The sequence below is a fragment of the Geobacillus sp. Y412MC52 genome, assembly GCF_000174795.2.
GTDB lineage: Bacteria > Bacillota > Bacilli > Bacillales > Anoxybacillaceae > Geobacillus > Geobacillus thermoleovorans.
On sequence record NC_014915.1, the window covers coordinates 3,018,134 to 3,075,364 of the forward strand.

Annotated in this window: 49 protein-coding genes, 16 tRNA genes, 2 rRNA genes and 3 pseudogenes (1 of these 70 running past the window's edge); 16 read left to right on the top strand and 54 right to left on the bottom strand. The window is 53.5% G+C overall.

What is annotated here, in order from left to right; genetic code table 11:
• The 3 genes from GYMC52_RS14870 to GYMC52_RS14880 all read right to left on the bottom strand — a co-directional run.
• Positions 1-644 carry the 5' end (the start) of a hypothetical protein gene (locus GYMC52_RS14870; RefSeq protein ID WP_013524469.1) on the bottom strand. It extends 1,435 nt beyond the left edge of the window, so the window shows 644 of its 2,079 coding nt (coding positions 1-644); it begins with the start codon at positions 642-644; its stop codon lies beyond the left edge, outside the window.
• A 146-nt stretch (positions 645-790) separates the two neighbouring features.
• A complete protein-coding gene (locus GYMC52_RS14875; RefSeq protein WP_013524470.1) occupies positions 791-1,279 on the bottom strand; it encodes a hypothetical protein in 489 nt (162 codons plus the stop codon).
• An 18-nt stretch (positions 1,280-1,297) separates the two neighbouring features.
• Complete coding sequence (locus tag GYMC52_RS14880; protein ID WP_013524471.1) at positions 1,298-1,588, bottom strand: DUF2325 domain-containing protein; 291 nt, start codon at positions 1,586-1,588, stop codon at positions 1,298-1,300.
• Positions 1,589-1,914: 326 nt separating this feature from the next.
• Between GYMC52_RS14880 and GYMC52_RS18230 the strand changes: the two genes are divergently transcribed.
• Complete coding sequence (locus GYMC52_RS18230) at positions 1,915-2,076, top strand: DUF1540 domain-containing protein (RefSeq protein ID WP_013144397.1); 162 nt, start codon at positions 1,915-1,917, stop codon at positions 2,074-2,076.
• A gap of 65 nt (positions 2,077-2,141) precedes the next feature.
• Complete coding sequence (locus tag GYMC52_RS14885; RefSeq protein ID WP_015731616.1) at positions 2,142-2,339, top strand: hypothetical protein; 198 nt, start codon at positions 2,142-2,144, stop codon at positions 2,337-2,339.
• Positions 2,340-2,645: 306 nt separating this feature from the next.
• Here GYMC52_RS14885 and GYMC52_RS14890 read toward each other — a convergent pair whose 3' ends face one another.
• The 5 genes from GYMC52_RS14890 to GYMC52_RS14910 form a co-directional block, all read right to left on the bottom strand.
• Positions 2,646-4,118, bottom strand: a complete 1,473-nt coding sequence (locus GYMC52_RS14890) for an o-succinylbenzoate--CoA ligase (protein ID WP_013524473.1) — start codon at positions 4,116-4,118, stop codon at positions 2,646-2,648.
• 116 nt (positions 4,119-4,234) lie between these two features.
• Entirely contained in the window at positions 4,235-5,053 is an 819-nt protein-coding gene (gene menB, locus GYMC52_RS19435) for a 1,4-dihydroxy-2-naphthoyl-CoA synthase (protein WP_011232345.1), read from the bottom strand.
• The gene (gene menH, locus GYMC52_RS19440; RefSeq protein WP_013524474.1) at positions 5,054-5,866 is read right to left on the bottom strand and encodes a 2-succinyl-6-hydroxy-2,4-cyclohexadiene-1-carboxylate synthase; all 813 of its coding nucleotides are present in this window, start codon (positions 5,864-5,866) and stop codon (positions 5,054-5,056) included.
• An 11-nt stretch (positions 5,867-5,877) separates the two neighbouring features.
• Complete coding sequence (menD, locus tag GYMC52_RS14905) at positions 5,878-7,611, bottom strand: 2-succinyl-5-enolpyruvyl-6-hydroxy-3-cyclohexene-1-carboxylic-acid synthase (protein ID WP_013524475.1); 1,734 nt, start codon at positions 7,609-7,611, stop codon at positions 5,878-5,880.
• Positions 7,604-8,980 (bottom strand): isochorismate synthase, encoded by a 1,377-nt coding sequence (locus GYMC52_RS14910; RefSeq protein ID WP_013524476.1) that lies wholly within the window; start codon positions 8,978-8,980, stop codon positions 7,604-7,606. Before GYMC52_RS14910 ends, menD begins: the two co-directional genes overlap by 8 nt.
• Before the next feature lie 168 nt (positions 8,981-9,148).
• Between GYMC52_RS14910 and GYMC52_RS14915 the strand changes: the two genes are divergently transcribed.
• From GYMC52_RS14915 to GYMC52_RS14925, 3 genes are all read left to right on the top strand, one after another.
• Positions 9,149-10,078, top strand: coding sequence for a 1,4-dihydroxy-2-naphthoate polyprenyltransferase (locus tag GYMC52_RS14915; RefSeq protein ID WP_015731614.1), 930 nt, complete (start codon positions 9,149-9,151; stop codon positions 10,076-10,078).
• 85 nt (positions 10,079-10,163) lie between these two features.
• Positions 10,164-10,973, top strand: a complete 810-nt coding sequence (locus tag GYMC52_RS14920; RefSeq protein WP_013524478.1) for a yteA family sporulation protein — start codon at positions 10,164-10,166, stop codon at positions 10,971-10,973.
• 99 nt (positions 10,974-11,072) lie between these two features.
• Positions 11,073-11,867 (top strand): TIGR00266 family protein, encoded by a 795-nt coding sequence (locus GYMC52_RS14925; protein ID WP_013524479.1) that lies wholly within the window; start codon positions 11,073-11,075, stop codon positions 11,865-11,867.
• A 217-nt stretch (positions 11,868-12,084) separates the two neighbouring features.
• On the opposite strand, the gene GYMC52_RS14930 is transcribed toward GYMC52_RS14925, so the two are convergent.
• The 6 genes from GYMC52_RS14930 to glgB all read right to left on the bottom strand — a co-directional run bounded on the left by GYMC52_RS14930 (position 12,085) and on the right by glgB (position 21,299).
• On the bottom strand, positions 12,085-13,203 hold the full coding sequence (locus GYMC52_RS14930; protein ID WP_013524480.1) for an RNA-guided endonuclease InsQ/TnpB family protein: 1,119 nt from the start codon (positions 13,201-13,203) through the stop codon (positions 12,085-12,087).
• Positions 13,204-13,349: 146 nt separating this feature from the next.
• Positions 13,350-15,764, bottom strand: a complete 2,415-nt coding sequence (locus GYMC52_RS14935; protein WP_013524481.1) for a glycogen/starch/alpha-glucan phosphorylase — start codon at positions 15,762-15,764, stop codon at positions 13,350-13,352.
• The gene (gene glgA / locus GYMC52_RS14940; RefSeq protein ID WP_013524482.1) at positions 15,751-17,208 is read right to left on the bottom strand and encodes a glycogen synthase GlgA; all 1,458 of its coding nucleotides are present in this window, start codon (positions 17,206-17,208) and stop codon (positions 15,751-15,753) included. The genes GYMC52_RS14935 and glgA overlap by 14 nt, the downstream gene beginning before the upstream one ends.
• Positions 17,205-18,239, bottom strand: coding sequence for a sugar phosphate nucleotidyltransferase (locus GYMC52_RS14945; RefSeq protein ID WP_013524483.1), 1,035 nt, complete (start codon positions 18,237-18,239; stop codon positions 17,205-17,207). The genes glgA and GYMC52_RS14945 overlap by 4 nt, the downstream gene beginning before the upstream one ends.
• Complete coding sequence (locus GYMC52_RS14950) at positions 18,236-19,405, bottom strand: glucose-1-phosphate adenylyltransferase (protein WP_013144386.1); 1,170 nt, start codon at positions 19,403-19,405, stop codon at positions 18,236-18,238. Before GYMC52_RS14950 ends, GYMC52_RS14945 begins: the two co-directional genes overlap by 4 nt.
• Positions 19,287-21,299, bottom strand: coding sequence for a 1,4-alpha-glucan branching enzyme (gene glgB / locus GYMC52_RS14955; protein ID WP_230982772.1), 2,013 nt, complete (start codon positions 21,297-21,299; stop codon positions 19,287-19,289). The genes GYMC52_RS14950 and glgB overlap by 119 nt, the downstream gene beginning before the upstream one ends.
• Before the next feature lie 206 nt (positions 21,300-21,505).
• Here glgB and GYMC52_RS14960 point away from each other — a divergent pair, with 206 nt between their 5' ends.
• Together GYMC52_RS14960 and GYMC52_RS14965 are read left to right on the top strand one after the other, a co-directional pair.
• The gene (locus tag GYMC52_RS14960; RefSeq protein ID WP_013144385.1) at positions 21,506-22,456 is read left to right on the top strand and encodes a cation diffusion facilitator family transporter; all 951 of its coding nucleotides are present in this window, start codon (positions 21,506-21,508) and stop codon (positions 22,454-22,456) included.
• Positions 22,457-22,586: 130 nt separating this feature from the next.
• The gene (locus GYMC52_RS14965) at positions 22,587-23,213 is read left to right on the top strand and encodes a LysE family translocator (RefSeq protein WP_013144384.1); all 627 of its coding nucleotides are present in this window, start codon (positions 22,587-22,589) and stop codon (positions 23,211-23,213) included.
• A gap of 203 nt (positions 23,214-23,416) precedes the next feature.
• Here GYMC52_RS14965 and GYMC52_RS20055 read toward each other — a convergent pair whose 3' ends face one another.
• The 7 genes from GYMC52_RS20055 to GYMC52_RS14995 all read right to left on the bottom strand — a co-directional run bounded on the left by GYMC52_RS20055 (position 23,417) and on the right by GYMC52_RS14995 (position 28,948).
• A complete protein-coding gene (locus GYMC52_RS20055; RefSeq protein WP_230982712.1) occupies positions 23,417-23,593 on the bottom strand; it encodes a hypothetical protein in 177 nt (58 codons plus the stop codon).
• 120 nt (positions 23,594-23,713) lie between these two features.
• Entirely contained in the window at positions 23,714-23,914 is a 201-nt protein-coding gene (locus tag GYMC52_RS20060; protein ID WP_230982713.1) for a GNAT family N-acetyltransferase, read from the bottom strand.
• Complete coding sequence (locus GYMC52_RS14975) at positions 23,895-24,248, bottom strand: GNAT family N-acetyltransferase (RefSeq protein WP_227456687.1); 354 nt, start codon at positions 24,246-24,248, stop codon at positions 23,895-23,897. Before GYMC52_RS14975 ends, GYMC52_RS20060 begins: the two co-directional genes overlap by 20 nt.
• A gap of 219 nt (positions 24,249-24,467) precedes the next feature.
• The gene (locus GYMC52_RS14980; RefSeq protein ID WP_173346442.1) at positions 24,468-25,988 is read right to left on the bottom strand and encodes an Ig-like domain-containing protein; all 1,521 of its coding nucleotides are present in this window, start codon (positions 25,986-25,988) and stop codon (positions 24,468-24,470) included.
• A 16-nt stretch (positions 25,989-26,004) separates the two neighbouring features.
• Complete coding sequence (locus GYMC52_RS14985) at positions 26,005-26,985, bottom strand: FecCD family ABC transporter permease (protein WP_013524488.1); 981 nt, start codon at positions 26,983-26,985, stop codon at positions 26,005-26,007.
• Positions 26,978-27,985 (bottom strand): FecCD family ABC transporter permease, encoded by a 1,008-nt coding sequence (locus GYMC52_RS14990; RefSeq protein ID WP_041469256.1) that lies wholly within the window; start codon positions 27,983-27,985, stop codon positions 26,978-26,980. The genes GYMC52_RS14985 and GYMC52_RS14990 overlap by 8 nt, the downstream gene beginning before the upstream one ends.
• Positions 27,986-28,006: 21 nt before the next feature.
• Positions 28,007-28,948 carry an ABC transporter substrate-binding protein gene (locus GYMC52_RS14995; RefSeq protein WP_013524490.1) on the bottom strand — a complete coding sequence of 314 codons (942 nt, stop codon included), beginning with the start codon at positions 28,946-28,948 and terminating at the stop codon, positions 28,007-28,009.
• Between the two features lie 626 nt (positions 28,949-29,574).
• Between GYMC52_RS14995 and GYMC52_RS15000 the strand changes: the two genes are divergently transcribed.
• Both GYMC52_RS15000 and GYMC52_RS19625 read left to right on the top strand, forming a co-directional pair.
• On the top strand, positions 29,575-30,189 hold the full coding sequence (locus GYMC52_RS15000) for a hypothetical protein (protein ID WP_013524491.1): 615 nt from the start codon (positions 29,575-29,577) through the stop codon (positions 30,187-30,189).
• A gap of 54 nt (positions 30,190-30,243) precedes the next feature.
• A pseudogene (locus tag GYMC52_RS19625) lies at positions 30,244-30,414 on the top strand (FAD-binding oxidoreductase); the annotation flags it as partial.
• A 113-nt stretch (positions 30,415-30,527) separates the two neighbouring features.
• Here the strand turns inward: GYMC52_RS19625 and GYMC52_RS15005 are convergent.
• The 24 genes and pseudogenes from GYMC52_RS15005 to GYMC52_RS15120 all read right to left on the bottom strand — a co-directional run bounded on the left by GYMC52_RS15005 (position 30,528) and on the right by GYMC52_RS15120 (position 42,312).
• Positions 30,528-30,989, bottom strand: coding sequence for a YobA family protein (locus GYMC52_RS15005; protein WP_014196625.1), 462 nt, complete (start codon positions 30,987-30,989; stop codon positions 30,528-30,530).
• A gap of 583 nt (positions 30,990-31,572) precedes the next feature.
• Positions 31,573-31,671 (bottom strand): annotated as a pseudogene (locus GYMC52_RS19445) (sporulation transcription factor Spo0A); the annotation flags it as partial.
• 393 nt (positions 31,672-32,064) lie between these two features.
• Positions 32,065-32,526 carry a tRNA (N6-threonylcarbamoyladenosine(37)-N6)-methyltransferase TrmO gene (gene tsaA / locus GYMC52_RS15010; RefSeq protein ID WP_013524492.1) on the bottom strand — a complete coding sequence of 154 codons (462 nt, stop codon included), beginning with the start codon at positions 32,524-32,526 and terminating at the stop codon, positions 32,065-32,067.
• A gap of 212 nt (positions 32,527-32,738) precedes the next feature.
• Positions 32,739-32,990, bottom strand: a complete 252-nt coding sequence (locus GYMC52_RS15015; RefSeq protein WP_013524493.1) for a DUF6572 domain-containing protein — start codon at positions 32,988-32,990, stop codon at positions 32,739-32,741.
• A 74-nt stretch (positions 32,991-33,064) separates the two neighbouring features.
• Positions 33,065-34,273, bottom strand: a complete 1,209-nt coding sequence (locus tag GYMC52_RS15020; RefSeq protein WP_013524494.1) for an IS110 family transposase — start codon at positions 34,271-34,273, stop codon at positions 33,065-33,067.
• A gap of 238 nt (positions 34,274-34,511) precedes the next feature.
• Positions 34,512-34,955: a site-specific integrase gene (locus tag GYMC52_RS15030; protein ID WP_083777765.1), complete on the bottom strand. Its 444-nt coding sequence runs from the start codon at positions 34,953-34,955 to the stop codon at positions 34,512-34,514.
• 132 nt (positions 34,956-35,087) lie between these two features.
• Positions 35,088-35,173: transfer RNA gene (locus GYMC52_RS15035), tRNA-Leu, on the bottom strand.
• A gap of 62 nt (positions 35,174-35,235) precedes the next feature.
• Positions 35,236-35,309: transfer RNA gene (locus tag GYMC52_RS15040), tRNA-Cys, on the bottom strand.
• Between the two features lie 9 nt (positions 35,310-35,318).
• A tRNA-Gly gene (locus GYMC52_RS15045) sits at positions 35,319-35,390 on the bottom strand.
• Positions 35,391-35,395: 5 nt separating this feature from the next.
• Positions 35,396-35,470, bottom strand: a tRNA-Gln gene (locus GYMC52_RS15050).
• Positions 35,471-35,485: 15 nt separating this feature from the next.
• Positions 35,486-35,558: transfer RNA gene (locus GYMC52_RS15055), tRNA-His, on the bottom strand.
• A gap of 17 nt (positions 35,559-35,575) precedes the next feature.
• A tRNA-Trp gene (locus GYMC52_RS15060) sits at positions 35,576-35,649 on the bottom strand.
• Positions 35,650-35,658: 9 nt separating this feature from the next.
• Positions 35,659-35,743 (bottom strand) — tRNA-Tyr (locus GYMC52_RS15065).
• Between the two features lie 6 nt (positions 35,744-35,749).
• Positions 35,750-35,825 (bottom strand) — tRNA-Thr (locus tag GYMC52_RS15070).
• A 161-nt stretch (positions 35,826-35,986) separates the two neighbouring features.
• Positions 35,987-36,062, bottom strand: a tRNA-Phe gene (locus GYMC52_RS15075).
• Positions 36,063-36,395: 333 nt separating this feature from the next.
• Positions 36,396-36,471, bottom strand: a tRNA-Asp gene (locus GYMC52_RS15080).
• 5 nt (positions 36,472-36,476) lie between these two features.
• A tRNA-Met gene (locus GYMC52_RS15085) sits at positions 36,477-36,553 on the bottom strand.
• Between the two features lie 180 nt (positions 36,554-36,733).
• Positions 36,734-36,809, bottom strand: a tRNA-Val gene (locus tag GYMC52_RS15090).
• Between the two features lie 9 nt (positions 36,810-36,818).
• Positions 36,819-36,890, bottom strand: a tRNA-Glu gene (locus GYMC52_RS15095).
• A gap of 14 nt (positions 36,891-36,904) precedes the next feature.
• A tRNA-Ser gene (locus GYMC52_RS15100) sits at positions 36,905-36,995 on the bottom strand.
• Between the two features lie 4 nt (positions 36,996-36,999).
• Positions 37,000-37,074, bottom strand: a tRNA-Asn gene (locus tag GYMC52_RS15105).
• A gap of 370 nt (positions 37,075-37,444) precedes the next feature.
• Positions 37,445-40,373: ribosomal RNA gene (locus GYMC52_RS15110) — 23S ribosomal RNA — on the bottom strand.
• Positions 40,374-40,419: 46 nt separating this feature from the next.
• Positions 40,420-40,545 carry a hypothetical protein gene (locus tag GYMC52_RS20215; RefSeq protein ID WP_255347942.1) on the bottom strand — a complete coding sequence of 42 codons (126 nt, stop codon included), beginning with the start codon at positions 40,543-40,545 and terminating at the stop codon, positions 40,420-40,422.
• Positions 40,546-40,754: 209 nt separating this feature from the next.
• A 16S ribosomal RNA gene (locus GYMC52_RS15120) occupies positions 40,755-42,312 on the bottom strand.
• The 16S and 23S rRNA genes sit together here with 15 tRNA genes alongside, the layout of an rRNA operon.
• Positions 42,313-43,080: 768 nt before the next feature.
• Here GYMC52_RS15120 and GYMC52_RS15125 point away from each other — a divergent pair.
• Positions 43,081-43,899 carry a protein-glutamine gamma-glutamyltransferase gene (locus GYMC52_RS15125; protein ID WP_013524496.1) on the top strand — a complete coding sequence of 273 codons (819 nt, stop codon included), beginning with the start codon at positions 43,081-43,083 and terminating at the stop codon, positions 43,897-43,899.
• On the opposite strand, the gene GYMC52_RS15130 is transcribed toward GYMC52_RS15125, so the two are convergent.
• Positions 43,870-44,778, bottom strand: a complete 909-nt coding sequence (locus GYMC52_RS15130; RefSeq protein WP_013524497.1) for a DMT family transporter — start codon at positions 44,776-44,778, stop codon at positions 43,870-43,872. The genes GYMC52_RS15125 and GYMC52_RS15130 overlap by 30 nt on opposite strands.
• Before the next feature lie 117 nt (positions 44,779-44,895).
• On the opposite strand from GYMC52_RS15130, the gene GYMC52_RS15135 reads away from it, so the two are divergent.
• On the top strand, positions 44,896-45,573 hold the full coding sequence (locus tag GYMC52_RS15135) for an MgtC/SapB family protein (RefSeq protein WP_011232387.1): 678 nt from the start codon (positions 44,896-44,898) through the stop codon (positions 45,571-45,573).
• A gap of 72 nt (positions 45,574-45,645) precedes the next feature.
• A tRNA-Ala gene (locus tag GYMC52_RS15140) sits at positions 45,646-45,718 on the top strand.
• A gap of 231 nt (positions 45,719-45,949) precedes the next feature.
• Here GYMC52_RS15140 and GYMC52_RS15145 read toward each other — a convergent pair.
• Positions 45,950-47,242, bottom strand: a complete 1,293-nt coding sequence (locus GYMC52_RS15145) for a DnaD domain-containing protein (RefSeq protein WP_013524498.1) — start codon at positions 47,240-47,242, stop codon at positions 45,950-45,952.
• A gap of 251 nt (positions 47,243-47,493) precedes the next feature.
• On the opposite strand from GYMC52_RS15145, the gene GYMC52_RS15150 reads away from it, so the two are divergent.
• Complete coding sequence (locus tag GYMC52_RS15150; RefSeq protein ID WP_013524499.1) at positions 47,494-48,375, top strand: thermonuclease family protein; 882 nt, start codon at positions 47,494-47,496, stop codon at positions 48,373-48,375.
• Between the two features lie 216 nt (positions 48,376-48,591).
• Here GYMC52_RS15150 and GYMC52_RS15155 read toward each other — a convergent pair whose 3' ends face one another.
• Both GYMC52_RS15155 and GYMC52_RS15160 read right to left on the bottom strand, forming a co-directional pair.
• A complete protein-coding gene (locus GYMC52_RS15155) occupies positions 48,592-48,843 on the bottom strand; it encodes a hypothetical protein (RefSeq protein WP_013524500.1) in 252 nt (83 codons plus the stop codon).
• A 57-nt stretch (positions 48,844-48,900) separates the two neighbouring features.
• Positions 48,901-49,401: a GNAT family N-acetyltransferase gene (locus GYMC52_RS15160; protein WP_013524501.1), complete on the bottom strand. Its 501-nt coding sequence runs from the start codon at positions 49,399-49,401 to the stop codon at positions 48,901-48,903.
• Between the two features lie 99 nt (positions 49,402-49,500).
• Here GYMC52_RS15160 and GYMC52_RS20220 point away from each other — a divergent pair.
• Positions 49,501-49,671: pseudogene (locus tag GYMC52_RS20220) on the top strand (MFS transporter); the annotation flags it as partial.
• A 49-nt stretch (positions 49,672-49,720) separates the two neighbouring features.
• Complete coding sequence (locus GYMC52_RS20225; protein ID WP_011232392.1) at positions 49,721-50,074, top strand: MFS transporter; 354 nt, start codon at positions 49,721-49,723, stop codon at positions 50,072-50,074.
• Between the two features lie 272 nt (positions 50,075-50,346).
• On the opposite strand, the gene GYMC52_RS15170 is transcribed toward GYMC52_RS20225, so the two are convergent.
• Positions 50,347-50,535, bottom strand: coding sequence for an H-type small acid-soluble spore protein (locus GYMC52_RS15170; RefSeq protein ID WP_013524502.1), 189 nt, complete (start codon positions 50,533-50,535; stop codon positions 50,347-50,349).
• A gap of 112 nt (positions 50,536-50,647) precedes the next feature.
• Here GYMC52_RS15170 and GYMC52_RS15175 point away from each other — a divergent pair, with 112 nt between their 5' ends.
• Positions 50,648-51,643, top strand: a complete 996-nt coding sequence (locus GYMC52_RS15175; RefSeq protein WP_013524503.1) for a potassium channel family protein — start codon at positions 50,648-50,650, stop codon at positions 51,641-51,643.
• Here the strand turns inward: GYMC52_RS15175 and GYMC52_RS15180 are convergent.
• The 4 genes from GYMC52_RS15180 to GYMC52_RS15195 all read right to left on the bottom strand — a co-directional run bounded on the left by GYMC52_RS15180 (position 51,640) and on the right by GYMC52_RS15195 (position 57,117).
• Positions 51,640-52,044 carry a YugN-like family protein gene (locus tag GYMC52_RS15180; protein WP_013524504.1) on the bottom strand — a complete coding sequence of 135 codons (405 nt, stop codon included), beginning with the start codon at positions 52,042-52,044 and terminating at the stop codon, positions 51,640-51,642. The two genes, GYMC52_RS15175 and GYMC52_RS15180, sit on opposite strands and share 4 nt — an antisense overlap.
• Before the next feature lie 396 nt (positions 52,045-52,440).
• Positions 52,441-53,721, bottom strand: coding sequence for an IS110 family transposase (locus GYMC52_RS15185; RefSeq protein WP_012820563.1), 1,281 nt, complete (start codon positions 53,719-53,721; stop codon positions 52,441-52,443).
• A 369-nt stretch (positions 53,722-54,090) separates the two neighbouring features.
• Positions 54,091-55,440, bottom strand: a complete 1,350-nt coding sequence (locus GYMC52_RS15190) for a glucose-6-phosphate isomerase (protein ID WP_011232395.1) — start codon at positions 55,438-55,440, stop codon at positions 54,091-54,093.
• 513 nt (positions 55,441-55,953) lie between these two features.
• Positions 55,954-57,117: an iron-containing alcohol dehydrogenase gene (locus tag GYMC52_RS15195; RefSeq protein ID WP_013524505.1), complete on the bottom strand. Its 1,164-nt coding sequence runs from the start codon at positions 57,115-57,117 to the stop codon at positions 55,954-55,956.
• Positions 57,118-57,231: the final 114 nt, after the last annotated feature.

The following is a 57,231-nucleotide window of genomic DNA, read 5'->3' on the forward strand; positions in this document are numbered from 1 at the left end:
AGCACTTTGTCCATTTTTCCGCGATCCCAGCGAAGCGATTGGAAATCGACTTGATAGACGGGAACGTATGTACCGTCGTCATTTTCCGCGTACACGTCCGTGTCAACCTTTTGCGCATAATGCGGATCGCCGCCGGCGTACTCGATGAAGGTCGGGAACATGTTGCGGAAAATTTCCTCGCGCGGATAGCCGACGCTGTCCGCAAGCTCATAAAAACGGTCGGCGAGTGTTTCATCGGCTGGCTTATGCCGCTGTTCGGCCCGCTGCTTGGCGATCGGGCCGTTTATGAGATGGAGCCCGAGCCCTGACTTTTCCGTCACCTCATACATGGCTTCTTCGGAATACTCGTATGACTCGATGCCGGCCGTATAGTCGAATTTCGTCGGTTTATCAGGCTTTCTCGCATCAAGGGTGTCCAAATCAAGCCCGAGCCCTTCAGCGAGCGGTTCGCCCGAAAGTTCAAATTCCGAGTAGGCAAACATATTGCCGGCCGTATCAAAATGATCGTCCGCCACCGGCACGTGCAGGCGCGGCGCTTCCGATGAACGGCCGTTCTCTTTCTCCCCGACGGCGGAACAGCCGGACGCCAAAAGCAGCGAGGCCGCCGCCGACGTGGCCATGACTTTCCAAGGCATGCGTTTCATGGCTTGCTCCTCCATTTTATTTAAAAATAACGATTTTCATTTTCAACCTATTTCATTATACGCCGGCGATCCCCTTCATTCAAGCCGGAATCCGTTCCATCACATTCCGCCCGAGAAAGACGCTTTTCATGCCTCTTCTCCTTCCCTTAAGCCGGAATCCACTCAATGCGGCGTCCGCCCGTCCATAAAAAGCAGCATTCCAGTTCGTTCGGACAACGTCCGATTGTTTTGCGGCATAAGGACGACGCCGTTTCTTTGCATCGCCGAATGGCTTCCTCTTCCTCACACCACAGCAGCACACGAACCCGGTCGCGGTAAACGATGTACAACTCCCGATCCGCTTCTTCGCCCAATCCGCCGTCCGCCAGCAGCAGCGGCTTGCATGCCGCCTCTTCCATCGAACCGAAAAACTGCAGCAAATGATCCGTCACCTTGGCCAACACAAGTCCGTAATGCAACGGCGTCGGAAACATCGACAAAGGAAGGAGCGAACGGTGCTGATCAATCAACCGGAGCAAGCAAAGCGGCGACCGCAGCGAAGGAGCGGTGTCGCAATACGCTTGAATGACGCGGCGAAGAAACCGGCGCAACGCATACGGCCAGACATCCAACGTCTCGTGATGGATAGGCACCATGGCTCGCCTCCTGTTTGTTCATGCATGTTTTTCCAGCTGCTCCAACACGGCGTTTATCGAGCTCCATGACCGTTTCGCAAAATAAATAGGCTTGTCTTTGCTTTTCGCCTTCTCTTTCACTTTCTTCGCCAAATTATGGTTCACGTAATCGATCATGACCAATATGGCGTCGACATGCTCCGGAATGTCGCGTTTCACCATATTCACTTTTCGTCCATTGAGATGAATGATTTCCCGGAATCCGGAACGCTCCAATTTATCGGTAATATGGCCTAAATGATCGGCTCCGACAACAAGCAGTGATGCCATCACGAAAGCCTCCTTTGCTCGCTTCTTTCTTTTTTATTTTAATTGAGAATGATTTTCTATGTCAATTATAACAAGAAATATTTTCATCATTTTTTTGGGCGATGAGCCCCCGCTTCAACGATGGTAAAGAAGGAAACGCCATTTCTGCACGAAATCCTTCTTTTATATTTGGGGCGGCGTGGGAGAACAACCATGATGGAAGCTGTCGATTGCCCCTGCTTCCGTTGATCCCAAGCGGGAGTCTTCTCGGTTAGAGATGGATAAAATGCCTGCAAATGCGTCAAACTATAGACGCGGGCGATTTCATCACGACAAGGGGGATGACCATGGCGAAAGATGTTCTTTGCGAAGTGCACAACTGCCGTTATTGGGCAGAAGGGAATCGCTGCAGCGCTGAAGCCATTTACGTGGTCAGCCATGCAGGAAAAATGGCGTCTGATTCAACGGAAACAGACTGCAAAACGTTTGTTCCGGCCCATGAAGCATAATGCGAGACCAACGAGGCGCTGCCCGGCCGACCGGGCGGCGCTTGCATCGTTCGAGGGGGATGACGATGGACAAACGCGCCAGCCTCATTCAAGCGCTGCAAACGGAAATGAAGCGGGCCGCTTTAGGAACATACCCAGCTTGCATCGACTCCTTCGCCCGTTTGTGGGATTATGAGTTCGGTTCGTTTGATCAGCTCCCACCTGAGATTGAACGGCTCGTCGCCCATCGGGCCGCTGAACTCGGGTGGATGGATGACGTTTGAGAGCCGTCCATTTCGGAACAAACGCCAGGTGGAGCAAAAAACGACGTTGGATGGCCATCCCTATGTTTCCATCTGCGCGATGGAAATCGGCCGTGCAAGGGATGACGTTTGACTGCCGTCCTCCAACAGGGGACAAAGCGGATGGATGAAGCTGGATCGCAGCGGTCTAAAAGCAAGGGCTTCGATTCGGCGAACGCCATGCCTCCCGGTCGGAACGCCGCGGGAATGGCAGCGGCAAAAAGGCAGGAACCTCGACCTAGGCGAGGTCCTGCCTTTTCTGCTTCCGAACATATGTTGCTACTCCTATCAAAATGTTTGTTCCGTTTTTGGAATGAGCCTTTTCAGTTCGCGGCGCAGCAGTTTTTGCGCGGCGTTGCGCGGCAGTTCGTCGACGAAGTAAATGCGGGCCGGCACTTTATATTTCGCCAGCCGCTCGCGGCAAAACGCGCGAAGGGCCGCTTCGTCTGGCGACGCTCCGCGTTTCAGGCGGACGAACGCATACGGCACTTGCCCCCACGTTTCATCCTCGACGCCCGTCACCCCGGCTTCTTCCACATCGGGATGCGACAGCAGCACCGCCTCCACCTCAGCGGGATAGACGTTTTCGCCGCCGGAAATGATCAAGTCAGAACGGCGGTCAAGGACGTACAAAAATCCGTCTTCATCAACATAGCCGATATCGCCGGTAAAAAACCAGCCGCCGCGGATCGCTTGCGCCGTCGCTTCCGGGCGATGCAAGTATCCTTTTGTCACATTCGGCCCTTTGACGACAATTTCTCCCGCTTCATGCGGCGCAGCCGGCTTTTCGTCTTTTAGGATGCAAAGCTCCGCCGGAAAAAGCGGCTTGCCGGCCGAACCGAGCTTCGTCAAACTGTATTCCGGCGCGAGCGTCGCGATTTGCGACGCCGTTTCCGTCATCCCGTATGTCTGGTACACCGGGATGCCCTTTTCTTTGCACGCCTCAAGCAGCGGGCGCGGCGCCGGCCCGCCCCCTAGCAGCATGCAGCGGAACGTATCGGGATAGCGCGCTTCCCCGAGCTCGGCCACCATCCGCTGAAGCATGGCAGCCACGACCGACATGATTGTCACGTCGCCGCGCATGATCCATTCGTTCGCTTCCTTTGGATCGAATGACGTTTGCAGCCGCATCGGCATGCCGTAAATGACGCTGCGCATGGCGATCGACAGGCCGCTGATATGAAACAGCGGCACGGCGGCCAGCCAGCAGTCGCGCTCATGCAAGCCTAAATTGAGCGCCGAACCGACGGCGCTCCACCAATGGTTGCCGTACGTTTGCAAGACGCCTTTCGGAGTGCCGGTCGTCCCGGACGTATACATGATCGTGGCGACTGCCTCCAAATCGCACGTTTCTTTTAAGGAGACGTCCACTTCCGGAAGCGCGGCAACCGCCCCCACAGTCAGAACGCGTCCGTCGCCGTCAAGGCGTCCGGCCAGCTCCTCATCGGCGATGACAAGCCGCGCGCCGCTGTCGTCAAGCTGCCAGCCGAGCTCATAGGGCGTCAGGCGCACGTTTTGCAGCAGGACGCGGGCGCCGAGAAAAAACAACGCATGGATGATCTCGATCATCTCGATGCGATTTTTCATCAGCAAGGCGACAACATCTCCTTCCTTGACGCCTGCTTGAGCGAGGCGCCGCGCCCAGACGGCAGCCGCTTCATACAATTCGGCAAACGTTTTTGTCCGCCGCCCGTCGCTGACAGCAATCCGCTCCGGAGTCAAAAACGCCCGCTGCTTCAGCCAGTTTGGCATCGTTGTCATCTAGCATTCCTCCTTTCTTGCCCCCTCCTCCGCCGACGGCCAGCGCAAGGATTCCTCCTTTGGAAAAGCGACAAAAAGCAGCTTGACGCGCCATCAAGCTGCTTCTTCGTTCCTCATCACGGAAAGCGTGGGAATTGGCTGAAGTCCGGCTTCCGTTTTTCTTTGAACGCCCGCATGCCTTCCTTCGCCTCTTCGGTCGTGTAGAAGAGAAGCGTCGCGTCGCCGGCGAGCTGCTGGATGCCGGCCAAGCCATCGGAGTCGGCGTTGAACGCCGCTTTTAAGAAGCGAATGGCCGTCGGGCTTTTTTCCAAAATTTCTTGCGCCCATTTGACCGTTTCTTCTTCAAGCTGCTCAAGCGGCACGACTTTGTTGACCAGCCCCATTTCGAGCGCTTCTTGCGCCGTGTACTGACGGCATAAATACCAAATTTCCCGCGCCTTTTTATGGCCGACGATGCGGGCCAAATAGCCGGCGCCATAGCCGCCGTCAAAGCTTCCCACTTTCGGCCCGGTTTGGCCGAAGATGGCGTTGTCCGCGGCGATCGTCAAATCGCATACGACATGAAGCACATGCCCGCCGCCGATGGCGTAGCCGGCAACCATCGCAATAACCGGCTTCGGAATGACGCGGATGAGCCGCTGCAAATCAAGCACATTGAGGCGCGGAATTTCATCCTCGCCGACATAGCCGCCATGGCCGCGCACTTTTTGGTCCCCGCCCGAGCAAAACGCCTTGCCGCCGGCGCCGGTCAAAATGATGACGCCGATATTCGAATCATCGCGCGCTTTCGTAAACGCATCGATCATCTCGTTCACCGTTTTCGGCCGAAATGCGTTATGTACTTCCGGACGGTTGATCGTAATTTTGGCGATGCCGTTGTACGTTTCGTAAATAATGTCCTCATAGTCGTACTGCTTCACCCATTCAAACGGCATTTACACTTCCCCCTTTGTCATGAATTCACTTACTATTTTAGCAAAAATGCCGGGCTGTTCCACGTGAATTGCATGTCCAGCTTCTTTTACACAGATAAGTTCGCTGTTGGGCAGCCGCTCGTGCATTTGGGCAGCGATGCGGCAAAACTTCTCATCGTGCTCCCCGCAAACAAGGAGCACAGGCATGGCAAGTTCGCCAAGCCGCTCCCAAAACGACGGCTGCACGCCGGTCCCCATCCCGCGCAAACTGTTGGCAAGCCCCGTTGCCGTATGGCGGAGCCGCTCGCGGCGAATCGCCGCCCGCACCGAATCCGGAAGCGCCTGCTGAGTGGCAAACAGCGGGATTTTTTCCCAATCATCGACAAAAGCACGGACGCCTTCCGTTTCGATCTTTCGCGCCAACGCCTCATCCGCTTCCCGCCGCGCGCGCCGCTCCTCCTCCATCTTCAAGCCGGGCGAACTGCTTTCCAGCACTAAGCGGCGAACGCGGTGCGGATGCCAAACGGCGAACGCCAACGCAAGCCGGCCGCCCATCGAGTAGCCGAGCACGTTCACTTGTTCGACGCCCCATTCGTCAAGGAGCGCCGTCAAGTCAGCCGCCGCGTGTTCGATCCGATACCGTCGGGCGTCCTTTGGCGCCTCGGTCCGCCCATGGCCCAACAAGTCGACGGCCATCACACGGAAGTCCGGCCAAAACGGGGCGAGCGGCCGCCACGTGTCCGCGCTGCCCGTAAACCCGTGAAGCAACAGAAGCGGCTCTCCTTCTCCGTATTGTTCCGCATGGTAACAAACCCCATTCACCATCATGGTCATGCCAATCCTCTTCATTCGAGACATTTCGCGATTTCCCGGGCAACCTCGTTCCACAACAATCGATGCATTCGGACATTTTCCGCGCGCGACGTGCGCACTTCAATGACATGAAGCCCGCCTGACGACAGCGATTCCGATACATGGCGGCGGAACTCCGCCCAATTGTGCGGCACCGTATGGCGGCCGCCGTACATCTCGACGGCGTGGGCAAACGACAAATCCGTCGGCGTGCCAAACAGCGTTTCAAACGCCCCTTTATGGCGCGCCTGCGGCAAAAACGAGAAAATGCCGCCGCCGTTGTTGTTCAACAACACAATGGCAGCTGACAACGAATGCATCTTCGCCGCCAACAAGCCATTTAAATCGTGGTAAAACGACAAGTCGCCGATCACCAGCACAAGCGGGTTCGCGGCAACGCTTGCGCCCAAGGCGCTCGAGACGACTCCGTCAATGCCGTTGGCGCCGCGGTTGGCCAAAACGCGAAGCGGCTTGTCCGTCGCAAAGAGAAACGTATCCGCATCGCGAATCGGCATGCTGTTGCCGACAAACAGCGCCGCCCCGGCTGGAAGCAAATCGGCAAGCTCCGTGAACACTTTCCCTTCAAACCATTCTTCTTTCGGCAGATGGCGCTCAAGCGCCGCGCGGGCGATCGCGTTCATCTCGCGCCATATCGCCGACCACGCGCTTTTGTTTTCTTTCGGTTTCGCCCATTCAAGAAGCTGGCGGCAAAGAATCAGTTCATCACTCTGAACGAAGCTGTCCGCGGACAACGTCGGATCACGCCAGCCGCCGTCGTCGACAACAATTTGACGAATCGCGCGATGGCGCTTGAGCCATAAAAAGAGCGGCTTCGACACCGGCATGGCGCCGAACCGAAGCACCACATCCGGAACAAGCTTGGAAGCGGCGGTTTCCTCCCGCAATATGGCGTCATAGCTGTCCAGCACGTACGTTTTGTCATGCGTACCGGCGCGCAACTGGGAAAGCGGATCGGCCAAAATCGGAAAATCAAGCGCCCGCGCCAACTCGGTGACCGCCTCGGCAAACCCAGGGCGATCGAGCGGCCCGCAGACGATCAACCCGCGTTCCGCCGCAGATAGCTGCTCATACAGCGCCGATACGCTCTCTTGCGGCAGCGCTGGGCGGCCGCGCCACACTTGCGGCGCTCTCGAAACGGACCGCACCCGCTCCCAAACCGCCTCATCGATATGCGGGACAAGCGGCTCGCGAAACGGCGCGTTCACATGCACAGGCCCGCACGGTGCACCGGCGGCCGTTTGGACGGCTCTTGCCGCCATCGTCCGCGCGTATCGCAGCATATCATCCGCCTCTTCCGGCAGCGCCAAGTCCACAAACCACTTGGCGTAGCGTCCGTATAAGTGCAGCTGATCAATCGCCTGCGGCGCCCCGACATCGCGCAGTTCATGCGGCCGGTCGGCCGTCAGCACCACGAGCGGCACGCGCGAATAGTATGCCTCGACAACCGCGGGCCCATAGTTGGCCGCCGCCGTTCCGGACGTGCATACGAGCGCGACCGGACGCTGCTTCGCTTTCGCCAAGCCGAGGGCGAAAAACGCGGCCGACCGCTCATCGATATTCATATATAGTCGAAGGCCAGGGTGGGCCGCCATCGCCATCGCAAGCGGCGTCGAGCGCGAACCGGGGCTGATCACCGCCTCCGTCACCCCGGCCTGCGCCAATCCGTCCACCAATGCCGCTACATAAACAGACAAGGCATCAGCCATCGTTCATCACTCCCAACGCCGATAACATCGGAGCCATTTTCACATTTGTCTCTTCATATTCGCTGTTTGGGTCGGAATCGGCGACAATGCCGCAGCCGGCAAACAGCATGGCTTCCTTCCCGGCGAGCAAGGCGGAGCGAATGGCGACCGCCCATTCCCCATTGCCTTCGCCATCCACCCAGCCGATCGGCGCTGCATACCATCCGCGGTCAAGCGGCTCAAGGGCGCGGATCACCTCCAGCGCCCGATCGCGCGGCGTTCCGCCGAGCGCGGGTGTCGGATGCATCATTTCCACTAAGCGGAGCACCGAGCGCTCGCGGCAGCCACGGCCGACAACCGGAGTGCATAAATGCTGGATGTGCGGCAGCTTGAGCAGCTGCGGCGCGGGCGGCATCTCGACCGTCTCGCAGACGGAAGAAAACAAGCGGCCGATCATTTGCACAACAAACTGATGTTCTTCGTTGTTTTTTCGATCTGCCCGCAGCCAAGCGCCAAGCCGCTCGTCTTCCTCCATAGCGGCCCCGCGGCGCACCGATCCGGCGAGGCAAACCGACCGGCACATTTTCCCTTCTTTTTGGACAAGCTGCTCAGGGGAAGCCCCGATAAAACAGCGGCCGTCCTGTTCAAACGCAAAAATGTAAGCAAACGGCTGCTGCTCGCGAAGCCGCTGGAGTACGGCCGCGGCATCCACCGTTTTGGCAAACGCCAGGCGCCGAGCGCGGGCGAGCACCACCTTGTCCAACGCCCCCGCCCGAATCGAGGCGATCGCTTCGCGAACAGCCGCCAACCATCGTTCTTTCTCTTCTTCTTCGTCTGACACAAGGCGCGGAAGCCGCTTTGGAGCGGCCATGGGGTCGCTGATCCGCTCAAGCAAGCGCCCGACCCGCTCCCAGTCCCGTCCTCTTTTGTCCGTTGGGACGGTGACGGTCAACGTCGTTTTGCCGTTTCTTACGGCAAGAAGCGCGGCCGGCGCCACGAGCTTCCCGGCCGGAAAGCCGCGCCACATGTCGGTGCCCGGCCGATAGGGGTCAAACGAAAATCCGCCAAACAATAACGGCGGCGCATCGGCCGCGCCGTATGGCTCCATCTCCTTCTCCCATCGGCGCCGGCCCGCTTCCACGTCATCAAACCGGCTGTCGGCCTTCTCCGTTTCGATCGCATAAACGGAGCCGAGGCCGACCAATATCGTGCCTCCGGTTCGATCCGCCCAAAAAAACCGTTCGCGGAAGCCGCATGACGGCCCTTGCATAAAAAAAGAAACCGGATCAACGCCCTCCCACGGTTCCGTCCAGCTGACAAACGGCCGCCCTGCATTCACCGCCAATCTATGCAATTGTTGCTGCAGGTGATGTCGAAATCCAATCGCCACGTTCCTCACGCTTTCTGTCGTAAAATTCCCCCTCCATCCCCACTTCCCATTATAATATAATAGGAAATCATTTATCTATCGGGAAGGGTTGACATGCTTTCAACGTTTGCCTACACTTATTTTGGACATAAACGAATGACATTTTCACAGAATCTAAGGGGAATGAATATGCAATCATTCACACATATGGACCATCGCCCGCCGGCGCGCCGCGACTGGCGCGTCTTTTGGCGGCTGACGCGCCCGCATACGCTGACCGCGGCATTTGTGCCCGTATGCGTCGGCACGGTGCTGGCGCTTGGCGAAACATCGATCGATTGGCTGCTGTTTGCCGCGATGATGATCGCCTCTTTGTTGATTCAGGCGGCGACGAACATGTTCAACGAATACTACGATTATCAACGCGGCCTCGATTCACCGGAGTCGGTCGGCATCGGCGGCGCCATCGTCCGAGACGGCCTCAAGCCGAAAACGGTGCTGGCGTTGGCGTTTGGCTGTCTTGGGTTGGCTATGCTCATCGGCATCTACATTTGCGCCGAAAGCAGTTGGTGGCTCGCCGTTGTCGGAACGATTTGCATGGCGGCCGGTTATTTTTACACCGGAGGGCCGGTTCCGATCGCCTATACGCCGTTTGGCGAACTGGCGGCTGGGTTTTTTATGGGCTTTGTCATCATTTTGATTTCATTTTTCATCCAAACGGGCCATATCAGCGGCGGCGCCGTGCTCACCGCCATTCCGATCGCGATTTTGGTCGGCGCCATTTTGCTGGCGAACAATATTCGCGACTTGGACGGCGACCGTGAAAAAGGGCGAAAGACGCTCGCCATTTTGATTGGCCGCGATTGGGCCATCCGCCTGCTCGCTGCCATGTTCGCCGTTGCCTTTCTTTGGACGGCCGCGCTTGCGGCGTTTCAGATCGTGCCGTTTTGGGCGCTGCTCGCTTTATTGAGCATTCCAAAAGCAATCGCCGCGACGCGCGGATTTATCGGCAAAATCAAGCCGATCGAGATGATGCCGGCCATGAAGGCGACGGCGCAAACGAATACACAGTTCGGCTTTTTGCTCGCCGCTGGCTTGCTCATTGCCCATTGGCTGTAACACGGTCAACATGACCGTGTTTTTTTTTGATTTTCGCCCATACTACACCATATAGACGCTACTGCGAAGGAAGGGATTGCGACTGATGCTGATGAACGAACAGCTTGCCGCCCTCCGCTCAAGACTGCTCGACATGAAACGGGAGACGGAAGACCGGCTGAAGCAAAACGACCATTTCGGCATGATCCGCAGCCACGCCCACGATGCGGTCGGTGAGCTGGCGAGCTACGACAACCATCCGGCCGATGAGGCGACAGAGCTGTATGAGCGGGAAAAAGATCTCGCCCTAAAGGAGCATGCCGAGCGCGAACTTCGCGAGATTGAACGGGCGCTTGGCGCCATCGCCGACGGCACATACGGAACGTGCCGCGTATGCGGCCGGCCGATCCCATACGAACGGCTCGAGGCGCTGCCGACAACACTCTACTGCCGCGAGCACAGCCCGGATCAAACGGTGTCGCAAAAGCGCCCGCTTGAAGAGGGCGTGCTCATGCCGCCGTTTGGCAAATTCGATTTCGATGACCGCACGGAATCGGTCGCTTACGACGCAGAAGATGCATGGCAGGAAGTAGCCCGCTACGGCACATCCGACACCCCTTCCGACCTTGGCAAAAACGTCGATTCCTACAGCGAAGTGTATGCCGAGTCGGAAGAGAACGTCGGCTATGTCGAAGACTTGGAAAATTTCGCGGCTGTCGATTTGCATGGCCAACACGTACGTGTGTACCCGACGCGGGAGCATGAGCTGCTGGAAAACATATTGGATGACGAAGGCATCATGTCGAACATCGGCGATTTGCCGGCGTATGAAAAAGACCCGTATACATCGACAGACAGCTACCGCCGGTACGATGAAAGACCGTCCCAGCAGCATTTTGGGGAAACGACTCCATGAAAAAGGCCATCGGCAAGATGGTCTTTTTCGTGAAACGGATCGACACCGTTTTCCGTAGTACAGAGCAGAACGTTATATGATCCGAATGGAGGCGAAATGATGAGCGCACATGAGATCGATTACCGGCTGTACGGCGATGACATGCAGTTTGTCGAAATCGAGCTCGACCCATACGAAAGCGTGGTCGCGGAAGCGGGCGGGATGATGATGATGGATGACGGCATCGTCATGGAAACCGTATTTGGCGACGGCTCCTCGTCCGGAAAAGGGCTGCTTGGCCGCCTTGTCGGCGCGGGGAAGCGGCTGCTCACCGGCGAAAGCTTGTTCATGACCGTGTTTACCAACCAAGGAAGCGGCAAGCGCCGCGTCGCCTTCGCCGCTCCGTATCCGGGAAAAATCATCCCGGTCGATTTGAGCGAACTTGGCGGGAAGCTCATCTGCCAAAAAGACTCCTTTTTGTGTGCGGCAAAAGGCGTCTCCGTCGGCATTGAGTTTCAGCGCAAGCTCGGCGCTGGCTTTTTCGGCGGCGAAGGGTTTATTATGCAAAAGTTGGAAGGTGACGGGCTTGCCTTTTTGCACGCCGGCGGAACGATCCACCGCCGCGACTTGCAGCCCGGGGAAACGCTTCGCATTGACACCGGCTGCCTTGTCGCCATGACGAAAGACGTCAACTACGATATTGAATATGTCGGCAACATCAAAACCGCCTTCTTCGGCGGCGAAGGATTGTTTTTGGCCACCGTCACCGGTCCGGGAGCAGTGTGGGTGCAGTCGCTTCCGTTCAGCCGGCTCGCTGACCGCGTCCTCGCTGCCGCCCCGAGCGCCGGCGGACGGTCGGTCGGCGAAGGCAGCATCCTCGGCGGCATCGGCGACTGGCTCGACGGCGACGACTAAGCGAGAAAGGGCGCTCCGGCCAAACGGAACGCCCTTTTGCTTTTATGCCTTCTCCCTCGAAATTCCCTAAAAGGACGATGATTGAGTCAACTGCCCCCACTTCGCTAACGCTTGAAGTGGGGGCTTGCAACTCCCCAGAAGTGCGAGCGGACTTCGTCCTCCTTCCTTGACTTGGGGTTGCATCAGGGGCAGGTTGACAACTACCCAACGACGCAGGTCATGCCTGTGTCGTTCCTTCAACGATGTACTCTATTCCTTTTCGTTGAAGGTTCATAGCACCAATGCGGTCATCGTTTGAGGTATATCCGCATGTTCGACAACAAAAGGTGTGTGTACGCTTGTTTCGATTGGCTTTTTCCGTATGCCCGCACTTTGGACATGTCAAAGAGGTGTAATGCGGAGCAACCACAATCACTTTTGACCCATGCAAACGTGCCTTATACTCTAACATTTGACGGAACTGATAGAAAGCCCACGATACGGTTTCATATCGGTCATGGATACGTACACGTTCTGTTTTTTCACGAATGCCTGTTAAATCTTCTAATACAAAAAGGGTACGTTCTCCATATTGACGAACGAGTGCCTTCGTGACAGCATGGTTCACATCCGTCATCCAACGGTTTTCTCGTTGTCCGATTGTTTTCAACTTCCGACGCGCAGAAGCCGTCCCTTTTTGCTGGAGGGTTTTTCGCATTCGTTTGTACTTGGCACGCATATGCTTGATTTTTCGTCCGTTAAAAAAGATAGTTTTCCCTTGCGAATCATAAGCTGCTGCAAGAAAGTTAACACCCACATCGACACCGACCACTTGGCGAATGTTGTGTTCATCTACGGTTGGAATTGTTTTGGTCATGGGGATGTGCAAAAAGAATTTGTTATGCTTGTAGACGAGTTTGGCTGTGCCAAACGTCCATGAGCCATCAAAATATGGTTCCATGCCTTTTGGTTCGAATGGCACTTTGATTCGTCCTTCTAGTGTATTGACAGAAAATAACCCTTGAACAATGGAGTAATCTCGATTCCAAACGAGATCATATTCAGGTTTTTTAAAGCGAACCAATGTCCATTCGTGACCATTGCTTTTTAGGGAACGATATCTAGCGATAACCGTCTTGATTACAGATTGCGCCATTTGCGAACGCAAAGCGTAGTTTGATCGAAGTAGACGATAGGTCATGTCGTGTAACTTGGCTTGTGCAAGCACTTTTGTGTCAAAAATCACAACAGACACAGCGTTGCACGCTTGTCGATAGGCGGAAAGGGTGGCTTTCAATACTTCTGCTTGTTCCGCTGTTGGGTAAATTTTGATTTTGGCTGTTAACGTCATGTCCATTTGTCTCACCTCTCTTTCACTAAATATATTTTTTAGTGATACAAAAACACAAAAAAGCGATTCCTCCCCCACTTACTCCCTTTGGTCGTTGAAGTGGGGGTCTCCTCGCCAAAGACGATGAAAAAGCAGCCCAAAAACGTCCTTTCCTAAGTTGAGAAACGTTCCCCCGACGGCAAAAGACCCCAAATTTCGGCCGCGTATTCGGCTACGGTCCGATCGCTGGCAAAACGACCGGAATGCGCGATGTTGACGGCGCTCATCCGCCACCAGCGCGCCGGATCGCGGTAAGCCTCTTCAACCCGCTCGTGCGCCTCGGCGTAGGCGGCAAAGTCGCGCAGCACAAAATATTCGTCGTTTTGCGCCAACAGCGAGTCGTAAATCGGCTCAAAGTAGTCGCCGACATCAGGGAAAAAGCCGTTGACAAGCTGGTCGACAACTTGCTTGATCCGTTTGTCATGATGGTAATACTCATGCGCCCGATAGCCTCCGTGTTCGTAGTAGCGGAGCACTTCATCGGCCGTCAGCCCGAACAAAAACATGTTTTCCTCCCCGACGGCTTCCGCGATTTCGACGTTCGCTCCATCCAGCGTACCAAGCGTAACGGCGCCGTTCATCATAAACTTCATGTTGCCCGTCCCGGACGCTTCTTTGCTGGCTGTTGAGATTTGTTCGCTCACATCGGCGGCCGGAATGATTTCTTCCGCGAGCGATACGCGGTAATTTTCCAAAAAAATGACTTTCAGCTGTTCATTTACCTGGTTGTCGTTGTTCACCTTGTCGGCAACGGAATGGATGAGCTTAATGATCCGCTTGGCGTAGTAATAGCCTGGCGACGCTTTCGCTCCGAAAATGAACGTGCGCGGATAAATCGAGAAGTGTGAATCCTCTTTCAGCCGATTGTATAAATGCATAATGTGCAAAACGTTTAACAACTGCCGTTTATAAGCGTGCAGCCGCTTCACTTGCACGTCAAAAATGGACGATTCGTCAACAAGAATCCCGGTTTTTTCGTAAATGCGGGCGGCGAGCCTCGCCTTCCGCTGCTGTTTGACCGCAGCCAACGCCTGCTGAAACGCCGGATCGGAAGCATAAGACTTCAGCTCAATCAATGCTTCCGGCTCGCGGATCCAGCGCGGACCAATCGTTTCCGTAATCAACGCCGACAGCTCAGGGTTGGCTTTCAACAGCCAGCGCCGGTGCGTCACCCCGTTCGTTTTGTTGTTGAACTTGTGCGGCGCCCATTCGTAAAACAAGCGCATCTCCCGCTGTTTCAAAATCTCCGTATGCAGTTTCGCCACGCCGTTGACGCTATGGCTCGCAACGACGGCCAAGTGCGCCATTTTCACCATCCCGTGGGCGACGATGGCCATTTGTTCAATCCGCCCCCAATCGCCGGGATAACGTTCCCACAGCTCGCGGCAAAACCGTTCGTTGATTTCCTCGACAATCATATAAATGCGCGGCAACAGCGGCTGAAACAGACGAATCGGCCATTTCTCCAGCGCTTCCGCCAGCGTCGTATGATTCGTGTACGCGATCGTATGGGTCGTAATGTGCCAAGCCTCTTCCCAGCTCATCCCTTCCTCATCGAGCAAAATGCGCATCAACTCCGGAATCGCGAGCACCGGGTGCGTGTCGTTGATATGAATGGCGACATATTCATGGAGGCGGCGCAAGCTCCCGTGCTGGCGGCGATGGGAGCGAGTGATGCTGCCGAGGCTGGCGGCGGCCAGAAAATACTGCTGCTTTAACCGGAGCAGTTTGCCTTCATCGTGCGTATCGTCCGGGTACAAAAACTCCGAAATGGCTTCCGTCTCCCGCTTGTATTGCATCACATCTTTATGAAGCGGGAACGTTTTCGCCGGCTCGGCGCTCCAAAGCCTGAGCGTGTTGACCGTGTTCGTCCCGAAGCCGATGACCGGCATATCGTACGGCACGGCCATCACGTTTTCGCTGTCGACATGGCGGAACACAAGGCGGCCGTTTTGTTCCGACACCTCGACCCTCCCCCAGAAGCGAACTTCGACCGCCAGCTCTTCTTTCCGGATTTCCCAAACGTTCCCGTTTCGCAGCCATTGCTCCGGCAGCTCGACTTGATAGCCGTCAACGATTTTTTGGTCAAACAGCCCGTGTTTATAGCGAATGCCGTGGCCGTGGCCCGGCAAATTCAATGTGGCGAGCGAGTCAAGAAAACAGGCGGCGAGCCGCCCCAGCCCGCCGTTGCCAAGCCCGGCGTCCGCTTCGCATTCCTCAATGTCCTCAAGGCGGATGCCGAGCTCGCGAAGCCCCTCTTCGACCATCGGGCGGACGCCGAGGTTTAACAAGTTGCTTCCGAGCAAACGGCCGAGCAAAAACTCGATCGACAAATAGTACACCTGCTTCCGCCGCTCCGCCCGGCAGCGCTCGTTCGTCGCGATCCAATGGCGGCTGATATGTTCGCGCACCATATGGCCAAGGACATGATAATGATCGCGCGCCGTCGACTCCGCAAACGGTTTGCCGCACAACGCCTCGACCCGCGTCACAAACGCCCGTTGAAACGTTTCTTTATCCGCGAACAAGCGCGTCTTCCCCCTTTTTGTTCAGCTGTTCGTACGCTTTTCGATACTCCCTCGCCGACCGGCGCCAGCTGTAATCGCCGCGCATCGCCCGCTCCATGAGCCGCTCCCAGATCGACGGCTGGCGGTAAAACGACAGCGCCCGGCGGATCGTGTACAACATGTCGTGGGCGTTAAAGTTCGTAAAGCTGAACCCGTTCCCTTCTCCTGTGAATTCATTGTACGATTGCACCGTATCGTTCAGCCCGCCCGTTTCCCGAACGATCGGAATCGTCCCGTACCGAAGCGCGATCATTTGGCTCAGCCCGCACGGTTCAAACAATGACGGCATTAAAAACAAGTCCGCGCCCGCATAAATTTGATGGGCGAGCGGTTCGTGAAAGCCGATGTACACCCCGACTTTGTCCGGATAGGCCGCCGCCATTTGCGAGAAAAACTGTTCAAACCGCCAATCCCCCGTTCCAAGCACAACAAGCTGCATCTCTTCCTGCATCAGATCATGAAAGACGCACGTGACTAAATCGAGTCCTTTTTGCGCCGTCATTCGCGTCACCATCGCGACAACGGGCGCATCATCCCGCTCTGGCAGACCAAACCGCCGCTGCAAAGCGCGCTTGTTGAGTTTTTTTCTTTCCCGCGTATGTACGCTATAGGTCGCCGCCAAAAACGGATCGGTTTCCGGGTTGTAAAACTCGTCGTCAATGCCGTTTAAAATGCCAAGCAAATCATCCCGCCGCGCCCGCAACAGCCCGTCAAGCCGCTCGCCGTAATAGGCGGTTTGAATCTCTTCTTTGTACGTCGGGCTGACCGTCGTAATCAAATCGGAGGCGACAAGCGCCCCTTTCATAAAGCTGACGCTTCCGTAAAACTCGAGATGGTCGACGGTGAAATACCGTCCGTCCAAATTCAACAAATCCTCTAAAATCCCGCGCGGAAACAGCCCTTGAAACTGCAAGTTGTGAATCGTAAAGATAGTGCGGATATCCGCATAAAACGGATCATGACGGTATTGCTCGCGCAAGAAAAACGGAATCATGCCGGTGTGCCAGTCATGGCAATGAATGACGTCGGGCTGAAACGAAATCGCCGGAAGCGCGTCCAGCACCGCCCGGCAAAAATAAGCGAACCGCTCGCCGTCGTCATCATGGCCGTACAGCTGCGGCCGTTTGAAATAGTATTCGTTGTCGATCAAGTAATAGACGACCCCGTCATGCTCGAGCTTCTCAACGCCGCAATACTGGCGGCGCCACCCGACTGGCACGACGAGCTCCGCCACTTTGCCCATTCGTTCTTTCCACTTTAGAGCAATCGTTTCATACTTTGGCATCATAACACGGACGTCCACGCCGAGCCGGCGCAGCTCTTTCGGCAGCGCGCCGACGACGTCGGCCAATCCTCCCGATTTGGCAAACGGGGCGCATTCTGATACGGCAAACAGCACGTTCATCGATTCACGACCTCCCCTTGCACCGTTCCTTTGCGAACGACAAACGGCCGCTCCGCCGTCCCTTGCAAAACGACCCCCGGTTCGATTTTCGCATCTTTGTCGACGATGACGCCATCAAGCACGCACCCGTCGCCGATTTGGCATTTTTGCATCACGATGCTGTTCTTCACAACGGCTCCTTTGCCGATTTTCACGGAACGAAACAGGACGCTGTTTTCCACCGTTCCTTCAATGACGCAGCCGTTGGCGATCATCGAGCGCTTCACATTCCCTTCCCGGCGGTATTTCGTCGGCGGCTCGTCTTTCACTTTCGTATAAATCGGCCGCGATGGAAGAAAAAGCTGCTCCCAAACGCTGCGGTCAAGAAGCTCCATGCTTGCCTGAAAATAGCGGGCGAGCGAATCGATGACGTCCGCATACCCGCTGTATTCATAGTCGCAAATGGACAGCGAATGGCAGTCATCGCAGACGACATCGACGATGCTTCGATAGCCGCGTTCTTTGTAGACGGAGATCAAATCAAGCAGAAGAGACGTCTCCAACACGTACATCTCCAGCGGCTCGCCGCGATGGCAAACTCGCGTCACATCGCAGCCGCGTTCGATATAGCGCTCGAGGACGGCGTCAAAGTCGATGTTGCACACCGTGTAGCTATTGGCGATGACCGCATACTTTTGCCGGCTCCGCAAAAAATAGTCGATATGCTGCTCAAAATGGGCAAACGCCCCGACCCGGCGCTCACCGGAAAACAACAAGTCCGGCGATGGGAAGAAAAACAATCCGTCCCGCTTTCGGTTTAAATCCCAATTCTTCCCTGATCCTAAATGGTCCATCAGCGACCGATATTGGTATTTCGGAAAAATCGCGACGCTTTCAATGCCGGAGTTGACCATGCTTGAAAGCACGAAATCAATGAGCCGATACCGCCCGGCAAACGGCACCGCTGCGATTGAGCGTTGCTCGACAAGCGGCGCCATTGCCTCCATATACGTGGTCGCGTCGATGACGCCCAACATCATGTTGTTGTTCATTGTGCTCCATCCTTCCTTGCGGTGTCCTTATTCCGTTGCTTGATCCACTCGGTCGTTACGAGCACGACGTCATCATCAGCATCGCCCGGGCTCACAGTCGAATGCGGCGGGATGACGATCTCCGGAGTGACGATCGCTCGCTCGACATACGCTCCTTCACCAACTGTTGCCCCTGGCATAATGACGGATTCTTTCACAACCGCTCCCTTGCCGATGCGGGCGCCTTGAAACAGCACCGAGCGCTCCACCGTTCCTTCCACGACGCATCCCTCATTGATGAGAGAATCGCTCACTTCCGCCTCGGGAGCGATGTATTGCGGCGGCTGGTTCGGGTTGACCGAATAAATGCGCCACGAGCGGTCAAACAAGTCAAGTTCATTGTGTTCATCGAGCAAATCCATGTTGGCTTCCCACAAGCTTTTGACGGTGCCGACATCTTTCCAATAGCCTTTGAACGGATAGGCCACGAGCCGCTTGTTCTCCCGAAGCAGCCGCGGAATCACATCTTTGCCGAAGTCGTGCGACGAATGCGGGTCGGCGTTGTCGATTTGCAAATACTCCCTCAATAACGGCCAGTTGAAAATGTAAATGCCCATCGATGCCAAATTGCTTTTCGGATTGGCCGGCTTTTCGGCAAATTCGACAATCTCCATGTTTTCATTCGTGTTCATAATGCCGAATCGGCTCGCCTCTTCCCACGGCACTTCAATGACGGAAATCGTTGCATCCGCCTGTTTGGCGATATGGTAGTCGAGCATCTGCTGGTAATCCATCTTGTAAATATGATCGCCAGACAGCACGAGAACGTAATCCGGGTCGTATTGTTCAATATAATTCATATTTTGATAAATGGCGTTCGCTGTGCCTTCGTACCATTTGACGCCGGAAGAGGCGGAGTAAGGGGGAAGGACGGTGACGCCCCCGTTTCTTCGATCTAAATCCCATGCGCTTCCGATGCCGATGTACGAGTGCAAAAGAAGCGGCTGATATTGGGTCAACACCCCGACTGTGTCAATGCCCGAGTTCGTGCAATTGCTCAACGTAAAATCAATGATCCGGTACTTCCCCCCAAACGGCACGGCTGGTTTCGCGATGTTTTTCGTCAGCGAGCGAAGCCGGCTTCCTTGCCCGCCGGCCAATAACATGGCGATGCACTTCTTCTTCATTCTGCTTTCTCTCCCCTCGTTTTTGCACTGGCCGCAAAATGGAAATGCCAAACGGCGGAATCGTCATGCGCACATGGTACGGTTTTCCATGAAACGGCTCACTGAAAGCGGGAAGCCGCTTCCCGTTGACATGTCCCGAACCGCCAAACTCCGCTGCATCGCTGTTAAGCACTTCGCGGTACGGCGCCAAAAGCGGCACGCCGACTTTGTAATCGTCATACGCTTGATTTGTGAAATTGCAAACAATTACCAATAGATCGCCGTCTTTTTTCCCGCGGCGGACGAACGAGAAAATGCTTTGCTCGGCATTATGAACGTCAATCCATTCAAACCCCCTCGGATCATGATCAAGCTCGTAAAACGGCTTATACCGTTTATAGCAGGCGATCAGCTGCTTCACATATTCGTCCATTTTCCGGTGCAATTCAAAATCGAACAGCACCCAGTCGAGCTCTCCCTCAAACTTCCATTCATCAAACTGGGCAAACTCACTGCCCATAAACAGCAGCTTTTTCCCAGGGTGGGCCATCATGTAGCCATACAATAGGCGCAGCTGGGCGAACTTCTCTTCGTACGACCCAGGCATTTTATTGAGCAGCGATTTTTTGCCATGCACAACTTCATCATGGGAAAATGGCAAAATGAAATTTTCCGAATACGCATAAAGGAGGGAAAAACTGACTTGGTTATGGGCGTATTTCCGCTCATGCGGCGGCGTTTCCATATACTTCAGCATGTCGTTCATCCAGCCCATGTTCCACTTGTAGTTAAACCCAAGGCCGCCATCGTACGTCGGCGCGGTCACCCGAGGCCAGTCGGTCGAATCTTCAGCGATCATCAAGACGTTCGGGTCATAGGCAAACACCGCCTCATTCAACTGGCGCAAAAACTCGACCGCATACGGATTTTCATAGAGCCGGTCGTTGTTCGGCCAATAAAGCATATTGGCGACCGCATCGACGCGAAACCCGTCCACATGGTAATACTCCAGCCAAAACAACGCATTGGAGATCAGAAAACTGCGCACTTCCGGCTTGCCCAAGTCAAAATTCGCCGTCCCCCAGACGTAATTTTCTCGGTCTTTTTCATTCGCGTATTCATACGTCGGTGCGCCGTCAAACATGTACAGCCCGTGGGCGTCCTTGCAAAAATGCCCCGGCACCCAGTCGATGATGACGCCAAGCCCCGCTTGATGGCAGCGGTCGACGAAATACATGAAATCGTGCGGCGTGCCATAGCGGCTTGTCACCGAATAATAGCCGGTCCCTTGATATCCCCACGAACGATCGAGCGGATGCTCGACAAGCGGAAGCAGCTCAATGTGCGTAAATCCGCGCTCCAGCACGTACGGAATGAGTTCGTCGGCCATCTCACGGTACGTATAAAAGCGGCCGTCCGGTTTCTTTTTCCACGAACCGAAATGAAGTTCATAAATGACCATCGGTTGGTCATAAATCCGCTTTCGCCGTTTCTTCCGCTGCCAAGATGAATCATTCCACTCGTATCCTTTCAAATCGTAGACAATCGAGGCGGTATGAGGGCGCAATTCGGAGTAAAAGGCGTACGGGTCGGCTTTCAACAGAACACGGCCATCCGGTGTGATGATCTCATATTTATAGAGATGCCCTTCCAAGTTTTCTGGAACAACGATCGTCCATACCCCTTCGTCGTTCACCTTCGTCAGGGGGGAATTCGCCCCATTCCAATCGTTGAAACTGCCGACAAGACGGACTTCCCGCGCATGGGGCGCCCACACGCAAAAGCGAGTGCCGACCGCTCCGCCGTCGCGGATGACATGAGCGCCGAACAGCTCATAACTTTGATACAAACGGCCTTCATGAAACAAATACACTTCTAAATCTGTCGGATTCGCCGCAATCAAGCTGGATCGCATCCTTTCCGAAGCAAAATGATGGCCATACACAACATTGATTCCTATTCGCCAACAGAAGGCTTCATTCCTTGAATGCTTCGTCTATATTTTTAGACAAATTCCAACAACCGCTGTTTCTGGCTGTCGAAATTTCATTTGCACACAGGCGGATTTTTATATTATAATATATATAAGTTGATAATTATTATAAATAATGGAGGTGCATTATGGCTCCAACACTGTACGATTTTCACCATCTCCCGCACGTCAAAACGCAAAATGAATCGAAAAAAGCGCTCTGGGTGACGCTTTTGTTGACCATGTTTTTCACCGCCGTCGAAATCATTGGCGGACTGATTTCCAACTCACTCGCCCTCTTGTCCGATTCGGCCCATATGGCATCCGATGTATTGGCGCTTGGCTTAAGCATGGTCGCCCTCTACATGGCGACGCGCCCGCCGAACCGTCGGTTTACGTTCGGCTTTTTGCGGTTTGAAATCATCACATCGTTTTTGAACGGGCTGACGTTGGCCGTCATTGCGCTGTGGATTTTATGGGAAGGCATTCAGCGTTTTCTCCATCCTGAACCGATCAACTTTCGCCTCATGCTCGGGATCGCAGCGATCGGCCTCGTCGTCAACTTGACGTTGACTATCGTCTTAAGCCGGAGCACGAAAGAGGAAGACAACTTGAACGTTCAGAGCGCCCTTTGGCATTTCATCGGCGACTTGATTAGCTCGATCGGCGTCATCGTTTCCGCGCTGCTCATTTACTTCACCGGCTGGACGGTGTTCGACCCGATCATCAGCTTAGTAATCGCCGCCATCATTTTCACAGGCGGGGCGAAAATTATGCGCGAATCGTATCTCATCTTAATGGAAGCCGTGCCAGATGGGTTCGACCTCGAACAAATCCGCGCCGATATTCGAAAGATCGAAGGGGTCGAAGACGTGCACGACATGCACTTATGGGCCATCTCGACCGACCATTACTCGCTGTCGGCTCATGTGTTTGTCAACGAACGCATCCAGCCGCTATGCGTCATCTTGGCGGTGAATGAAATGTTGAAGGAAAAATACGGAATCGAGCACGCCACCATCCAGGTGGAGCACGCCATGCTCCATGACCATGGCCGCTATGGCCGGGCGTTTTTGGAGAAAAAAGCTTCCCATGAATAGGAAATGCCGCCTCTGCTTTGAATGGCATGGGCGGCTTTTTCGTTTGTCCATTTTCCCTTTCAAACAAAAAGGAATCAATACGATCCGCGGCGAACATATAGAGTCATCATGCCGAAGGAAGGGATGCCTCATGGGAATCGGAACGATCTTCTCGTTTTTAGGCGTCGCCGTTTTGCTTACGTTAGCGCCGGGGCCAGACATTTTGTTCGTCATCGCCCAAAGCCTGTCCCAAGGCAAACAGGCGGGCATCGCCACCGCGCTCGGGCTGTGCACCGGCCTGCTTGTCCACATCAGCGCAGCCACGCTTGGCGTCTCGGCTGTCATTTACCAATCCGCCTTGGCGTTTGCCATCGTCAAGTACGCCGGCGCCGCGTATTTGCTGTACTTGGCATGGCAGGCGTTCCGCGAAAAAGACAGCAGTCTCGCCTTTGGGCGGCAGAAGCCAATGGCATACGCCTCGCTGTACAAAAAAGGCATTGTCATGAACGTGCTCAACCCGAAAGTGTCGCTCTTCTTTTTGGCGCTCTTGCCTCAGTTCGTTGATCCGTCAGCGGGCCGCGTGCCGCAACAGATGTTGCTTCTTGGCGCCGTCTTTCTCGCTCAAGCGCTCGCCGTCTTCACCTTGGTGAGCATCGGCGCGGAAAAACTGCGCCATTGGCTCTTGGCCAACACCGCCATCACGAAGCGAATCCATTGGCTCAAAGGCGCCATCTTCGCCCTAATCGGCATTCAAATCGCCTTCAGCGAGCGTTCGTAGCGGCGCGCGGCCAGGAGCGGCTTCTCCTTTCTGCGAGCAGCCCCCAACACCTCTTTTACTCAAAAAAGCGCCGCGCCTCCTAGAAGGCCGGTGAAAAACAACGGATTCGCTCGATTTGCGAGAAGTCGAAAGGGATAAAGTTATGGTGTTGCAAGGTTTTTCAATTTGAGAAACGCTGTTGGGGAGCAACATTTCCCCTTAAATCACAAGCCTTCTAGGAGAAACAACGGCAGAAACAACAGCACATCGGGACCAAATGACAAAAGATTGGGCATTTCAACCAAAACCAACATGGCGGCCTTTCTCTCGCAGGCCGCCATCCGTTTGTATTGTTCCCGCTGCGGCTTCATGAGCCTGACGCCAAGCGGCAACAACCTCATTCCCTTGTCTCTCACGTTCTCCCTCCTTGTCACGCCGACCGCCGCACCGAAGCGCAAACCGGCGCAATAGAAAGGAAGGAAATGCTCATCGAGCGATCTCCCCGCACTCATCCGCCGAACCTACTTGACAAAGCGGGCCATCAAAATCAAATCCCAATTCGTCCCGTCATCGATTTTTGCAGCTTTTTTCTTCACGCCTTCTTCCACAAATCCAAACTTTTGATACAATCGAATCGCGTCCGTGTTGTCAGCGACGACTTCGAGGCAAACTTTTTCAATCAAAGGATTTTCTTTTGCCCAATCAAGGAGCGCTGCAAGCAACGCCGTGCCGATCCCCTGGCCTCGAAAGCCGTTTTTCACGCTCATGCCGAAACCGCTTATTTCCATTATGAAAATCTAAAAACCCGATCATCTCTCCGTCATGCTCGGCCAACAGCGCCAACTTTCCAGGATCGTCCGCCATTTTTTGCAGCCATTGGCGTTGTTGCTCTTCTGTGACCGTCACTTCCGCTTCCGTCGTAAGCAAGTAAAGCGCTTCCGCGGTCACGGCCTTGACAAACGCAACGATCCGCTCGGCATCCTCGGGCCATGCCGTCCGTATAACAATCGGTTGGCCGCTTGCCGTCACCAACCGCCTTGGCTGGATGTTTCCCATAGGAAATCCCCCTTGCTTTTTGTTCCCCGGCCCAAAAGTCGTGTACGGTCCCGAACAATTGCATGATCATCGTTAATCAAATCATCGATTCCCCAAGGGACCCACATGTTACAACGATTATGTCATATACTTATGAAACATTTCTACTCATAAAAAAATCGGCCGAACCCTCTTTGAAGCATCCCGCTTCAAAGAAAGGCTCGGCCGACAGGTTCCTTCTTATTGCCCTTTCGTCACCGTCGCTGTAGTCGCTTCACTATGGTTTTGCGCTTTGTCTTCTTGTGTCACAATGATTATCAGCTGGCCATTGTTGAATGCAGACAGATCGATCGTCTTCGAAAAATTCCCATTCGAGTCCGCCGACGTCCGTTCAACGAGAGATTTTTGTCCATCCGTAATGATGACTTGCACCAATGCGTTGCTTTCTGCCGTTCCTGCGATCGTATATGCCGCTTGATTTTGACTCGTAACGGCTGGCAGGGCGTTCAATGATGGAGCGGCAACAGCTGTATCCTTCCAAACCGTCGCGGTTGCCTCTGGGCTTACATTGCCTGTAACGCTCGTTTGAACGGCTGTAATGGTAATCAGTCCATCGCTTAACGGGGAAATATCCGCTTCTACACGGTATCTCCCGTTTTCTTCCACCGTACCGACTGTGCTGATTTCATTCGTTCCATCGGACAAAGTGACCTCCACTTCCGCCCCTGGCTCTCCCTTGCCCGTCACCTCATAAGCAGTTGCATCTGCACCGGCGTTCACATATCCTTTATTGTCAATAGACGGCTTGGCCGGAGAAGACAACGATTTGATGAGGACGACACTTGCCATCCGGCTTTCATTCCCCGCTTGATCGATCGTTTTCACACGGATCGTGATCTTCCCGTCCTTCAGAGAAGAAGTATTGATCTCCACTTCATAATTTCCATCTTCATCCACAAGCCCGCTCGCTGAGACGGATTTTTTTCCATCATCAGCCTCCACCACCACTTTCTCTCCAGGCGTTCCTGTCCCCGTTACTGGATAAGCTTCATAGTTGAAAGCGTTGATATATCCTTCATTCAACAGCTCAGGGGCCTCTATGCTCACATCTTTCCGAAGCACTTTCTTCGATTGGCCGCTTTGGTTTCCTGCCGAATCCACACTAACCGCGGAGACCGTAATCTCTCCTTCCGCCAATCTTCTTGCATCGATCACCGCCCGGAATCTTCCTTTGCCGTCTGCACGCACCGTTTTGGTGATGCGCTGCTTTCCATCGCTTAACAAAACTTGCACAGCGCTATGGGGTTCTGCTGTTCCTTGGACAGCATAAGCGTTCTGCTGCTTGGCATTGATCCATCCTTTATTCGTGATCACCGGAACGGAAGGCGCCTTCGTATCCTTGATAATCTTTTTTTGTACGCGGCTATGCTTCTGTCCCTTGATGATTTGCGTGACAGACACCGTCAATGTCCCATCTCGTAATGTCGATACGTTGACCGGCGCTTCAAACGATCCGCTCTTTTGAACAACAGTGTCATGAGTGACAGATGCTTTTCCATCGGTGATCACAATTTTGATCTTCGCTCCCTTGAGCCCTTTTCCTTTTACGATATACTCTTTCACAGTTGAAGCATTCACCGGCTGTGCACTTTCAATGGCAAGCTTGGCCGGTTTCGCCGCATATGCTTCAGACTCCGCCGCTCCCGCTATGGCTAAACTGACGGCTGCGAAACTAGAAACCATCCATGTTTTCCAACTCATACCGATCCCCTTTTCATTATAATTTTGCTCGTCGAAGCAGAAAGAGAAAATACGGCGCACCGATGAATGCCGTTAAGATGCCGACCGGAATTTCGATTGGCGCCGCGATGGTTCTTCCTGCCGTATCCGCGCTGATCATCAAAATCGCTCCTAATAAGGCGCTGACCGGAATGAGCAGCTGATAATCGGCCCTTGTCAACAAACGGGCAAGATGGGGGATGACCAGTCCCAAAAATCCGATCGGACCCGATACAGCTACGGCGCTTCCACACAAGCCGACCGCGATGAGGAAGATCAGGAAACGCGCCGCCTGAACACGCATTCCCAAGCTTGCGGCCACATCATCGTGCAGCTGCAAGACATTCATGCGGCGATAACAAAGATAAGCGAGTCCGAGTCCAACAACTGACCAAGGAGCGATGAGAAAAACATGTTCCCATGTCCGTCCCCATAAACTCCCCGCCAACCAAATGACCGCGGCATCAATTCCTTTGGTCGCAAAAACCAAAATCCCTGTAATGACGGCCTGAAACAAGGCATCAAAAGCAATCCCCGATAGGGCAAACCGGCCCTTATCCATTCCTTTCTTCCAAGCAAACGCATACACGCAAAGGCCGGCGAAGAGAGCCCCGAAAAAGGTGACGAACGGCAGGCCGCTGACAGGAAAATGCGGAATGATCAGCAGCGCCAGCACAGCAAATAAGCTGGCGCCAGCCGTCATGCCAATGACATTCGGAGCGGCAAGCGGGTTTTGCGTCACGGCTTGCAACAGCGCTCCGGATACGGCGAGGTTGGCGCCGACAAACAGCCCGACCAATATCCTTGGCAAGCGATATTCCCACACGATTTCCCCATTCAGGGAAGACTTTCGGTTGAAAAATGCCTCCCATACTTGCGAAACAGGGATTTTCACATCCCCGAAACAAGCGCCGAGCGGCACGATGATGACAAGAAGCAATGCCAACCCAGCCACAAGTCCCACATCACGCTTACGCATTCCATTCGCCCTGCTTCCTAATCAAATACAAAAAATATGGGCAACCAATGGCGGCGGTAAACACCCCGACAGGAAGTTCAATCGGCTGCGCCGCCAAGCGTGCAAGCAAGTCAGCCGTCAAAAGCAACATTCCTCCGCACAAGGCGCTGACCGGAACGATATACGTATAATTCACCCCGACCATTTTTCGGACGATGTGCGGAATGATCAAGCCGATAAACCCAATGACCCCGGATACGGACACCGCACTTCCAGCCAAAATAATAATCATGACTGCCATCACAGTTTTGAGAATCCCCACATGAACACCAAGCCCTTTGGCTGTATCATCGCCGAGCTCCAACAGATCCATTTTCGAAGCGATCATGATGGACAGGAGCAAGCCAGCAAGAGACCACGGAGCGATCAGCGAAACATGGCGCCACGTCAAGCCATTTAATCCACCGGCCAACCATGCATATACGGCGGCCGCATCCTGTCCAAGCAAGACCAAAATTCCGACGGTGATCGCATGCAAAAATGCGCTGACCGCCACTCCGGCAAGGGTCAAACGAACCGGGGAAAGGGTGCCTCTCTTCAGAGACAAACTATATACGAGGGCTCCCCCAACCGCCGCCCCCAAAAAGACAAGGGGAGAAAAGAAAAGAAGGGGAAGGCCGGCGAAAAAATATTCGATTAGAACAACCATCGCAGCAGCGCCGGCCGACACTCCCATGATTTTTGGCTCGGCCATTGGATTTTTCGTTAAACATTGCATCATCGCTCCAGCGACCGCCAGATTCGCCCCAATCAAAACCGCCAAAAGCGCACGGGGAAACCGTAGATTCCAGACAACCGTTCGTGCTTTGGATCCATCGTCATGCAAAAGGACATCCAGCACTTTTGGAATCGGCACAAAAAACGGACCAGAGACTAAAGAAACGATCATCAACAAAACGATGCCCAATCCTGCAATGACGCTGATCCATATGGCTTTTTTTCCGTATGTCAAAGATGACATCCTCTCGCCGGCATCATCCTATTACTGATAACGTTTTAAAATGGATGCCGCTTCTTTTACAATCAATTTTGCCGCCAACGGTCCCCGGCTGCGAGACCAAAGATCGCGATTGACTTCCACCACCCGCTTCTTTTTCACCGCTTTTAATTGGGACCAAATCGGGTTGGCTTTCACTTTTTTTAGGTCATTCTTCCCAGGATCCGTATAGGCAAACAGCACGTCTGGATCGATTTCTAAAATTCTTTCTAAACTTACTGTTTTAAAGTCGGAGTATTCATCCCCTTTTTCCTTAAATGCATAATCAGCCTTAAGCGCCGTAAAAATCGATCCGGAGAATGAGTTGTCCTGCCATACATTAATGCCATCTTTATTTACGAAAAAGCCCAATACACGAAGATTTTTATCTTTTAATTTTGCCTGCTGCGATTTCAATTCTTTATAAAACTGATTCACAAACGATTTTGCCTTCGCCTTCCGCCCTAAGATGTCTCCCAATACAAGAAGCTGATTCATCGCTTCCTTGTAGCTGTTCGCACGAAATCCCGCTACTGGCGCAATCTTTTTCAGCTGAGGGATAATCGCTTTATGGAACTCAAATTCATGGTCGATAATGATCAAATCCGGTTTGAGCGCTGCGATTCTCTCCAAACTCGGGGCGCTAAGTGCCCCAACGCTTGGCACCCCTTTTAGTTTATTGCGCAAGTATGTAGGCACCGTTCCAGAATTGGAAATCGTATACCCCACTGGCTTTAAGCCTAACGTGACAACCGCATCTGTCCCCGCCATGCTTAACGTGACAATCCGCTTCGGGGTACCTTTGATCACCAGCTTGCCAAGCTCCGTCTTAAACACCCTTGTCTTGGATGCGGCCTCAACAGGCGCAGCCGGTTGAGCCAACGGCACAAGCAACACGAACAGCGCCATCAGCACGGCAAGAAGAGAGGTCCATTTTTTCTGCAACACGTTACATATTCCCCCTTCAATCTCTATTTAATAATGATAATCCTTATCAATAAAGATCATAATTGATATTGAATATCTTTGTCAATAAAATAATAAAAAACATTCATGAGCAAGCGTTGCTCCCCACCCTGGCATGAAAATCGCTGATCAAAGCGGCGCATTTTCACAGAAAAAGAAAGTCGGTTTTACAAGGGTTTCTCTAATTGAGAAAGAATGCGAATCGATAGTCTTTTTTACCAAATCACCCACCCTCTAGAAGGATGGTGAAAAACGAGAACGGCCTGCAAATCGATGGCATTTCATCAGAAAAGAAAGCCGATTCAGCCGCATTTCTCGAATTGAAAGATAGCAGGAATCAGCCATATTTTGCGCTAAATCACCAGCCCTCTAGAACTTGTCGCCCCTTTTCATCATAATTCTTCAAAAAATCCCTTGTCTCCCCCCATACGATTTATGCTAAAATGGAAGCTGGATGTCCCCAAATCTGCTGCACACATGCCCACGGATGATCAACTCCTTTGGCAAACCCTTCACCAACAAGGTCCAGACAGCGTTAGGAAAGCAACAAAAGCCATGAATAGCTGTTTTGAATCACCGTCAATCCACACTTGGAAAGGATGATCCATATGGAAGCATTGCTTACCCAAATTTTAGATCGGCTCGATCAACTCCATTCGAGCGTCGGCGTCTTGACATCCGACGTCAACGAGATGAAAAATCAACTGAACAAGATCGAAGCGAGAGCGGGCAGCATCGAAGAGAGAGTGAACAGCATCGAGGCGAGAGTAGACAGCATCGAATCAAGAGTAAACAACATTGAAGCCAACATGGCCACCAAAGACGAACTCGCCGAGCTCCGATCCAAAGTGGACGACATCGAAGCGAAAATGGCCACGAAAGACGAACTCGCTGAACTTCGCTCCACTGTGAACGGACTCCAGTCCAACGTAAACGAAATTCAAGCGAAGATGGCGACCAAAGAGGAACTGGCTGAACTCCAGTCTAAAGTGAATGAATTCCAATTCAAAGTAAACGAACTTCAATCCAATGTAAACGAAATTCAAGCAAAGATGGCGACCAAAGACGATCTCGTTCCTATTCGACAAGCGGTCATGGAAATCGATCAAATTGTCAAAAGGATCGAAGTCAACCAAGAACGCCACGAGCACATTTTGGCCATCCTCTCCAAACGCTCGATTGAACATGAGGCATCCATCGCCAGCCTGCGGCAAGCGCAATAACTCGACAAGGGAACAAATGGACAAGGGGCGAGCTGTGCAGCGCAACATGAAAGTGTGTATGACGAATATCCAAACTGCTATTTCGTCTATGCCTATGGAGACAACGGAGCCGTCTACAGCATGGTGCTCGCCAAATGCTTGCGCGACTGGATCGCGGCCGGCCAAAGCGACAACGCCCAGCTCTACTTGCCGGACCGTCCGCTTGTCTCGGCGTTGTCTTCGTAATTACTTGTTTTCGGAATCCAACGAATTGTTTGGCGCGTCATCGACAAGCTGCCCCCTCTCCCCCGTGCTGGGAAGAGGGGGACAGCTTTTGCTTCGCATGCGGCAAAACGCTTTTATTCATCTTTGATCCGAACGTCGAATTCAGTTCGTTCATGGGCGTCTTTTATTTGAATCATCCAAGTGTCCGCTTGTTTGTCATAATGAACAGCCCGAATCACAGGAATCATATGCTCGAGCCGACTCTCTTCTTGTTTCAACGCTTGGCGAATCGCCTCCTCCTCCGATAAGCTGGCGCCATCACGCGGAGAGCTTGGCACAACCAATACTTTGCCCGCCTTCCCTTGGCCTGGATACGATTCAGCAATCCCCCCATCTATCCAAACTTGAACTTTTTGACCAATGTTCACCCGCGCTGGTGCACTAGAAACCAAGATGGCATTATAAAACTCTTTAAGCCCGCCTGTGGAACGAAAATCTTGCGGATCAGAACTGACAACCAAAATGCTCCCCCCTTCTTTTCTCACGACATACCCTTCAATGGCATAGCGGTCAGTTTGCCCGCTACAACCTGCCAACCAAACACTCCACACGGCGGCAATGAAAGCAAGCCATCTTTTCAGCCCAATCTCCTCCTCCTTTGTTATCATTAGTCGCATTTACGAAAAAATCGTTTCACTCTTTTATGAAAAGCTCCAGTTTGTCAAATCCATCATGGGTACTAAAAAAACATGATGATTGACGAAATCATGGATGATCTAGATGGTAGAAATGCAAAATTCGTGCAAAATTTTTTCGGATTCTATCGTTTTTTTCGGAATTCCCAGAAAATGAAAAACGACCGCAAACGCGGTCGTATCAAGGGTTCCACGATTTTAGATCGTGGGCTATCGAATTCCAAGGATGCCGATGGTGGGAGTCGAACCCACACGGGGGGCTACCCCACACGATTTTGAGTCGATTATGAAACCGTGCATCCCTCTCAATTAAAGCAAACCCATATGCGACAAGGGGTTCTTTCATTTTCTCATTTTCTGGTCCATTATTACCGAATACGACTCGAGCCTTCATGCTGTTTGCAGATATTATATAAATTATCTCATTTTTGGTCAATACTTTTTTCTTGCCTTTTTTCTGCATTATTAAAATTCATGATTTTTTCTACATTGGAGCAATTAATTCCGAGTTCATCGGTTTTGCTTTCGACATGCTGACGGTGTAGCCAAACAAGGAAGAAATGGATTCAAGATTGCCGCGACTCATCCCTTATATAAAACCAACATCAAAACATAAAATTAGAAAAATATTCGGATTTTGACCAATATAACTTTGCCACCTCACCATAATTTATCGGTTATAAACGAAGTATTTGTTGGTTTATTTTTATTACATGTTTACATAAAGTTTCATGGCACCACAGATGAGGAAGTTCATTCGTTCTTCCATGGGAGTTTAATAAGTAAAATCAACATTTACATTTAATAGAGCCAAAATAATAAAAGTGTTGGCATAAAGTATTGCCAACACTTTCCTTCAGCATATTGTCGAAGGCTTCGGTATTGATTAAGAGATTGTTTTGCTTAAAAATTGTTTTTTATTTGAAAACTTGTTCTGTTATCAATTTAAATAAAGTATGTTGTTAATTCAATAACATTAATCCCAGTATCGTTCCATTAATGATACCGACCAAGCAGGCTGCCTTACTTCGCCTTTGGGTAAGAACTCCTTCATAACCGGTTTAATATCAATAATAGGAGTACCATCTATTGCATCTAATCCTCTTACTTTCAATGTTCGCCCTTTATGTTCTAACAATTCAACGGTTGTTAAACCTAATTTATTCGGTCGATTTTTGCCTCTTTGAGCGAAAATTCCGACCTTTGGATATTCTTTATTATTTCTTGGATGCCTTGCTCCATATTGAATTTTGTCATCTGTAACTCGGTCAAAATAAAAAATAATATCTAAATGCGAAAACTCACTGATACCTTGTAAAGCTGAATCATCGATTTCATCTGATAATTCAATTATTGAAATAACACTACCCCAATTATCATCTTCAACATCTTTGCGGTTATTTTTAACAAATGCGATTGGTGTAATGGTATATTGCATCATATCCCCTCCTCGTTTAACTATTAAACTGCCCGTAGCCACCCATGAATCGAGCTTCACCACAGATGATGAAAGGTAATTGGGTCTTCCATAGAAGAAAACTATGCTACATCTATGCTGGACCATCAGAAGGATGAAAATATTCATTTTCAGAATAGACCTTCATGCCACGTGGCGGCACCAGAAAATGAATGAAAACATATATGGTTGAATTATTCATTTTCAAGCCCAACTGAGTAAGTTAAGAAAAAACCTGCATCAGCTATAATTTTAGATGCTTGTTGTAGAAATAGTATACAACTATCAGGAATAGACTCTTTAAAGCAAATTTTAATTTCAAACTTTCTCCCCTTAGATGGTGTATATGTAGTATAAATCTCACCACTTTCGATGAAACTTAAATAAACATTTATCTTCTCTTGTAGAAGCAATAAGTGTTCTATCCTGAAAACACCAATTAACAAAAAACGATCCCCACCTAGCCTTTGGAATTAGATTCCAAAGGAAGGTATTTCAGTATATATATGGTTTCTTCATACTACGCACTTGTCTTCTCCAGTTTCACTTCGTACCCTAACCCCTCTAGCCGTTTCACCGTTTGGCGCACGATGGCGGCCTCCCGTTGCTGATCCCAGTAGTCGGCTCCCAATTCCCGATACGGTTCCTTTCGCGTTAAGACCGAATAGATGATTTCCAAGATGGTTCTCCCGACCGCGACACTCGCTCGATTCGCTCCTCTTCGTTTGGCGATCCGATGATACTTGGCTGATAAGTACGTGTTCTTCGTTCGGGCGGCGGCGCGGGCGCATTCCACCAGACACGCCCTCAGTTTCTTGTTCCCTTTCCTCGTTCGGCCTGACAACCGTTTCCCCGCACTCTCATGATTCCCGGGGGCCATTCCCGCCCATGAGGCCAAGTGTGCGGCCGTAGGGAACCGGCTCATATCCGTCCCGATTTCCGCTATAATTTGTTCTGCGCTTTGCCGCCCTACTCCCGGAATGGTCTCCATGAGCTCCAGCGCTTCATGAAAAGGGCGCGTTCTCTCCTCGATCTCTCGACTCAACCGGGCAATCGCTTCGTCTAAATATTCAATATGCCGGCATTGTTCCGAAAGCATCATGCGTTGATGCGGCCCCATGATTCCTTTCAAGGCGCGCCGAAGCTCTCCGATTTTTTGTTTCAGCCGCCCTTTGGCGAGTTGCGCCAATACCGCCGAATCGTCCGTTCCTTCGATCAGGGCCCGAAGGATCTGCTGAGCCGACACCCCGCTGATGTCCGATACAACCGAAGCCAGTTTGATGTTGGCTCCTTCCAGCACTTTTTGGATGCGGTTGAACTCCCGAGCCCGTTCCTCGATCAAACTGCGCCGATACCGAACCAGTTCCCGAAGCTCTCGCTGAGCTCGATCCGGAATGAGCAGTCCGTGGCGAAGCAAGTCCGCGATCCATTCGGCATCTTTGACATCGGTCTTTCGTCCGGGAACCGCTTTGAGATGTTGGGCATTGACGACCAGTACGTCGATGGGCTCCGCTTCAAGCAGGTTATAGATCGGCTTCCAGTATACGCCCGTCGATTCCATGGCCACGTGCGTCACCTGTTTTTGTTTCAGCCACTCCACCAACTCCTCGAGATCGTCGGTCATCGTGCCAAACGTGCGAATCTCTTTGCCTTCAGGGGTTAGGACACAAGCCGTGATCGATTTCTTATGCACGTCCAATCCACAACAGCGTTCATACAAGACGCGCATCGGTCTCCCTCCCTGCTTCATTCTCCGAAACAGCCGGTGCAGCAGCCTTTGTTCAAGCATTCTATCCTGCGTGCTTCCCAAAAGGGAGCGACATTCCGTGGTGCACCAGGCTGCTGGGGTCCGTCTATCTTTCGGACTTTTTCGTACCATAGATACCACGACCTCTTGACCCCAGCTGCAAGGAGACCATTCGACAGAAGGTGGTTTTCATCCTTCCGATGGTGATAAAATTTTTTTGTCATGGGAGTCTATCCTTCAACAATTTGATGTCTTTCATCGGATTGCTTTTTATGAGATTTCGTCCTTCCAAAAAGTTAAAGAACGCCCTCATGGCTCGCAAACGGGAATTGATACTGACTGTCTTAAGACCTTTTTCTTTCATGTACATAATGACATTTCGCTTAATGGTTTCTCCTGTCCATTCACTTACACGCAACTCGATTTCTTGCTCTTTCAGCAGTTTTACAAATGCGTTTAACTCACTGCGATAATATTTAATCGTATGTTCCCGCAAATTTCTTAGTTCGCAATCCTCAATAAATATCTCTAACAATTCCTCAAATGTGTATTCAATTTCTCTGATATCGTCAGATATTAGCAACAACTCCTCACGACTCAACTCTCCTCTTCTTCCTCTCTTGCTCTTTCTCTGCAATTCTCTCTCATTTTCTATTCTTCCCACTTTCCATTTCACCTCACCGAACACGATTGTACGCACACGATTTTCTTTTCTCGAATCGTATTCGGTAAATAAAAAACAAGGGATTTCACTTACGTGAAACCCCTTGTCCCTAAAGCCTTTTCCCTATTTCGATGCCGATGGTGGGAGTCGAACCCACACGGGGGGGCTACCCCACACGATTTTGAGTCGTGCGCGTCTGCCAATTCCGCCACATCGGCGCGACAATTAACAATTTACCAAATCATCTTTCAACTGTCAACACTTTTTTATTCATTAGATATGGAGGCGGCACCCGGATTCGAACCGGGGGTAAAGGTTTTGCAGACCTCTGCCTTACCACTTGGCTATGCCGCCTTGATCGAGAGCGGAAGACGGGACTCGAACCCGCGACCCCCACCTTGGCAAGGTGGTGTTCTACCACTGAACTACTTCCGCATCCGTGGCTGGGGTAGCTGGATTCGAACCAACGCATCACGGAGTCAAAGTCCGTTGCCTTACCGCTTGGCTATACCCCAACGCTGTAAGTGAAAGGCGACTAGTGGGAATCGAACCCACGCATGCCAGAGCCACAATCTGGTGCGTTAACCACTTCGCCATAGTCGCCATAATCATGATAGGAATGGCAGGGGCAGTAGGAATCGAACCCACACCGGAGGTTTTGGAGACCTCTGTTCTACCATTAAACTATGCCCCTTTGTTAAGATGGTGGAGGGGGACGGATTCGAACCGCCGAACCCAAAGGGAGCGGATTTACAGTCCGCCGCGTTTAGCCACTTCGCTACCCCTCCAAGGAATGGTGCCGACTGCAGGACTTGAACCCGCAACCTACTGATTACGATTCAGTTGCTCTACCAATTGAGCTAAGTCGGCATAATTATGATATAAATCGCGGCTCATTGTTCATTTGTTGTGTCCCTTCCTCTACCAGCCAATTCGAAGAAGCTGGGTGCGTCGGGACAACTCGCAATCGATTCGATGAAGCGGATGCTCGTCTCTGCCAATAGAGCTAAGTCAGCTTGCTATCAATTATATGGTGGCTCGGGACGGAATCGAACCGCCGACACAAGGATTTTCAGTCCTTTGCTCTACCGACTGAGCTACCGAGCCGTATCTTATTTTTCCCTTGCTCGTTGATGACTTTTGTGTCCCTTCCTCTACCAGCCAATTCGAAGAAGCTGGGTGCGTCGGGACAACTCGCAGCAGATTCGACGATGCGGATGCTCGTCTCTACCGACTGAGCTACCGAGCCATATTAAGTTTTACGCTGCTTTACTTGTGCTGCATTGTGCCTCTTCCTCTGCCAGCGGATTCGAAGATGCTGGATGCGTCGAGGCAACTCGATGCGAATTCGATGAAACGGATGCTCGTCTCTACCGACCGAGCTGCCGAGCCGTATTTCACCGATCACATGATTCGTTGCATCATGCATTTTTGGAAAGATGGCGGTCCCGACGGGACTCGAACCCGCGATCTCCTGCGTGACAGGCAGGCATGTTAACCACTACACTACGGGACCAATTTTGGTTGCGGGGGCAGGATTTGAACCTGCGACCTTCGGGTTATGAGCCCGACGAGCTACCGGACTGCTCCACCCCGCGACGATAGGAAATTCAACTGGTTTTCATAATGATCCGGGCGTGCTATTCATTGCCTCTTCCTCTACTAGCTGATTCGAGGAAGCTGGGTGCGTCGAGGCAACTCGAAGCGGATTCGATGAAGCAAAGGCTCGTTGCTCCACCCCGCGATGATGAGAAAGCAAGTCAGCTTTTATATTAAGATGGTGGAGGATGACGGGATCGAACCGCCGACCCCTTGCTTGTAAGGCAAGTGCTCTCCCAGCTGAGCTAATCCTCCACAAAGAAGTGACCCGTACGGGATTCGAACCCGTGTTACCGCCGTGAAAGGGCGGTGTCTTAACCACTTGACCAACGGGCCATGCTGATGGATCATGGCGGAGAGCAAGGGATTCGAACCCTTGAGGCGCTATTCACGCCTACACGATTTCCAATCGTGCTCCTTCGACCACTCGGACAGCTCTCCACGATGGCTCCGCAGGCAGGATTCGAACCTGCGACCAATCGGTTAACAGCCGATTGCTCTACCACTGAGCTACTGCGGAATCATAACGAAGGTCAATTCTCCCAATAAGATGCCCTGCCTCTTCCTCTGCCAGCCGATTCAAAGAAGCTGGATGCGTCGAGGCAACTCGCAGTTCATCCGATGATGCAAATGCTCGTCACTGAGCTGCTGCGAAATGACATCTCTTTAGACATTTATTATTATAATGATTCGCGCTGAGCTGTCAAGAGTTTTTTCATTCCCTCAAAACTAGATAACCGTCGGAAGAAGCCGCTCGCCTGCGCTTTTCGCATTGTCCAGCTCCGGCTCGCCGCCGCTCGGGGTCAAATAACCTTCGCCTTCGGGATGTGAACATCCCTGCAGGCGAAGAACATTTGCCCGTCGCGGCGACCCGCTCGCCTGCGCTTTTCTTGGTTAAGCCCTCGATCGATTAGTATCCGTCAGCTCCACGTGTCGCCACGCTTCCACCTCGGACCTATCGACCTCGTCATCTTCGAGGGATCTTACCCGCCTAACGCGGTGGGAAATCTCATCTTGAGGGGGGCTTCACGCTTAGATGCTTTCAGCGCTTATCCCGTCCGCACATAGCTACCCAGCGGTGCCCCTGGCGGGACAACTGGTACACCAGCGGTGCGTCCATCCCGGTCCTCTCGTACTAAGGACAGCTCCTCTCAAATTTCCTCCGCCCGCGACGGATAGGGACCGAACTGTCTCACGACGTTCTGAACCCAGCTCGCGTACCGCTTTAATGGGCGAACAGCCCAACCCTTGGGACCGACTACAGCCCCAGGATGCGATGAGCCGACATCGAGGTGCCAAACCTCCCCGTCGATGTGGACTCTTGGGGGAGATCAGCCTGTTATCCCCGGGGTAGCTTTTATCCGTTGAGCGATGGCCCTTCCATGCGGAACCACCGGATCACTAAGCCCGACTTTCGTCCCTGCTCGACCTGTCCGTCTCGCAGTCAAGCTCCCTTGTGCCTTTGCACTCTCCGAATGATTTCCAACCATTCTGAGGGAACCTTTGGGCGCCTCCGTTACCTTTTGGGAGGCGACCGCCCCAGTCAAACTGCCCACCTGACACTGTCTCCCACCCCGTTAAGGGGTGCGGGTTAGAATTTCAATACCGCCAGGGTGGTATCCCACTGTCGCCTCCACCGAAGCTGGCGCTCCGGCTTCCCTGGCTCCCACCTATCCTGTACAAGCGATACCAAAATTCCATATCAGGCTGCAGTAAAGCTCCACGGGGTCTTTCCGTCCTGTCGCGGGTAACCTGCATCTTCACAGGTAGTATAATTTCACCGGGTCTCTCGTTGAGACAGCGCCCAAGTCGTTACACCTTTCGTGCGGGTCGGAACTTACCCGACAAGGAATTTCGCTACCTTAGGACCGTTATAGTTACGGCCGCCGTTTACTGGGGCTTCGGTTCGCACCTTCGCTTCCGCTAAGCGCTCCCCTTAACCTTCCAGCACCGGGCAGGTGTCAGCCCCTATACGTCGCCTTTCGGCTTCGCAGAGACCTGTGTTTTTGATAAACAGTCGCTTGGGCCTTTTCACTGCGGCTCTTCAGGGCTCTTCACCCCAAAGAGCACCCCTTCTCCCGAAGTTACGGGGTCATTTTGCCGAGTTCCTTAACGAGAGTTCTCCCGCGCGCCTTAGGATTCTCTCCTCGCCTACCTGTGTCGGTTTGCGGTACGGGCACCTCTTCCCTCGCTAGAGGCTTTTCTTGGCAGTGTGAAATCGGGGACTTCCGGATCAATCCGTCGCCGTCACCGCTTGGCCTTATGATCCGCGGATTTGCCTGCGGATCAGCCTCACGGCTTGGACAGGCTCTTCCAGCCGCCTGCTCGCCCTATCCTCCTGCGTCCCCCCATCGCTCAAACGGGAAGAAGGTGGTACAGGAATCTCAACCTGTTGTCCATCACCTACGCCTTTCGGCCTCGGCTTAGGTCCCGACTAACCCTGAGCGGACGAACCTTCCTCAGGAACCCTTAGGCTTTCGGCGCAGAGGATTCTCACCTCTGTTTTCGCTACTCATACCGGCATTCTCACTTCTAAGCGCTCCACCAGTCCTTCCGGTCTGGCTTCTCTGCCCTTAGAACGCTCCCCTACCGATGACCAACGGTCATCCCGCAGCTTCGGCGGCACGTTTAGCCCCGGTACATTTTCGGCGCAGAGTCACTCGACCAGTGAGCTATTACGCACTCTTTAAATGGTGGCTGCTTCTAAGCCAACATCCTGGTTGTCTCGGCAACTCCACATCCTTTTCCACTGAACGTGCACTTCGGGGCCTTAGCTGGCGGTCTGGGCTGTTCCCCTCTCGACCACGGATCTTATCACTCGCGGTCTGACTCCCGGGCATAAGTCATTGGCATTCGGAGTTTGACTGGGTTCGGTAACCCGTTTTGGGCCCCTAGCCCAATCAGTGCTCTACCTCCAAGACTCCTAAACCCGAGGCTAGCCCTAAAGCTATTTCGGGGAGAACCAGCTATCTCCAAGTTCGATTGGCATTTCACCCCTACCCACACCTCATCCCCGCACTTTTCAACGTGCGTGGGTTCGGGCCTCCAGCCGGTGTTACCCGGCCTTCACCCTGGACATGGGTAGATCACCTGGTTTCGGGTCGACGACGACGTACTTGACGCCCTGTTCAGACTCGCTTTCGCTGCGGCTCCGCCTCTTCGGCTTAACCTCGCACGCCATCGTCACTCGCCGGTTCATTCTACAAAAGGCACGCCATCACCCATCAACGGGCTCTGACTACTTGTAGGCACACGGTTTCAGGTTCTCTTTCACTCCCCTCCCGGGGTGCTTTTCACCTTTCCCTCACGGTACTGGTGCACTATCGGTCACTAGGGAGTATTTAGCCTTGGGAGATGGTCCTCCCTGCTTCCGACGGGATTCCTCGTGTCCCGCCGTACTCAGGATCCGCTCGGGAGGGAACGAAGTTTCGACTACAGGGCTCTCACCTTCTCTGGCCGGCCGTTCCAGACCGGTTCGTCTACCCCGTCCCTTTCTCACTCCCATCGTGAGCGGTCCTACAACCCCAAGAGGACATGCCTCTTGGTTTGGGCTGTTCCCGTTTCGCTCGCCGCTACTCAGGGAATCGCGGTTGCTTTCTTCTCCTCCGGGTACTAAGATGTTTCAGTTCCCCGGGTGTGCCCTCCATGCCCTATGGATTCAGGCATGGATACTGCCCCATTACGGACAGTGGGTTCCCCCATTCGGACATCTCCGGATCAACGCTTGCTTACAGCTCCCCGAAGCGTTTCGGCGTTTGCCCCGTCCTTCATCGGCTCCTAGTGCCAAGGCATCCACCGTGCGCCCTTTCCAGCTTAACCCATTGCGCTCTCGGCTTCTTCCTTTGCATTGTCGGTTATCTAGTTTTCAAAGAACGATTTTTGTCATTGAGAGAACATTACTCGTTCCCTCAAAACTGAACGAAACAGAAGCGCGGTTGTGCACCGAATCACGACTAATGTCTAGCTCCAGCGCCTGACTCTCTTCTGCCAAATAACCTTCCCCCTCGGGGTGCAAGCACCCCTGCGGGTGAAGAACATTTGGCTTCGAGAGCCAAACGCGGCGCTTCCGCTTTTCTCCCTGTCTAGCTCCGGCCGCCATCGGCTCGCGACGCTTCGGTCCTGCTGCGGCGGCGACAGCCTCCTCGCAGGCCCTCCAGCGCACCTCGCCGATAAGCGGGCGGCCTCCGCTTTTCTCCTTAGAAAGGAGGTGATCCAGCCGCACCTTCCGGTACGGCTACCTTGTTACGACTTCACCCCAATCACTTGCCCCACCTTCGGCGGCTGGCTCCCTTGCGGGTTGCCTCACCGACTTCGGGTGTTGCAAGCTCTCGTGGTGTGACGGGCGGTGTGTACAAGGCCCGGGAACGTATTCACCGCGGCATGCTGATCCGCGATTACTAGCGATTCCGGCTTCATGCAGGCGAGTTGCAGCCTGCAATCCGAACTGAGAGCGGCTTTTTGGGATTCGCTCCCCCTCGCGGGTTCGCAGCCCTTTGTACCGCCCATTGTAGCACGTGTGTAGCCCAGGTCATAAGGGGCATGATGATTTGACGTCATCCCCACCTTCCTCCGACTTGTCGCCGGCAGTCCCTCTAGAGTGCCCAACTGAATGCTGGCAACTAGAGGCGAGGGTTGCGCTCGTTGCGGGACTTAACCCAACATCTCACGACACGAGCTGACGACAACCATGCACCACCTGTCACCCTGTCCCCCCGAAGGGGGAACGCCCAATCTCTTGGGTTGTCAGGGGATGTCAAGACCTGGTAAGGTTCTTCGCGTTGCTTCGAATTAAACCACATGCTCCACCGCTTGTGCGGGCCCCCGTCAATTCCTTTGAGTTTCAGCCTTGCGGCCGTACTCCCCAGGCGGAGTGCTTATCGCGTTAGCTGCAGCACTAAAGGGTGTGACCCCTCTAACACTTAGCACTCATCGTTTACGGCGTGGACTACCAGGGTATCTAATCCTGTTTGCTCCCCACGCTTTCGCGCCTCAGCGTCAGTTGCAGGCCAGAGAGCCGCCTTCGCCACTGGTGTTCCTCCACATCTCTACGCATTTCACCGCTACACGTGGAATTCCGCTCTCCTCTCCTGCACTCAAGTCCCCCAGTTTCCAATGACCCTCCACGGTTGAGCCGTGGGCTTTCACATCAGACTTAAGGGACCGCCTGCGCGCGCTTTACGCCCAATAATTCCGGACAACGCTCGCCCCCTACGTATTACCGCGGCTGCTGGCACGTAGTTAGCCGGGGCTTCCTCGTGAGGTACCGTCACCGCGCCGCCCTCTTCGAACGGCGCCCCTTCGTCCCTCACAACAGAGCTTTACGACCCGAAGGCCTTCTTCGCTCACGCGGCGTCGCTCCGTCAGGCTTTCGCCCATTGCGGAAGATTCCCTACTGCTGCCTCCCGTAGGAGTCTGGGCCGTGTCTCAGTCCCAGTGTGGCCGGTCACCCTCTCAGGCCGGCTACGCATCGTCGCCTTGGTGAGCCGTTACCTCACCAACTAGCTAATGCGCCGCGGGCCCATCCGCAAGTGACAGCCAAAGGCCGCCTTTCAACCAAAGACCATGCGGTCTTCGGTGTTATCCGGTATTAGCTCCGGTTTCCCGGAGTTATCCCGGTCTTGCGGGCAGGTTGCCCACGTGTTACTCACCCGTCCGCCGCTGACCAAATCAGAGCAAGCTCCGATTTGGTCCGCTCGACTTGCATGTATTAGGCACGCCGCCAGCGTTCGTCCTGAGCCAGGATCAAACTCTCCAAAGAAAGTTGATTGGCTTTTGCTTTGGCCAATGCGGCCTCAGCTTTTCGCATTGTCTAGCTTCGGTCCGCCGCCACTCGGGGTCAAATAACCTCCCCCTCGGGGTGCAAGCACCCCTGCAGGTGAAGAACATTTGCCCGTCGCGGCGACCCGCGGACCTCCGCTTTTCGTCGCGCTTCGTTTCGTTCAGTTTTCAAGGAACAAGCTTTCGACTGTTTTGTCTCTCTCAAACAGCTCTTTTATGTTAGCATAACATCTTTTTCGATGTCAACTGCTTTTTTTACTTCGCATCGCTGTCAAACAACCTCTTCGATCAGCGACGTTTTCTAATGTACCACCTTAACTCGAAAAAAGCAATACCTTTTTTAAAAAAATTTTAGGACGCGCTGATCCATCCCCGTTCCCTCATCTCCATCCCACAGGAAAGCGTTCTTTTCCTAAAAAAGGGGAATGAACACCGGCGCGAGTGCATACATTTTTTCTATGGCATCGCTATATAGATGCGATTGGACGCTTTCACATCGATGGCTTTTGCAGAGCGACTGGATGGACTGTCAGGCGACCGAACAACGCCGCTTCCAGCCCCACGCTTAGGTCTGTGAAGCAGGTAGTCGTTCCGTCTTCCGCCACGCCAAGGTGCGGCGAAGAAGACGACGGTTTGCCTCGGGCGGTCAAAATAGGCAAGCGACTTTTTTCGTCAAGGACGTGGAGAACTTTTCCGTTTTGCATCTATATCGTTGTTGCGATCCTTTCATCAAGGAGGCTTCTTCACTTTGATTCGCGTGTTGTCGCCAATCAACTTTGACGTTTCGAGTTCGTTTTCGCTTCCGGCCAGCGAACAACGAATCTTAGATGCCCTTGTTTCCTCGCCTAAGTTGTATACGTATGCAAATAAACACCAGCTTCGATTTGAAATCGCCTTGCGCGACCGCATTGTTCGGGCGGCGGGCGAGTTGGCGAAAAGCCGGGCGCGGTTTGCCATTTTCCGTTTTTCGCGCTGCAACAGCGATTTCTGGACGCGGGACGAGCGCGGCGGCTTCCGTCTTCGTCCAGATGTCACGGCTTCCGAAGCGATTCAGGACATTTTTGTCCATAGCGAGCGATACGCGTTTGAATGCGCGACCGCGATCGTCATCGTGTTCTACAAGGCCGTGCTTGACGTAATCGATCCAGCGGCATTCAACCGGCTGTTTGCGGATTTGCTGCTGTATGACTGGCATACCGACCGGGATCTTGGCATTCAAACAAAAAAAGATGAACACTTTCTCCCCGGAGATTGCCTCTATTTTAAAAACCCGGAATTCGATCCGTTGACGCCGCAATGGCAAGGGGAAAATGCCATTTACTTAGGCGACGGCTTCTTTTACGGGCATGGCATCGGCATCCAGACGGCAGACGGCATCATCGCCGCGCTCAATCGAAAACGAAAGCGGGGGGCGACGAAATCCGCTTACCTGCTTCCCGATATCACGCAAGTCGATTTCGCTTATCTGTCCCAATTCGCCCGCGGCTTCGATGAATTCCGCCTGCCGATCCGCCGCCCGCCCTTTATCGTCGGAACGTTAGGGTCCGCTACGTTCTTGCTCCGTTAGCGGACCTTTTTCGTTTTTCTCCCACAAATACAGGGCGATTCCTGTTAAAATAAAAATACCGCCGATCCATTGAAACGGACGGATCGGTTCGCCAAACAGCCAGTAGGCCAAGGCGGAAGCGCCGATCGGTTCAAATAAAATCGCCATCGACACCGTCGAGGCGCTGACCCATTTGACCGCCCAGTTCATCACCGAATGGCCGAGCAGCGTTGGAATGACGGCGAGAGCGAGAAAACAAAGCCAATCCGTCAGCTGATACGCCGTCAGCGAAAGGCGAAACAGCATCGCGTACAGCCACAACACCGCCGCGCTGATGCTATAGACGATATAGGTATACGTCATCAAGGACAACCGTTGGCGCACCTCTTGGCCGAACAGCCAATACGCCGTGACAAACGCGCACGAAAGCAGCGCCAATCCATCGCCGTACAGCGCTTCACCGCTGACGCGGAAGTCTCCCCAGCTGATGAGAACGCTGCCGATCATGGCCAACACCGCGCTCCCGACCGCGCCGACGGTCAACCGTTCGCGGAAAAACAACGCGCCGCCTGCGAAGGCAAACAGCGGCTGCAGCGTCACAAGCACGACCGAACTAGCGACGGATGTATAGTCGAGCGATTCAAACCAAAGGATAAAATGAAAGGCAAGCAAAACCCCAGAACAAAGCGAAAACAGCCAATCGCGCCGAGAGATGCCTCGGAGTTCGCTTCGATGCCGGAGGAACAACGGCGTCATGATGGCGACGGCCAAAAAGAGCCGATAAAAGGCGATCACCGCGGACGGCGCCTGCGACCATTTGACGAAAATGGCCGATGTTGACACGGCAAGCGCGCCGATGAATAGAGCAGCATAAGCCTTTATGGTGCTTGGCGGCTTCATTCGTTTTCCTCTCCTTGTCTCGGTCAAGCGCAGTTCTTGGCCGCCGTTTTCACGCCGGGCGAAAACAGGCGTCATCAGGCGTTTTCTTTCATTATACCATGAACGAGGTGAGAAGCGATGATGTTTGATCCGTTCCTCAAACTAGGGATTTCCGCCATTCTCGGGCTGATCATTGGGCTGGAACGGGAATTGAAGCGAAAACCGGTCGGGTTGAAAACGTGCCTTGTCATTTCCATTTCCAGCTGCTTGCTTACAATCGTTTCGATCGAATCGGCGTACGTCTTTCCGCTCAAAGACCATATTACAATGGACCCGCTTCGACTGGCGGCGCAAATTGTGTCCGGGGTCGGTTTTTTAGGAGCAGGCGTCATTTTGCGCCGCGGCAACGACAGCATCACCGGGCTGACGACCGCCGCGATCATTTGGGGGGCGGCAGGGATTGGAGTGGCGGTCGGCGCAGGCTTCTATTGGGAATCGGCGTTCGGCGTCGCGCTTCTCATTGTCAGTGTGGAACTCATTCCGTTTTTGATCAATTTTTTCGGACCGAAGCAGCTGCGCGAAAAAGAGGTGCTGCTGCAAATCACCGTGGCGGACGCCAAAAACATTACAAAGGTCATCGACCATTTAAAACAACAGGACATCAATATCAAAACGATGCGCATTAAAGATGTGGAAGAGAATGAACATTTGCTGAAACTAAGAGCCGTCATTGACCAAAAGCGCTCGACCGCCGAACTTTACTACGTCATCCGCTCCATTGACGATGTGGTGCACGTTGATATTGAAAGCGGGTGATCAAAAAAGGATTGCAATTGTCCGCATCCATATATATAATGGGACATGGATAGATCATCCATATCCTTTTTTGGGGCATTAGCTCAGTTGGGAGAGCGTCGTGCTGGCAGCGCGAAGGTCACCGGTTCGAGCCCGGTATGCTCCATTTGCCAAACCCTTGCCGTGCAAGGGTTTTTTATTTTCGTTTTGGGAGATGGCGATGAGCCATCTCCCTGTGAACAAATTCCCAAAAGAAGCCTCCCACCATCTAAACGTGAAGGGGCGCCAGCACCAGTGAACGACCTGACTGAACCTCAAAGCGTGGGGCACACGGGAGATCGCTCGGTTCACGTCCCGTCATGAGATGAGACTGCTCGGGCTCTTACGCCCTTCGGCTTCATCCGTCCGGGTTGGTTTTGTATTTTTTCAGACGTTCCTCGAGCTCTCGGCGCGCCTGCTCAACGTCAAAGTCGTCGTCTTCCGGCTGGCTGTAATCCATGTTCAGCCAATCCGGCACGATTTCGGTGCGGATCGGTTTCCGCATCGTTCTCCCGCCATCGGATGAAGGCGGGGCGGATCGCTGCTTCATCCGCTGTTCCCGAAACGCCAACCGCGCGGCGCGCACTTCGTCCACGGTGCGGTACCCTTTCTCCGTCCAGTCGCGCAAAATCGTTTCCACGTACACCCACCGTTTTGCGCCGTTTTCCACCGCGATTTTCAATGCTTCCAACACCAATTCCTCGGACGCATCGTCCACCCACGCATTGATCTTTTCCCGCAAATAATCGCCGATCACGCCAAACCCGTTTTCCTCACAGAAGCGAACGATCTCCTTGTATGTGCGCACGCGCGCGTCTTCTTCGTCTTCCTTTTTGATCTCTGCTGTCATCTCTGTTGTTGTCTCTGGTATTGGTCTCGTCAAATTGAGCGCCTTGACCGCCCAGTTTGACCAGTTGGACGGTTCATTTTGCGCAAATGGACGGACTGTTTCGCCCATCGTCTGCTCATTTTGGCCGGTCGAAACACCATCGCAAACGGCTGAAATCGGATGTTGTTGAATCATCGAAACGCTGCTCAGCCTCATCGATCCCCTCTCTTCCATAGCCAAAACCTTGTTTTGAGCGGTCGAAGTGCCAGACGCCAACACCTCCCCATGAACCACGGAAGCGCCGCCTTGAACGGCCGAGACGCCATCTTGCACAATCGAATCCCCGCCGTGCGTCGTCAACCCCTCATCGTGAACGAACGAAGCCCCGTCTTGAGTAAATGAAAACGCATCTGGAACGATCGAAACGCCATTCGCGGTCATCACGCCATCATCGGCCGCCTGCCCATGTTCTCCGCCCGACATTTCTGACATTTCTTTCGTTATTTCGGCCAGTTTGTCATAGTCGATCCGATACCATTTCGTTTTATCGATCTTGGAACGGTTAAAATTCGCCGCAACGATAATACCCATTTTCTCGAGCTTGGTAATCGTCCGGCGGACCGTGCTTTCCGACCAGAACGGGAATTGTTGCTGCCAGTCTGCATACGTGTTGTACACCCACTTATAGCCGTCATGGACGTTTTCGCTTTTCTTGAGCCAATAATGCAGCTGCTGAACAACGATGCTTTCGTTCAACCCGATCGCCAAAGCGAGCTGCGGCAAAATGACCAACGGTTGATCATCGAAAAGCAAGTTGGACATGTCATCCTCTCCCCCCTCAAACATCCTTGATTGACGAGATGTTTCCTCATCGTTCCACTTTTTTGATAAACTTTATCGTGAACGAACGCAAATCGCCTAACAGCGCGATAACGGCCATATTGGCTTGATTTTTCGCTGAAAAACGGCAAAAACCGGCATAACATGTGCGATCGTGTGCTGAAACCCATCCATTGCGGACATCCGGTTCTTGTTCAAGAGGAAGAAATGTTTTTCGAGTGGAGGGATCGTTTTTGAAACGAATGGTCATATTCTTGTTTTGTTTCCTGTTGATGTTCCCGATTTCCGCTTTTGCCCACCCTGGCGAGCTTGATGAGTTGGGCGGGCACTTCCGCGGCAGCGACTGCGTGTATTTGCTCCATGAGCCGACTGCGCTGGCGAAGCAGGCGAAAACGAAACAAGAGCTTGTCCAGCTTATTCAAACATACAACGGCAATGAACGATGCAAGCGGCATCTCACCCCAGAACGAATCGACCTGGACGGCCATACGCTGGGGAAGAAAGAAGATCGTTCTACGTTGCGCCTTGGCCGCACCTACCCGGCTGAATTGGTCGAGTGCATTGACGGCGATACGGCGAAGTTTCGCGTCAACGGCCATGTATACACGACGAGGTTTTTGTTCATTGATACGCCGGAGAGCACGATCCAAGTCGAACCGTATGGGAAAGAAGCAAGCCGGTTTACATGTTCCCGCTTGCATCAAGGGAACATTTTGCTTGAGACCGACGGAGACGCGCTGTTTGACAAATACCAGCGGCTGCTCGCCTGGGTGTGGGTCGGCAAGCGCCTGCTGCAAGAAGACCTCGCCAAAGCCGGACTTGTCGAAGACTTTTATGACTATGGCGATTACAAATACGAAGCGCGCGTCCGCAAGGCGTACGAGGAGGCGAAACGAACCGGAGCGGGCATGTACGGCAAGCACGCCGCTGGAGAGAGGGAGGGGGCAGGGACGGAAACGCGGCCGCAGACCGGGGAAAAGACGGCCAAGACCGTTCACCCGCCGGCTTTGGAGAACAAAACGCCGCTCGAACGATCCGGCCGTCCGGTTCTTTATACGCTGCTTGGCCTAGCGGCGGCCGCCGCGCTCTATTGGCTCATCCGCCGGTTGACATGATCAACGGCCGGTGATGGAACGAATATCAGGCTTTGCAACAATGTTTTTCAAATTGAAAAAACCTTGCAGCGCCGCAGTTTCATCCCTTGAGCTTTCTCACGAACGGATCGAGCGAATCCGTTGGGTTTCGCCGGCCTTCTGGGGAAAAGAAAAAGCCTGTCCCCAGCGGGCAGGCCTTTTCTTCAACGTTTTCATCTTGTGTGTTTTCTTTCTCCCTCATTGCCTCGGCAGCAGCTCTTCAATGCCGTCCGGGCCGCTTTCCATCCGCGCCGGCGACTCGCCGAGCCGCCGAAATCCGTATTTCTCAAGGCGCATGATTTGTTCATCGGTCAAGTGGGCGTATGCGACAACGGACGGCGTGCCGGACGATTTGTAAATCAAATTGCCGGTCACCGGGCATTGAAACGCGTCAGCGACAAATCCTTCCCCATCTTGGATCGTAAACAGCCGAATCGGCATGACGTTCATATCCTTCCCTCTTTCCGTTCATCCTCATTACTTATGACTTCCCCGCCTCCCCCCATTCTATACAAGCCGTTTGCCGACAATGACCAAATCGCGTTCCACGCCGTCCAATTCCGCCACGCGCGGAAAATATCCCCATCGTTCAAATCCGAAGCGGGAGAAAAGCCGCAAACTTGGTTCATTATGCGCAAAAATAAAGCCGAGCAGCGTCTTGATCCCAAGTTCGGGCGCCCGTTCGACCGCCCGCTCGAGCAACTTCGCCCCAAGCCCCCGGCCGCGGTGCGTTTCGGCGATATAAATGCTTACCTCCGCCGTATGGCGGTACGCCGGGCGGCCGTAAAACGACTGAAAGCTGAGCCAGGCGCAAACCGCGCCGTCGTCCTCGACGACCCAAAGCGGACGATTGTGCGGGTCATGGGCCTCAAACCACGCCCGCCGGCTTTCGACCGACACCGGCTCCAAGTCCGCCGTCACCATCCGGCTTGGGATCGTTTCATTATAAATGCGGACGATGTGCGGCAAATCCGCGGCGGCCGCATCGCGGATCAAAAATGATTCCATCTTTCCATCTCCCCTTTTGCAAACAGTCATTTTATTTCCATCAGTGAAAAAAGCGAGAGTATAATGATACATATGTACAAACAAAGAAAGGGGAAAGGGATGAAACGCCAGCTTGTCGTCTATCTTGTGTCGCTCGCCGCGTTTCTCGGCCCGTTTACGCAAACGATTTACACTCCTATTTTACCAGAAGTGCGGGAGGCGTTTGCGACTTCTTCGTTTTTGATCAACTTGACGATTTCCATTTTCACTTTCTTCCTGGCGATGATGCAAATCGTCTATGGCCCGCTCACCGACCGGAAAGGACGGAGGACGGTGCTGCTTGGCGGCATCGTACTTGACCGTGCTGTCCATTTTCTTTTTCTTGATCGCGGCCCAACGATCGCTTTCGCTGCTTGTTTTGGCCATCGCCTTGTTCGGCTTGTTTTTAGGCCTTTCGCTCCCAGTGCAGACGACCGTACTGACGAACGTTTTTCAAGCGAACCGCTCGACAGCGATCGGCGTGTACAACTTTTTCCGCTATATGGGCATGGCGTTCGGACCAATGATCGGCAGCGCGCTGTTTGCCGCTGGAGGGTATCATCTCGTCTACGGAATCGATGATATTCTCTTTTTCGCCTGCGCCTTGCTGTTGACAGTGCGCGTTGCCCGGACGCGCCGCCAATCCGCTGTCTGACAAAACGAAGCCGCTTGCCCGACATGTCGTTCGGCAAGCGGCGGATTTCCCCGTCTTTCGCTCCATCAACGTTTCATCCGATGTCTACGTCCTTGCACCGACTCCCTCTGATTGTCGTCTGAAAAGCCGTCTTGTTCACGAAACAGACGGCGAACAACAACCGTTTTCTTGCGGGCCGCCCGGACGCTTCATGCCGGAAAACGCCTTTACTCGAACCAAGCGCGCTCGGGAAACGCAAGAAGGCTCCCGCGCTGTCAGCCGGCCTCCCCTTTTCACTCCCGCTCTTCCGTCAATTCCGAAACCGGCACATCCCGGCGCTCATGAAGCCGCCCGTCGCGCCAATGGACGGTCGCCGTCTGTTTTTCTTCATCATACCCGTCAATCCAGACCGACACGCCGTTGTAATACACCGGAATATCGGCAGGGGAAGAAACGATTTGTTTGACACGGTTCATATCCATGACCACTGTCCCCTTTCTGTGATGTTCCGTTTCCTAGTATGGGAAAAAACAGGAATGTTTATGCAAAAACGGCTCACACTAAAAAAAGACAAAAACAAAAGAGGGGTGGACGATGAAAACAAGAAACGTGCTGTTATCGTATTGGCGCTGGCCGCCCGTGCTTCGCCTGTTTGTCTCGGCGAGCGCGTTGATCGTGCTGTTTGGCGCGCTGATGCGCTTCGTTGAACCAGAGACGTTCCGCACGGTGTTCGACGGCGTGTGGTGGGCGATCGTGACGTCGGCGACAATCGGCTACGGCGACATCGCCCCGAAAACGGTCGCCGGAAAACTCGCGGCCATTGGGCTCATCGTCCTTGGCACCGGCATCCTCACTGCTTATTTCGCTTCCGTCTCCGCCGTGGCCGCCGCCCGGGAAACCGCTTTTACAAGCGGACAGCTCCGGTATACAGGGCGCGGCCATGCGGTGATCGTCGGCTGGAACGAGCGGGCGCGCGAGGTGCTGCTCCGCCTCTCGCGGCACGACGCCTCCATGCGTTTCGTCCTCATCGACGCCACCGTTCCGTCCCACCCGCTTCCGAACGCGCCGGTTCATTTCATTAAAGGAACGGCAAGCGACGATGCGGTGCTGGAGAAGGCCAATATTCAAGAAGCGCGTTTTTTGCTCATCACCGCCGATCCGCATAAAGCGGAATCGGAAGCCGATAAAGATACGATTGTCACGCTGCTTGCCGCCAAAAGCCTCAACCCGTCGGTGTACGCCATCGTGGAAATCCTAACGGGCCGAAACGTCCAGAACGCCTTCCGCGCCGGGGCGGATGAGGTGATTCAGACAAACTTGCTGGCGAGTTTCGCCATGGCTGCCAGCCTTCGCTCGCCGGGCGCCGCCAGCGTGTGGGAGACGGCGCTTTACCGCCTGGACGGACAGACGCTCTGCCTTCTCGAGCCAGACGAACAGCAAATCGGCCAGCCATTCGCCGCCGTTCAACAGCAGCTGCTCAAGCAAAACGTGACGCTGCTTGGCGTCATCCACGGAGATCACGGAGCGATTTCCGTTGCACCGGACCGCCCGATTCAACAAAGCGACCGCCTGTTTGTGCTTGCCCCTTAATCGAGCAGGCGGCGCTCCAGCTCTTGGACAAGCGCCTTTCCGACGGAAATGTATCGCTCGGGTACGGTCGCATCCGGGTCTTGCGGCTCGGCAAACTGATTGAATGAGGCGCTGATGTTGCCGACATCGGCTAAATCATCGATGCCCCGTTGGTATTTATGCGCAAGCAAAAACGGCCGCCCAAGCTCCACCGTCGTTCCGTGCGAATCAAGCTGCCCGTCGACCGCCCGAAACGGCACGCGCAAAAACTGGTAGCCCGCGTCATCGGCGATTTTGTAGTCGAAATAGCCGTGATCGTAGTCCCACCCGCCGCCGATTGTATATCCCATTGGTTTTAATTGCTCTTCCAAATGGTACAGTTGAAATTGTTTCCCTTCCAAACGCGATGGCATTTCAATCATGCACAATCCCTCCCTCTAGAAATGTTGATTTATCAAGGCTTTTCGGCCCCTCAGGGGTGTCCAAAAAATATTTTTCGACAAAATCCCTTACATCCTTTTTCAGTTTTGTGGATATCTTACAGACCTAGGGTGCGCTTCGCGGCCACGGCTGGGGATATTTTCCTTCCGTGGGGAGAAGCGTATTCGATGCACCCTTTGGATCTCCGCGTCGCTGATGAGGACGAACCCTCCCATGTCTCCGGGCGTCTTCGCGCCAACATTCCCTCGTTCGGTCTCGTCATCAGGCGGAGGCCGGCCAAGCTCCTTTGGGGACTCAAGGTCGAATGGATAAAATCACGCCAGCTTCTCCGGTGTCATCCTGTTGTCCAACGATTCTTCCGTTCGCAGGGGGAGGCCTTAGGCCGCCCGTTGCACCTGGGACAAGACGTCCTGTTTCATTCGCTCCGCGTCAAAGGCTTGTTTCTTCGTACAAATCGCAAACAGCACATTCAACAGCTTCCGGCATAATGCGACGATGGACTGCTTTCCGGTCAGCGGATTGACGGGGCGGGTCGTGTAATAGTCATGCAGCTCGCGAAACGCCTCGTTGTGCCGGATCAGCGGAATCATCGCCCGAAACAGCACCGATCGCAGCCGTTTCCGTCCCCGTTTGGAGATGTGCTTTTGCCCTTTGCGCTGGCCGGAGGAGTTCTCTTTGAGCGTCAGGCCCGCCAACTTCACCAATTGACGCGGGTCCCGATAGTGGGCGAAGCTGCCGATCTCCGCCAGCAGATCGATGATCGTGGCGTCTCCCAACCCGTCGACCGTTTTCAGCCATTGATACTCCATCGTCGTTTGAACCAACGCCTTCAACTCGGCGTCCAACGCGGCGATCTCAGCCTCCAATTGGCGGTATCGGCGGACGAGCGCGGCGATTTCAAACCGGGCCATCGTCGTCCCTTCCGTCACCCCAATCGAGTCCTTCGCGGCGTCGATCAACGCCTGAATTTTGGCCTTCTGCGGGCATTTCAGCCCTTCGCTTTGCCGGTACACCTCGATGAGCTCCTCGGCGGATCGGCTGGCCATATCGGCCGGAAGCGGCGTCCACTCCAGCACCGAAAGCGCCGTTTTCCCCAGGTCGCGAAACACCGTCCAAAACTCTGGAAAATATCGGTCGGTCCAGCGGACGATCGCGTTTTTCACCGCCGTCTGTTCCTTGCGGAGCTTCTCTTTGAGCGTGCTCCCGACGCGCAAATCGGCTTCGATCTCGTGCAGCAGCCGGGGGACGAGGAATCGTCCGTCTTTCGCCAGTCTGGCGATGACTAGGGCGTCTTTGGCGTCATGTTTCGTCGGCAGGTTGTCATCGAGTTCTTTCGACCGGCACACATGCGCCGGGTTGACCATGACCAACGGGATCCCGTGCTCCTCGAGGAAGTAGGCCAGGTTCAACCAGTAGTGCCCGGTCGGCTCCACCGCGACGATCACCTGCGGCTTTCCGAACGCTTGCATCGCCTCCTGAATCGCTTCATACAGCTGGCGAAAGCCCTCTTTCGACTGGAAGATCGGGAACGATTTGCGAAGCACACGCCCCCGGTCATCCACGAAGCAGGCGTAGTGGGTTCGTTTCGCGATATCGATGCCCACGACAAGCGTTTGTTCGGTGACTTGATCAATTTTATAGTTTTGTGTACAATTCATCTGAAGTCCTCCTTGGTATGGTGAGTGATGTGTTTGACACCCCTGCATCATACCAAGAGGGCTTTTTTTGATCAAGTCCCCGGAAAAGCACCTAACGGGAATGCTCCTTTCTTTTATCGTTTCCCGTTTGGCGGGGATTATTTGTCCGCGGCAGCTTCAGACGCTTGGCGAAAAACGGCAGGGAGCAATAAACCCTCGCCCGGGCGTTGTGCGGACGAACGACCCGGTATGTATAACAAAACACCTCTTCCCCCACAAAAGGGAAGAGGCGCTTTTTCCGTCGTTCCGTCCGCCGTTTCGGGCGCGACTCGGGTCGAGCCGCGAGTCATCTCCTCCGAGAAAACAGCGGCTTGGCGATGGAACACGTTGTTATTTCAACCGTTTCTCCAGTTCTTCCTTCAGCTGCTCATAGCCTGGTTTGCCGAGGAGGGCGAACATGTTCTTTTTGTATGCTTCCACTCCCGGTTGGTCAAATGGATTCACCCCGAGCAAGTAGCCGCTCATGGCGCATGCTTTTTCAAAGAAGTAGACGAGGTAGCCGAACGTATATTCATCGAGCTTCGGCAACGTGATGACCAAGTTCGGCACGCCGCCGTCCGTATGGGCGAGCAGCGTCCCTTCGAACGCTTTTGTGTTGACGAAATCAACCGTTTTTCCCGCCAAATAGTTCAGTCCGTCAAGGTCGTTTTCTTCGGCTTCAATGATCAGCTCATGACGCGGTTCTTCCAGCTTCAACACTGTTTCAAACAAATCGCGGCGCCCTTCTTGAATGTATTGGCCGAGCGAATGCAAATCGGTCGAGAAATCAGCGGAAGCCGGGTAAATGCCTTTTTGATCCTTCCCTTCGCTTTCGCCGAACAGCTGCTTCCACCATTCGGCGAAATAGTGCAGCGCTGGTTCGTAGTTGACGAGCAGCTCGATCGTTTTCCCTTTGTTGTACAAAATGTTGCGGATGGCGGCGTATTGGTAAGCGGCGTTTTCCTCAAGCTCCGAGGAGCTGAAATCGTCGCGCGCTTTGGCCGCTCCTTCCATCATGGCGTTAATATCCGCGCCGCTTGCGGCAATCGGCAGCAGCCCGACCGCCGTCAGCACCGAGTAGCGGCCGCCGATGTCATCCGGAATGACAAACGTCTCGTACCCTTCCTCATTGGCGAGCGTCCGAAGCGCGCCGCGCTTGCTGTCGGTCGTCGCGTAAATGCGGCGGCGCGCTTCCTCTTTGCCGTATTTCTCCTCAAGCAGCTTGCGGAAAATGCGGAAGGCGATCGCCGGCTCGGTCGTCGTCCCCGATTTGGAAATGACGTTGATCGAGAAGTCTTTCCCTTCCAAGAAATCGATGACGTCTTTCATATACGTCGAGCTGATGTTGTTGCCGACAAAAATGATTTGCGGCGTTTTCCGCTTTTCTTTTGGCAGGGCGTTGTAAAACGAATGGTGCAGCATCTCGATCGCCGCCCGCGCGCCAAGGTACGAGCCGCCGATGCCGATGACGACAAGAACATCAGAGTCCGATTGGATTTTTTTCGCCGCCTCCTTGATGCGCGCGAATTCTTCTTTGTCATAGTCGACCGGCCAGTCAAGCCAGCCTAAAAAGTCGCTTCCAACACCGGTTTTTTCATGAAGCGAATGATGCGCGACTTTCACGGCATCGCGCAAGTATGTAAGCTCATGTTCGCCAAAAAAGGCGAGCGCTTTCGAATAGTCAAAGCGAATGTGGGTCATCGATTTCCGCCTCCCCTTCAAGAATCATTGCCTTCTTTCACTTTAGCGGAATAAACAAGGGAAATCAAGCAGCCCACCTTTTTGGAAACGGATTCATTTTTCGCCATGTTCGCCGCGCCGATTTCCTTGCGTAACGTCTGGAGGGATGGTGATGCAACGAAAAAGACAGCTTATCCCAACCATTTTTCAATTAGAGAAACATTGTGAAATCGGCTCTCTTTTCTGATGAAACGCCGCCGATTTGCGAACAAAACTCGTTTTTCACCCGCCTTCTAGGGGGCTCAGGATGCTCGCCTCAAGAAACGTAATCAACGTTGTGCTTTTTCCTCATTCGAGAACCATGGATTTGAGCGAGGCGGCTGTTTTTTGCGCCCTCCTCCCTTTCCACCGTCCTGCGGGATCGGGAGCGCGCCCAGGCAAACCAAGAAAATAGGAAAAGCGCCAGCTCAGGCAGATTCCGTCGCCGAGCCGGCGCCATCATCGATCGATTCGCGAAGCCGCCGCATCGCCTCATTAAAGGGAAGCGCGCAAAATGGCGAGCACATCATCGCGGTTCAATGTTTTGAAACGGCCGAACTCGCCAAACGCCATCGCTTTATCGGCCATCAGCTCCAAGTTTTCCTCGCCGATGCCATAGTCCGCAAGCCGCGACGGCGCCCCGAGGCTCGACCAGAACTCGCGCAGCCGCTCGATGCCTTCAAGCGCCACATCGCGCTCGGATTTGCCCGCCGGATCGACATCGAACACACGCACCGCGAGCTGGGCGAAACGGCTGACGTTTTCATCGAGCACATGCTTCATCCAGTTCGGGAACAAAATCGCCAATCCCCCGGCATGCGGGATGTCATACACGGCGGAAACGGCATGCTCAATATTGTGCGTCGCCCAGTCGCCGCGGACGCCCATTTGCAAGAAGCCGTTTAAGGCGATCGTGCCCGAGTACATGATCGTCTCGCGCAGCTCGTAGTTTTCCAAATCGTTGATCAGTTTGGGCGCCGTTTCGATCACGGTTTTCAACACCGCTTCGCACATCCGGTCTTGCAATGGCGTGTTCGGCGTATGGTGGAAATATTGCTCAAACACATGCGACATCATATCAACGATGCCATACACCGTATGGTCTTTCGGAACGGTCATCGTATACGTCGGATCCAAAATCGAAAATTGCGGGAACGTAAACGGGCTGCCCCAGCCGTATTTTTCTTTCGTCTCCCAGTTTGTGATCACCGAGCCGGAATTCATCTCCGACCCGGTCGCCGCCAGCGTCAAGACGACGCCGAACGGCAGGGCGCCGGTGACGGGCGCTTTTTTCGTGATAAAGTCCCACGGATCGCCATCGAATTTCGCCCCGGCGGCGATCGCTTTCGTGCAGTCGATGACGCTGCCGCCGCCAACCGCCAGCAAAAACTCGACGCCTTCCCGCTTGCAAATGTCCACCCCTTTTCTTACGGTCGAGACGCGCGGGTTCGGTTCGACGCCTGGCAGTTCGATGACCTCGGCGCCAATGTTCCCCAATATCTTCATCACTTCATCATACAGTCCGTTTCGTTTGATGCTGCCGCCGCCATACACGAGCAGCACTTTCTTGCCGTAGCGCGGCACTTCTTCTTTGAGCCGTTCAAGCTGCCCTTTTCCGAAAATCAGTTTCGTCGGGTTGCGGAAAATAAACTCTTGCATATGGATGCCCTCCTTTTCCTGAATCTATTATGGCAGCGCCTGCCACCGGTTGTAAAGCCAACTGCTTTGGCGGCAAACGATGCATATTTTTCACGACTGCGATTCATCCTATAA

Coding starts and splice junctions, on each gene's coding strand:
- GYMC52_RS14875 (WP_013524470.1), bottom strand. CDS start 1,279: ATGGTGCCTATCCATCACGAGACGTTGGATGTCTGGCCGTATGCGTTG.
- GYMC52_RS14880 (WP_013524471.1), bottom strand. CDS start 1,588: ATGGCATCACTGCTTGTTGTCGGAGCCGATCATTTAGGCCATATTACC.
- GYMC52_RS18230 (WP_013144397.1), top strand. CDS start 1,915: ATGGCGAAAGATGTTCTTTGCGAAGTGCACAACTGCCGTTATTGGGCA.
- GYMC52_RS14885 (WP_015731616.1), top strand. CDS start 2,142: ATGGACAAACGCGCCAGCCTCATTCAAGCGCTGCAAACGGAAATGAAG.
- GYMC52_RS14890 (WP_013524473.1), bottom strand. CDS start 4,118: ATGACAACGATGCCAAACTGGCTGAAGCAGCGGGCGTTTTTGACTCCG.
- menB (WP_011232345.1), bottom strand. CDS start 5,053: ATGCCGTTTGAATGGGTGAAGCAGTACGACTATGAGGACATTATTTAC.
- menH (WP_013524474.1), bottom strand. CDS start 5,866: ATGACCATGATGGTGAATGGGGTTTGTTACCATGCGGAACAATACGGA.
- menD (WP_013524475.1), bottom strand. CDS start 7,611: ATGGCTGATGCCTTGTCTGTTTATGTAGCGGCATTGGTGGACGGATTG.
- GYMC52_RS14915 (WP_015731614.1), top strand. CDS start 9,149: ATGCAATCATTCACACATATGGACCATCGCCCGCCGGCGCGCCGCGAC.
- GYMC52_RS14920 (WP_013524478.1), top strand. CDS start 10,164: ATGCTGATGAACGAACAGCTTGCCGCCCTCCGCTCAAGACTGCTCGAC.
- GYMC52_RS14925 (WP_013524479.1), top strand. CDS start 11,073: ATGAGCGCACATGAGATCGATTACCGGCTGTACGGCGATGACATGCAG.
- GYMC52_RS14930 (WP_013524480.1), bottom strand. CDS start 13,203: ATGGACATGACGTTAACAGCCAAAATCAAAATTTACCCAACAGCGGAA.
- glgA (WP_013524482.1), bottom strand. CDS start 17,208: ATGAACGTGCTGTTTGCCGTATCAGAATGCGCCCCGTTTGCCAAATCG.
- GYMC52_RS14945 (WP_013524483.1), bottom strand. CDS start 18,239: ATGAACAACAACATGATGTTGGGCGTCATCGACGCGACCACGTATATG.
- GYMC52_RS14950 (WP_013144386.1), bottom strand. CDS start 19,405: ATGAAGAAGAAGTGCATCGCCATGTTATTGGCCGGCGGGCAAGGAAGC.
- glgB (WP_230982772.1), bottom strand. CDS start 21,299: ATGCGATCCAGCTTGATTGCGGCGAATCCGACAGATTTAGAAGTGTAT.
- GYMC52_RS14960 (WP_013144385.1), top strand. CDS start 21,506: ATGGCTCCAACACTGTACGATTTTCACCATCTCCCGCACGTCAAAACG.
- GYMC52_RS14965 (WP_013144384.1), top strand. CDS start 22,587: ATGGGAATCGGAACGATCTTCTCGTTTTTAGGCGTCGCCGTTTTGCTT.
- GYMC52_RS20055 (WP_230982712.1), bottom strand. CDS start 23,593: ATGAGGTTGTTGCCGCTTGGCGTCAGGCTCATGAAGCCGCAGCGGGAA.
- GYMC52_RS14975 (WP_227456687.1), bottom strand. CDS start 24,248: ATGGGAAACATCCAGCCAAGGCGGTTGGTGACGGCAAGCGGCCAACCG.
- GYMC52_RS14980 (WP_173346442.1), bottom strand. CDS start 25,988: ATGAGTTGGAAAACATGGATGGTTTCTAGTTTCGCAGCCGTCAGTTTA.
- GYMC52_RS14985 (WP_013524488.1), bottom strand. CDS start 26,985: ATGCGTAAGCGTGATGTGGGACTTGTGGCTGGGTTGGCATTGCTTCTT.
- GYMC52_RS14990 (WP_041469256.1), bottom strand. CDS start 27,985: ATGTCATCTTTGACATACGGAAAAAAAGCCATATGGATCAGCGTCATT.
- GYMC52_RS15000 (WP_013524491.1), top strand. CDS start 29,575: ATGGAAGCATTGCTTACCCAAATTTTAGATCGGCTCGATCAACTCCAT.
- tsaA (WP_013524492.1), bottom strand. CDS start 32,526: ATGCAATATACCATTACACCAATCGCATTTGTTAAAAATAACCGCAAA.
- GYMC52_RS15020 (WP_013524494.1), bottom strand. CDS start 34,273: ATGCGCGTCTTGTATGAACGCTGTTGTGGATTGGACGTGCATAAGAAA.
- GYMC52_RS15130 (WP_013524497.1), bottom strand. CDS start 44,778: ATGAAGCCGCCAAGCACCATAAAGGCTTATGCTGCTCTATTCATCGGC.
- GYMC52_RS15135 (WP_011232387.1), top strand. CDS start 44,896: ATGATGTTTGATCCGTTCCTCAAACTAGGGATTTCCGCCATTCTCGGG.
- GYMC52_RS15145 (WP_013524498.1), bottom strand. CDS start 47,242: ATGTCCAACTTGCTTTTCGATGATCAACCGTTGGTCATTTTGCCGCAG.
- GYMC52_RS15155 (WP_013524500.1), bottom strand. CDS start 48,843: ATGAACGTCATGCCGATTCGGCTGTTTACGATCCAAGATGGGGAAGGA.
- GYMC52_RS15160 (WP_013524501.1), bottom strand. CDS start 49,401: ATGGAATCATTTTTGATCCGCGATGCGGCCGCCGCGGATTTGCCGCAC.
- GYMC52_RS15170 (WP_013524502.1), bottom strand. CDS start 50,535: ATGGATATGAACCGTGTCAAACAAATCGTTTCTTCCCCTGCCGATATT.
- GYMC52_RS15175 (WP_013524503.1), top strand. CDS start 50,648: ATGAAAACAAGAAACGTGCTGTTATCGTATTGGCGCTGGCCGCCCGTG.
- GYMC52_RS15180 (WP_013524504.1), bottom strand. CDS start 52,044: ATGATTGAAATGCCATCGCGTTTGGAAGGGAAACAATTTCAACTGTAC.
- GYMC52_RS15185 (WP_012820563.1), bottom strand. CDS start 53,721: ATGAATTGTACACAAAACTATAAAATTGATCAAGTCACCGAACAAACG.
- GYMC52_RS15190 (WP_011232395.1), bottom strand. CDS start 55,440: ATGACCCACATTCGCTTTGACTATTCGAAAGCGCTCGCCTTTTTTGGC.
- GYMC52_RS15195 (WP_013524505.1), bottom strand. CDS start 57,117: ATGCAAGAGTTTATTTTCCGCAACCCGACGAAACTGATTTTCGGAAAA.